The 57,671-nt window shown below is 45.1% G+C and carries 53 protein-coding genes, 1 tRNA gene and 1 pseudogene (1 of these 55 only partly in view); 43 read left to right on the top strand and 12 right to left on the bottom strand.

Going from position 1 to position 57,671, the window contains the following annotated elements; all coding sequences use genetic code 11:
- The 14 genes from AACR75_RS06870 to pgpA form a co-directional block, all read left to right on the top strand.
- A protein-coding gene (locus tag AACR75_RS06870; RefSeq protein ID WP_019282317.1) for an NCS2 family permease crosses the window boundary here: on the top strand, positions 1-489 show its end. Its footprint begins 807 nt before the window's first position; the window shows 489 of its 1,296 coding nt (coding positions 808-1,296); its start codon lies beyond the left edge, outside the window; it ends in the stop codon at positions 487-489.
- Positions 490-528: 39 nt separating this feature from the next.
- The gene (tet(34), locus tag AACR75_RS06865; RefSeq protein WP_010320141.1) at positions 529-993 is read left to right on the top strand and encodes an oxytetracycline resistance phosphoribosyltransferase domain-containing protein Tet(34); all 465 of its coding nucleotides are present in this window, start codon (positions 529-531) and stop codon (positions 991-993) included.
- Positions 994-1,081: 88 nt separating this feature from the next.
- A complete protein-coding gene (gene frsA, locus AACR75_RS06860; RefSeq protein ID WP_047689297.1) occupies positions 1,082-2,329 on the top strand; it encodes an esterase FrsA in 1,248 nt (415 codons plus the stop codon).
- Positions 2,330-2,429: 100 nt separating this feature from the next.
- Positions 2,430-2,819, top strand: coding sequence for a sigma factor-binding protein Crl (gene crl / locus AACR75_RS06855; RefSeq protein ID WP_026028531.1), 390 nt, complete (start codon positions 2,430-2,432; stop codon positions 2,817-2,819).
- A 122-nt stretch (positions 2,820-2,941) separates the two neighbouring features.
- Entirely contained in the window at positions 2,942-4,081 is a 1,140-nt protein-coding gene (gene proB, locus AACR75_RS06850) for a glutamate 5-kinase (RefSeq protein ID WP_038148735.1), read from the top strand.
- 13 nt (positions 4,082-4,094) lie between these two features.
- Positions 4,095-5,345, top strand: a complete 1,251-nt coding sequence (locus AACR75_RS06845) for a glutamate-5-semialdehyde dehydrogenase (RefSeq protein WP_047689294.1) — start codon at positions 4,095-4,097, stop codon at positions 5,343-5,345.
- Between the two features lie 131 nt (positions 5,346-5,476).
- Positions 5,477-5,926 (top strand): transcriptional regulator NrdR, encoded by a 450-nt coding sequence (nrdR, locus tag AACR75_RS06840; protein ID WP_010320136.1) that lies wholly within the window; start codon positions 5,477-5,479, stop codon positions 5,924-5,926.
- Between the two features lie 6 nt (positions 5,927-5,932).
- Positions 5,933-7,030 carry a bifunctional diaminohydroxyphosphoribosylaminopyrimidine deaminase/5-amino-6-(5-phosphoribosylamino)uracil reductase RibD gene (gene ribD / locus AACR75_RS06835; RefSeq protein WP_017047324.1) on the top strand — a complete coding sequence of 366 codons (1,098 nt, stop codon included), beginning with the start codon at positions 5,933-5,935 and terminating at the stop codon, positions 7,028-7,030.
- Between the two features lies 1 nt (position 7,031).
- Positions 7,032-7,688, top strand: coding sequence for a riboflavin synthase (locus AACR75_RS06830; protein ID WP_047689292.1), 657 nt, complete (start codon positions 7,032-7,034; stop codon positions 7,686-7,688).
- 88 nt (positions 7,689-7,776) lie between these two features.
- Positions 7,777-8,886, top strand: a complete 1,110-nt coding sequence (gene ribBA / locus AACR75_RS06825; RefSeq protein ID WP_013856195.1) for a bifunctional 3,4-dihydroxy-2-butanone-4-phosphate synthase/GTP cyclohydrolase II — start codon at positions 7,777-7,779, stop codon at positions 8,884-8,886.
- Between the two features lie 208 nt (positions 8,887-9,094).
- Entirely contained in the window at positions 9,095-9,565 is a 471-nt protein-coding gene (gene ribH / locus AACR75_RS06820; protein WP_026027639.1) for a 6,7-dimethyl-8-ribityllumazine synthase, read from the top strand.
- Positions 9,565-10,032, top strand: coding sequence for a transcription antitermination factor NusB (nusB, locus tag AACR75_RS06815; RefSeq protein ID WP_013856197.1), 468 nt, complete (start codon positions 9,565-9,567; stop codon positions 10,030-10,032). Before ribH ends, nusB begins: the two co-directional genes overlap by 1 nt.
- Before the next feature lie 123 nt (positions 10,033-10,155).
- Positions 10,156-11,130: a thiamine-phosphate kinase gene (gene thiL / locus AACR75_RS06810; protein ID WP_197056797.1), complete on the top strand. Its 975-nt coding sequence runs from the start codon at positions 10,156-10,158 to the stop codon at positions 11,128-11,130.
- Positions 11,127-11,630 (top strand): phosphatidylglycerophosphatase A, encoded by a 504-nt coding sequence (gene pgpA / locus AACR75_RS06805; protein ID WP_047689286.1) that lies wholly within the window; start codon positions 11,127-11,129, stop codon positions 11,628-11,630. Before thiL ends, pgpA begins: the two co-directional genes overlap by 4 nt.
- 144 nt (positions 11,631-11,774) lie before the next feature.
- Here the strand turns inward: pgpA and AACR75_RS06800 are convergent, their stop codons facing one another.
- The 3 genes from AACR75_RS06800 to map form a co-directional block, all read right to left on the bottom strand.
- Positions 11,775-12,158 (bottom strand): DUF3461 family protein, encoded by a 384-nt coding sequence (locus AACR75_RS06800; protein WP_026027916.1) that lies wholly within the window; start codon positions 12,156-12,158, stop codon positions 11,775-11,777.
- A 128-nt stretch (positions 12,159-12,286) separates the two neighbouring features.
- Entirely contained in the window at positions 12,287-14,911 is a 2,625-nt protein-coding gene (gene glnD, locus AACR75_RS06795) for a bifunctional uridylyltransferase/uridylyl-removing protein GlnD (protein ID WP_047689284.1), read from the bottom strand.
- A gap of 117 nt (positions 14,912-15,028) precedes the next feature.
- Positions 15,029-15,871 (bottom strand): type I methionyl aminopeptidase, encoded by an 843-nt coding sequence (map, locus tag AACR75_RS06790; protein WP_017044011.1) that lies wholly within the window; start codon positions 15,869-15,871, stop codon positions 15,029-15,031.
- 384 nt (positions 15,872-16,255) lie between these two features.
- Here map and rpsB point away from each other — a divergent pair, with 384 nt between their 5' ends.
- The 21 genes from rpsB to AACR75_RS06685 all read left to right on the top strand — a co-directional run bounded on the left by rpsB (position 16,256) and on the right by AACR75_RS06685 (position 38,804).
- On the top strand, positions 16,256-16,987 hold the full coding sequence (gene rpsB, locus AACR75_RS06785) for a 30S ribosomal protein S2 (protein WP_013856204.1): 732 nt from the start codon (positions 16,256-16,258) through the stop codon (positions 16,985-16,987).
- A 128-nt stretch (positions 16,988-17,115) separates the two neighbouring features.
- On the top strand, positions 17,116-17,961 hold the full coding sequence (gene tsf / locus AACR75_RS06780; protein ID WP_013856205.1) for a translation elongation factor Ts: 846 nt from the start codon (positions 17,116-17,118) through the stop codon (positions 17,959-17,961).
- 152 nt (positions 17,962-18,113) lie between these two features.
- Entirely contained in the window at positions 18,114-18,845 is a 732-nt protein-coding gene (gene pyrH / locus AACR75_RS06775; RefSeq protein ID WP_010320123.1) for a UMP kinase, read from the top strand.
- Between the two features lie 35 nt (positions 18,846-18,880).
- Positions 18,881-19,438 carry a ribosome recycling factor gene (gene frr, locus AACR75_RS06770; protein WP_010320122.1) on the top strand — a complete coding sequence of 186 codons (558 nt, stop codon included), beginning with the start codon at positions 18,881-18,883 and terminating at the stop codon, positions 19,436-19,438.
- Positions 19,439-19,533: 95 nt separating this feature from the next.
- Positions 19,534-20,289: an isoprenyl transferase gene (locus AACR75_RS06765; RefSeq protein WP_047689282.1), complete on the top strand. Its 756-nt coding sequence runs from the start codon at positions 19,534-19,536 to the stop codon at positions 20,287-20,289.
- Between the two features lie 13 nt (positions 20,290-20,302).
- The gene (locus AACR75_RS06760) at positions 20,303-21,145 is read left to right on the top strand and encodes a phosphatidate cytidylyltransferase (RefSeq protein WP_013856208.1); all 843 of its coding nucleotides are present in this window, start codon (positions 20,303-20,305) and stop codon (positions 21,143-21,145) included.
- 48 nt (positions 21,146-21,193) lie between these two features.
- The gene (ispC, locus tag AACR75_RS06755) at positions 21,194-22,402 is read left to right on the top strand and encodes a 1-deoxy-D-xylulose-5-phosphate reductoisomerase (protein WP_019282312.1); all 1,209 of its coding nucleotides are present in this window, start codon (positions 21,194-21,196) and stop codon (positions 22,400-22,402) included.
- A complete protein-coding gene (rseP, locus tag AACR75_RS06750) occupies positions 22,399-23,757 on the top strand; it encodes a sigma E protease regulator RseP (RefSeq protein ID WP_047689280.1) in 1,359 nt (452 codons plus the stop codon). The genes ispC and rseP overlap by 4 nt, the downstream gene beginning before the upstream one ends.
- Before the next feature lie 48 nt (positions 23,758-23,805).
- Positions 23,806-26,238 carry an outer membrane protein assembly factor BamA gene (bamA, locus tag AACR75_RS06745; protein WP_017046601.1) on the top strand — a complete coding sequence of 811 codons (2,433 nt, stop codon included), beginning with the start codon at positions 23,806-23,808 and terminating at the stop codon, positions 26,236-26,238.
- Positions 26,239-26,253: 15 nt separating this feature from the next.
- The gene (locus tag AACR75_RS06740) at positions 26,254-26,763 is read left to right on the top strand and encodes an OmpH family outer membrane protein (protein ID WP_013856212.1); all 510 of its coding nucleotides are present in this window, start codon (positions 26,254-26,256) and stop codon (positions 26,761-26,763) included.
- A 7-nt stretch (positions 26,764-26,770) separates the two neighbouring features.
- Positions 26,771-27,802 (top strand): UDP-3-O-(3-hydroxymyristoyl)glucosamine N-acyltransferase, encoded by a 1,032-nt coding sequence (gene lpxD, locus AACR75_RS06735; protein WP_047689277.1) that lies wholly within the window; start codon positions 26,771-26,773, stop codon positions 27,800-27,802.
- Positions 27,803-27,918: 116 nt separating this feature from the next.
- Positions 27,919-28,350 (top strand): 3-hydroxyacyl-ACP dehydratase FabZ, encoded by a 432-nt coding sequence (fabZ, locus tag AACR75_RS06730; protein WP_026027636.1) that lies wholly within the window; start codon positions 27,919-27,921, stop codon positions 28,348-28,350.
- Between the two features lies 1 nt (position 28,351).
- Positions 28,352-29,140, top strand: a complete 789-nt coding sequence (gene lpxA / locus AACR75_RS06725) for an acyl-ACP--UDP-N-acetylglucosamine O-acyltransferase (RefSeq protein ID WP_026027915.1) — start codon at positions 28,352-28,354, stop codon at positions 29,138-29,140.
- A gap of 105 nt (positions 29,141-29,245) precedes the next feature.
- Positions 29,246-30,394 (top strand): lipid-A-disaccharide synthase, encoded by a 1,149-nt coding sequence (lpxB, locus tag AACR75_RS06720; protein WP_017046603.1) that lies wholly within the window; start codon positions 29,246-29,248, stop codon positions 30,392-30,394.
- 43 nt (positions 30,395-30,437) lie between these two features.
- A complete protein-coding gene (gene rnhB, locus AACR75_RS06715; RefSeq protein ID WP_026027914.1) occupies positions 30,438-31,049 on the top strand; it encodes a ribonuclease HII in 612 nt (203 codons plus the stop codon).
- A gap of 81 nt (positions 31,050-31,130) precedes the next feature.
- Positions 31,131-34,610, top strand: coding sequence for a DNA polymerase III subunit alpha (dnaE, locus tag AACR75_RS06710; protein ID WP_017047313.1), 3,480 nt, complete (start codon positions 31,131-31,133; stop codon positions 34,608-34,610).
- Positions 34,611-34,657: 47 nt separating this feature from the next.
- Positions 34,658-35,617 (top strand): acetyl-CoA carboxylase carboxyl transferase subunit alpha, encoded by a 960-nt coding sequence (accA, locus tag AACR75_RS06705; protein WP_013856219.1) that lies wholly within the window; start codon positions 34,658-34,660, stop codon positions 35,615-35,617.
- A 132-nt stretch (positions 35,618-35,749) separates the two neighbouring features.
- Positions 35,750-37,060: a tRNA lysidine(34) synthetase TilS gene (tilS, locus tag AACR75_RS06700; RefSeq protein ID WP_047689272.1), complete on the top strand. Its 1,311-nt coding sequence runs from the start codon at positions 35,750-35,752 to the stop codon at positions 37,058-37,060.
- A 60-nt stretch (positions 37,061-37,120) separates the two neighbouring features.
- A complete protein-coding gene (locus AACR75_RS06695) occupies positions 37,121-37,432 on the top strand; it encodes a c-type cytochrome (RefSeq protein WP_026027913.1) in 312 nt (103 codons plus the stop codon).
- A gap of 110 nt (positions 37,433-37,542) precedes the next feature.
- Entirely contained in the window at positions 37,543-37,881 is a 339-nt protein-coding gene (gene glnB, locus AACR75_RS06690) for a nitrogen regulatory protein P-II (protein ID WP_010320105.1), read from the top strand.
- An 80-nt stretch (positions 37,882-37,961) separates the two neighbouring features.
- Positions 37,962-38,804 (top strand): endonuclease/exonuclease/phosphatase family protein, encoded by an 843-nt coding sequence (locus tag AACR75_RS06685; RefSeq protein WP_047689270.1) that lies wholly within the window; start codon positions 37,962-37,964, stop codon positions 38,802-38,804.
- Positions 38,805-38,811: 7 nt separating this feature from the next.
- Here AACR75_RS06685 and AACR75_RS06680 read toward each other — a convergent pair whose 3' ends face one another.
- The 3 genes from AACR75_RS06680 to gloB form a co-directional block, all read right to left on the bottom strand.
- Positions 38,812-39,498, bottom strand: coding sequence for a YIP1 family protein (locus AACR75_RS06680; protein ID WP_047689267.1), 687 nt, complete (start codon positions 39,496-39,498; stop codon positions 38,812-38,814).
- Complete coding sequence (locus AACR75_RS06675; protein WP_047689265.1) at positions 39,495-41,066, bottom strand: lytic transglycosylase; 1,572 nt, start codon at positions 41,064-41,066, stop codon at positions 39,495-39,497. Before AACR75_RS06675 ends, AACR75_RS06680 begins: the two co-directional genes overlap by 4 nt.
- Before the next feature lie 72 nt (positions 41,067-41,138).
- Positions 41,139-41,897 carry a hydroxyacylglutathione hydrolase gene (gloB, locus tag AACR75_RS06670; protein WP_026027910.1) on the bottom strand — a complete coding sequence of 253 codons (759 nt, stop codon included), beginning with the start codon at positions 41,895-41,897 and terminating at the stop codon, positions 41,139-41,141.
- Positions 41,898-41,933: 36 nt separating this feature from the next.
- Between gloB and AACR75_RS06665 the strand changes: the two genes are divergently transcribed.
- On the top strand, positions 41,934-42,698 hold the full coding sequence (locus tag AACR75_RS06665) for a methyltransferase domain-containing protein (protein ID WP_013856227.1): 765 nt from the start codon (positions 41,934-41,936) through the stop codon (positions 42,696-42,698).
- Here AACR75_RS06665 and rnhA read toward each other — a convergent pair.
- Positions 42,683-43,150, bottom strand: a complete 468-nt coding sequence (gene rnhA, locus AACR75_RS06660) for a ribonuclease HI (RefSeq protein WP_013856228.1) — start codon at positions 43,148-43,150, stop codon at positions 42,683-42,685. The genes AACR75_RS06665 and rnhA overlap by 16 nt on opposite strands.
- A gap of 56 nt (positions 43,151-43,206) precedes the next feature.
- Between rnhA and dnaQ the strand changes: the two genes are divergently transcribed.
- Both dnaQ and AACR75_RS06650 read left to right on the top strand, forming a co-directional pair.
- Positions 43,207-43,950 carry a DNA polymerase III subunit epsilon gene (gene dnaQ / locus AACR75_RS06655; RefSeq protein WP_047689251.1) on the top strand — a complete coding sequence of 248 codons (744 nt, stop codon included), beginning with the start codon at positions 43,207-43,209 and terminating at the stop codon, positions 43,948-43,950.
- 8 nt (positions 43,951-43,958) lie between these two features.
- Positions 43,959-45,209: a TIGR03503 family protein gene (locus AACR75_RS06650; protein WP_047689249.1), complete on the top strand. Its 1,251-nt coding sequence runs from the start codon at positions 43,959-43,961 to the stop codon at positions 45,207-45,209.
- Between the two features lie 93 nt (positions 45,210-45,302).
- Here AACR75_RS06650 and fadE read toward each other — a convergent pair whose 3' ends face one another.
- Positions 45,303-47,747, bottom strand: coding sequence for an acyl-CoA dehydrogenase FadE (gene fadE / locus AACR75_RS06645; protein WP_047689246.1), 2,445 nt, complete (start codon positions 47,745-47,747; stop codon positions 45,303-45,305).
- Between the two features lie 347 nt (positions 47,748-48,094).
- On the opposite strand from fadE, the gene lpcA reads away from it, so the two are divergent.
- Together lpcA and AACR75_RS06635 are read left to right on the top strand one after the other, a co-directional pair.
- Positions 48,095-48,670 (top strand): D-sedoheptulose 7-phosphate isomerase, encoded by a 576-nt coding sequence (lpcA, locus tag AACR75_RS06640; RefSeq protein WP_010320095.1) that lies wholly within the window; start codon positions 48,095-48,097, stop codon positions 48,668-48,670.
- 63 nt (positions 48,671-48,733) lie between these two features.
- Positions 48,734-49,567: a class II glutamine amidotransferase gene (locus AACR75_RS06635; RefSeq protein WP_047689243.1), complete on the top strand. Its 834-nt coding sequence runs from the start codon at positions 48,734-48,736 to the stop codon at positions 49,565-49,567.
- Between the two features lie 110 nt (positions 49,568-49,677).
- On the opposite strand, the gene purN is transcribed toward AACR75_RS06635, so the two are convergent.
- Both purN and purM read right to left on the bottom strand, forming a co-directional pair.
- Positions 49,678-50,319 (bottom strand): phosphoribosylglycinamide formyltransferase, encoded by a 642-nt coding sequence (gene purN, locus AACR75_RS06630; RefSeq protein ID WP_017047307.1) that lies wholly within the window; start codon positions 50,317-50,319, stop codon positions 49,678-49,680.
- A gap of 3 nt (positions 50,320-50,322) precedes the next feature.
- A complete protein-coding gene (gene purM / locus AACR75_RS06625; RefSeq protein WP_010320092.1) occupies positions 50,323-51,363 on the bottom strand; it encodes a phosphoribosylformylglycinamidine cyclo-ligase in 1,041 nt (346 codons plus the stop codon).
- A gap of 168 nt (positions 51,364-51,531) precedes the next feature.
- Between purM and upp the strand changes: the two genes are divergently transcribed.
- The gene (gene upp / locus AACR75_RS06620) at positions 51,532-52,158 is read left to right on the top strand and encodes a uracil phosphoribosyltransferase (RefSeq protein ID WP_026027908.1); all 627 of its coding nucleotides are present in this window, start codon (positions 51,532-51,534) and stop codon (positions 52,156-52,158) included.
- Between the two features lie 139 nt (positions 52,159-52,297).
- Here the strand turns inward: upp and rluF are convergent, their stop codons facing one another.
- Both rluF and AACR75_RS06610 read right to left on the bottom strand, forming a co-directional pair.
- Positions 52,298-53,275 carry a 23S rRNA pseudouridine(2604) synthase RluF gene (gene rluF / locus AACR75_RS06615; RefSeq protein WP_047689241.1) on the bottom strand — a complete coding sequence of 326 codons (978 nt, stop codon included), beginning with the start codon at positions 53,273-53,275 and terminating at the stop codon, positions 52,298-52,300.
- A gap of 390 nt (positions 53,276-53,665) precedes the next feature.
- A complete protein-coding gene (locus AACR75_RS06610) occupies positions 53,666-53,806 on the bottom strand; it encodes a DUF3149 domain-containing protein (RefSeq protein WP_010319399.1) in 141 nt (46 codons plus the stop codon).
- 275 nt (positions 53,807-54,081) lie between these two features.
- Between AACR75_RS06610 and AACR75_RS06605 the strand changes: the two genes are divergently transcribed.
- Positions 54,082-54,158 (top strand) — tRNA-Pro (locus AACR75_RS06605).
- Between the two features lie 922 nt (positions 54,159-55,080).
- Positions 55,081-57,671: pseudogene (locus AACR75_RS06600) on the top strand (family 20 glycosylhydrolase); the annotation flags it as partial.

Here is a 57,671-nt window from a genome sequence, read left to right as displayed (position 1 = left end):
GGTAAAGATGGTAAAATTCCACGTCTAAATAAAGCATTGCTTGCCGATTCTACCGCTACGTCAGTCGGTGCCCTGCTAGGTACATCAAACACAACCTCTTACATTGAAAGTGTGGCGGGTGTTGCTGCTGGCGGGCGCACAGGGCTGACTGCAGTCGTTGTTGGCATTTTGTTCTTACTTGCATTATTCTTCTCGCCATTAGCTGGAATGATCCCTGCGTACGCTACGTCTGGTGCATTATTTTACGTGGCAATTTTGATGCTTTCTGGTTTGGTCAGTATTGATTGGCGCGATTTAACAGAAGCGGCTCCTGTCGTCGTTACCTGTTTATTAATGCCGCTGACATTCTCTATCGCAGAAGGTATTTCTCTTGGTTTCATTGCTTATGCGGCTATCAAACTATTTAGTGGCAAAGGGCGCAGTGTATCGATGAGTGTGTGGGTGATGTCAGCCATCTTCATCTTTAAGTATATCGCCTCTGCAATGTAATGAACGACACAGATTATTTAAATAATTAGGTTTACAACAATGAGCAATAAATTCGTTATCACTTGGGACAACATGCAGACTTACTGTCGTCAATTGGCAGAAAAACAGATGCCTGCAGAGCAATGGAAAGGTATTTGGGCAGTGAGCCGTGGTGGTCTGGTTCCTGGTGCCATATTGGCGCGAGAATTAGGTATTCGCCATGTCGATACGATTTGCATTTCAAGTTACGATCATGATCACCAGCGTGACATGACAGTGATCAAAGCACCTGAAGGTGACGGCGAAGGTTTCTTAATTGTTGAAGATTTGGTCGATAGTGGTGATACCGCACGTAAGCTACGTGAAATGTATCCTAAAGCGAAATTGATTGCGGTGTGTGCGAAGCCTTCTGGCGTAAGCTTGTTAGATGATTATGTTGTGGATATTGCTCAAGATACGTGGATTGAGCAGCCATGGGATATGACGATTCAATACGCAGAACCGATTAACCGTAAACAAAAGTAATGCTTTTCTTGCGTTTATTTGAAAATGGCCCTTTATCGGGCCATTTTTTTTATTACTATTAGAGCACCGCTCTCAATTGAATCGACTTATGTCTGAATCTAACAGCCAAAATCTTTCTGAAACCTTGTTCCAGAAACACAAGCAAGCTCAAGAAACCTCGGCATTAATTCGCTATATGCCAAGTAGCCAAGAAATTTTGGATCTTAAAAAACAACAAGAAGGGTACGTTTGGTATCGAAATCTCAGGCGTTTACAGTGGATATGGCAAGGTGTTGATCCTGTAGAGCAAGAAGAAGTTCTCGCCCGCATTGCCTCTTCGAAACATTCGCGAACCGAAGCGGATTGGTTAGATACGGTTATGGGCTATCACAGTGGTAACTGGGCATACGAGTGGACTAAGCTGGGGATGCGTCACCAAAAGCGCGCTAATGACAAGCAAGACGAAGAGGCAGCCAATGAACTTTTTTCCGCGTCGCTCTGCTTTAGCATTGCTGGTTATCCGCATCTAAAAAATGATAATTTATCCTTGCAGGCGCAGATACTGTCAAACAGCGCTTATAACGAAGCGGCCAAATTGACTCGTTATGTGATTAAGCAAGTTGAAGTACCCTATAAGAACAAAAAAATAGTCGCTAATTTGCATTTGCCCAATACCGATAGGCCTCATCCGGTCGTTTTGGTTAGCGCCGGTTTAGACAGTTTGCAGACGGATATGTGGCGTTTGTTTAGAGATTATCTCGCGCCTAGAGATATTGCGATGTTAACCATTGATATGCCCTCTATAGGTCATAGCTCCCATTGGCCTTTAACTGAAGATTCTTCATGTCTGCATCAAGCCGTACTCAATGAACTGGAAAGCTTGCCTTGGGTTGATCATCGAAAAGTGGGGCTTGTTGGATTTCGATTTGGTGGTAACTCTATGATCAGGCTCTCTTTTCTAGAGCAAGATAAAATCAAGGCTTGTGTTTCATTAGGGGCACCTATCCACGATATTTTAGCTTCGCCAGAAAAATTGAAAAAAATGCCCAAAATGTATATTGATGTGCTGGCGTCTCGTTTAGGTAAAGACGTGGTGGATATTAATAGCCTTGCTGGGTTGATGCGAGCGTGGTCACTGAAAGTGCAAGGTTTTTTAACCAGTAGGCGAACTAAAGTTCCGATTTTGGCTTTAGGATTAGAAGGTGATCCCATTTCACCCTATTCAGATAATCAATTAGTTGCAATTTTTAGTGAATATGGCAAAGCGAAACAGATAAAAAGCAAAACAATTACACAAGGATATGAGCAATCCCTCGATTTAGCGATAAAGTGGTTAGAAGATGAGCTATTTAGGTGACTTTTCTACTAAATTAGTTAAGCATGATATTGGTATGCGGTAACAAGCATATGATTAATAAAAATAATGATCGTTCTTAACATTGAAATGGAGAGTCAATATGTCAGAAATGACCCACACCCCGACTCATTATCGCTTATTGTCTGCTTTAAAAGCTATTGGACCTTATTTACGAGAAGGCCAATGTCGTGAGGATCACTACTTATTTGATTGCCTTGCGTCTTGCGTTAATGACAAAAAATCCCCAGAAAAACGAGAGTTTTGGGGCTGGTGGCTGGAACTTACTAAGAAAGAATCAGGGTTTGAGGCTAAGTATCATACAGGACGTTACAACTTAGCTGGCACGTGGGATGCCGACGCGATTCCTAAATCCGTATTTTCTGAAGTCAAACGTACCCAAGAAGAGTTTCATGCCAAACTGGTAGCGAGTCTCTATGAGCGCTTTGAATTGAGTGTTGAGATTGCACAAGATTCCGCTGAATTCGTCTGATTTTCGTTATCCCCTTATCCTCGTGATGAAAAAGGTGCTTTTTAGCACCTTTTCTACTTGTGAATTATTGCTTTGATTGCTAAAACATCAGCTCTTATGTGTTTTCCATTTCAGAAGAAATCATGACAACGAATCAACAAAGCGGAAAAGCGGTGCAACTTCAAACAATCGTTGTGAAGCTAGGAACCAGTGTATTAACCGGTGGTACTTTGGCGTTAGATAGAGCTCATATGGTTGAGCTTGTCCGTCAATGTGCTGAACTGAAAAAGCAAGGCCACTCAGTGGTGATTGTATCGTCGGGCGCAATTGCCGCTGGTCGAGAACACTTAGGTTACCCCGCACTCCCCAACGCAATGGCTAGCAAACAGTTGCTTGCTGCGGTTGGGCAGAGTCAACTGATTCAAGCATGGGAATCTCTTTTTGCCATCTATGGGATTAAAATAGGTCAAATGCTACTGACTCGTGCCGATCTAGAAGATCGTGAGCGTTTTTTGAATGCGCGAGATACCATTAATGCTTTGGTCGAGCACGATATTATTCCTGTGGTCAACGAAAACGATGCAGTGGCAACCAGTGAAATCAAAGTGGGCGACAACGACAATTTGTCAGCCTTGGTCGGTATCTTATGTGGTGCCGATAAACTATTGCTGCTCACTGATCAAAAAGGGCTCTTCACCGCAGACCCGCGTAAAGATCCTAACGCTGAACTGATTAAAGAAGTCAAAACCATTGATGATACCTTGCGTAAAATCGCTGGGGGTAGTGGTACCACGCTTGGCACCGGAGGTATGGCAACTAAGCTTCAGGCCGCTGATATTGCTCGTCGTGCAGGGATTGAAGTCATTATCGCCGCAGGGCGTGCCAGCAACGTTATTTTTGACTCTTTAAGTGATGCGCCACAAGGCACCCGTTTCTTGCCATGTACCGAAGCGTTAGAAAACCGCAAACGCTGGATTTTAGCGGGTCCTGCCGCTTCTGGTGACATTGTCATTGATGGCGGAGCCGTCAACGCTGTAGTCGCGAATGGCAGTAGCTTATTAGCGAAAGGGGTAGTGAATGTCAGTGGTACTTTTGCACGTGGTGAAGTGGCGCGAGTAACCGATAAACAAGGCGTATTAATTGCCCGTGGCATCGCCGCTTATTCCAGCCAAGACTTAGCCAAAATCGCGGGCAAACACAGCAAAGATATCGGAGGCATTTTAGGTTACGATTATGGCTCAGAAGTCATTCATCGCGATGATCTTGTTGTGATCCAAGAATAGTAAGGAAAAGAAAGTGGATTTAACCATAATGGGTAAAGCCGCCAAACAGGCCGCTTTCCAGCTCGCTACCGTTTCAACGACACAAAAAAACAATGCATTAGCGATCATTGCCGATGAACTGGAGGCGCAGAGCGTCGCGATTTTAAAAGCGAATGCTCAAGATATCGAACTGGCCCGCCAAGCCGGGTTGAACGATGCCATGCTTGATCGCCTATTGCTCAATGAATCACGCCTGCAAGCCATTGCTAATGACGTGCGTAATGTGATTAATCTCAATGACCCTGTCGGTAGTGAAATCGATAGCCGAGTGCTTGAAAACGGATTGTCATTGTCTCGCCGCCGAGTACCGTTAGGTGTGGTGGGCGTTATTTATGAAGCGCGTCCGAATGTAACCATTGATATTGCAGCATTGTGTTTAAAAACGGGTAACGCCAGTATTTTACGGGGAGGGAAAGAGACCTTTTTCTCCAATATGGCGCTAGTCAACGTTATTCAATCGGCGCTAGAAAAAGCACAACTACCAGCGGCTGCGGTGCAGTATATTGAAAAACCGGATCGCGAACTGGTTTCACAGCTGCTCAAGCTGGATGAATATGTTGATATGATCATTCCGCGCGGCGGCGCTAGCCTACATAAAATGTGCAAAGAAAACAGCACCATTCCAGTGATTATTGGTGGTTTTGGCATTAGCCATATTTTTGTTGACCAATCGGCGGATCTGGACAAATCAGTCGAGGTAATTGAAAACGCCAAAATTCAGCGCCCTTCTGCGTGCAACGCACTGGATACTTTGCTGGTTCATCAAGCGATTGCCAGTGAATTTTTGGCAAAACTGGTGCTACGACTTAATGATCAAGTGACCTTCGTTGTAGAGCCAAAAGCCCAAACCTGCATGAGCCATGCGAAACAGTTGAGAGAGGCCGTTGAAGGCGATTTTGACACCGAATGGCTAAGTTACACTTTGGGCGTCAAAGTGGTCGATGACGTGCAGCAAGCGATTGAACATATGCGTGAACACAATGCAAGCCATTCGGATGCGATCATGACAAATGACCTATTTAATGCAGAGCTGTTTATTAATTCCGCGGGCTCTGCTGCAGTGTATGTCAATGCTTCGACGCGTTTTACCGATGGGGCTCAATTTGGTTTAGGTGCTGAAGTGGCCGTTTCGACCCAAAAATTGCACGCTCGCGGGCCGATGGGCTTAGAAGAGTTGACCAGTTACAAGTGGGTTGGCAAAGCCAATTACTTATCACGTCGTTGAGTTCTTTTCGTTATGGATAACGCAAAGTGTGGTTGTTAACAAAATAGAGATTGAAAAGGGGCTGATGCCCCTTTTGCGTTCAACTTGCGTACTAATTCCGGTACACTGATGCTCATTGCTATGGAGGTGATATGCATTGTCCTTTTTGTTCAGAGAACGATACCAAAGTGATTGATTCTCGTCTTGTCGCTGATGGCCATCAAGTGCGCCGTCGCCGTCAATGTTTGGCATGTAATGAACGTTTTACCACGTTTGAATCGGCCGAGCTCTTGATGCCAAGAGTCATCAAATCAAATGGAAATCGTGAACCGTTTAACGAAGATAAAATGGTCGGTGGTATACAGCGAGCATTAGAAAAACGCCCCGTCAGCGCCGATGCGATTGAGCTTGCAATCAGTATGATTAAATCTCAGTTGCGAGCTACTGGTGAGCGAGAAGTCCCAAGTAAAATGATTGGTAACTTGGTGATGGAGCAGCTCAAAGTACTCGATAAAGTCGCTTACATCCGCTTTGCCTCCGTGTATCGTAGTTTTGAAGATATTCGTGAGTTTGGTGAAGAAATCGCGAAGCTGGAAGATTAATCGCTTATGTTTACTCCTTTTGATTATCAAATGATGTCGCGAGCCATTGAGCTTGCCAAAGGTGGCGTTTTTACCACTCAACCTAACCCCAATGTCGGCTGCGTGATCACTCAAGGTGAGCAGATTGTTGGTGAAGGTTTTCATGTTCGTGCTGGTGAGCCGCATGCCGAAGTGCACGCCTTACGCATGGCAAACGAGCAAGCGCAAGGCGCTACCGCTTATGTCACTTTAGAGCCTTGCTCGCATCATGGCCGTACACCGCCTTGCGCTGAAGGCTTGATTAACGCCAAAGTGGCGAAAGTGATTTGCGCAATGCAAGATCCGAATCCTCAAGTCGCTGGGCGTGGTATTCAAATGCTGCGTGACGCTGGGATTGAAGTCGAAGTCGGTTTGTTAGAAGCGGATGCCATCGCGCTCAATCCGGGTTTTATTAAACGCATGACAAGTGGGATGCCCTTTGTCCAATTGAAAATGGCCGCAAGTCTTGATGGACAAACGGCACTCAATAATGGTCAGAGTCAATGGATCACTTCAGCGGCCGCGCGGCGAGATGTGCAAAAATTTCGCGCCAAAGCGGGTGGGATTTTATCGACCAGCAAAACAGTGATTGAAGATGATGCTTCATTGACTGTGCGTTGGGATGAACTGCCTCCATCAGTGCAAGTGAACTACCCACAACATCAGTTACGCCAACCAGTGCGAGTCATTCTTGACAGGCAAAACCAACTCCATGATGGTCTAAAGCTGTATCAACATTCCGGTGAAGTATTGGTGCTTGGCACTGAACATACGTCATTGCTCAATAGCAACCAGACACAATTTGAGTTAGCGGATACCTTAGCTTATTTAGCTGAGCAGTCACAAATGAATCATCTCTGGGTAGAAGCTGGTGCCACACTGGCTCGTTCACTGATCCAAGCCCAATTGGTCGATGAGATCATTTTGTACTTAGCGCCTAAAATCATGGGTAGTGATGGTCGGGGGCTATTTGGTGCTTTGGGGCTATCTTCCATGGCGGATACGCTAGAGTTAATCATCAAAGATGTACGACAAGTTGGGCCGGATATTCGGATCATTGCCGTACCTAAAATAAAAGATAAATAGCATGTTTACAGGAATTATCGAGGCGGTAGGTACACTTGCCGCGATTACGCCCAAAGGTGAAGACATCAGCGTGACCGTGAAAGTCGGTCATCTTGATATGAGCGATGTCAAACTTGGTGACAGTATTGCCACAAATGGTGTCTGTTTGACCGTGGTAGATTATAACAGCACTCAATATACAGCGGATCTCTCACTAGAAACGCTCAACAAAACCGGGTTTGCTCACTATCAAGTTGGTGACAAGGTCAACCTAGAAAAAGCCATGTTGCCGACCACTCGTTTTGGTGGACACATTGTTTCTGGGCACGTTGACTGTGTTGGTGAAATCATTGAACGAAATCCTGTTGGTCGTTCGATAGAGTTTTGGGTAGCGATCCCACCGGCATTGAATAAATACGTGGCTGAAAAAGGCTCAATTACAGTAGATGGTATCAGCCTCACTGTGAATGATTTAAGAAAGAATGCCTTTAAGCTGACCATAGTGCCTCACACTTCTGCCGAAACGACCATTGATGCGTTTCATGTTGGGCGTAAAGTGAATTTGGAAGTGGATGTGCTCGCGCGTTATATGGAGCGTTTGCTGCAAAACCAGCAAGATGAAGAGACACCAGAGTCGAAAATTAGCTTAGCATTTTTACAACAAAATGGTTTTGCGTAAACCGCGTATTGTCCCATGCCACCACGGTCGTGGATAAATCTAAGTCAGGGACTGTGCGGAAAATAGTTCAGCGATAGGAAAATAGAGTATGCCAATAAGTACCCCGCAAGAGATCATTGAAGATATTCGTCTTGGGAAAATGGTCATTTTAATGGATGACGAAGATCGTGAGAACGAAGGTGACTTGATCATGGCCGCCGAGCACGTTACTCCTGAAGCGATTAATTTTATGGCTAAATTTGGTCGTGGCCTGATCTGCTTAACCATGACTAAAGCTCGTTGTCAGCGTTTAGGCTTGGCTCCTATGGTGCAGGATAATAATGCTCAATACACCACCAATTTTACCGTCTCGATTGAAGCGGCCGAAGGCGTAACCACCGGCATTTCAGCGGCCGATCGCGCCGTGACGGTACAAGCTGCGGTGGCGAAAGAGGCGAAAGCTTCAGACTTAGTGCAACCTGGGCACATTTTCCCACTGGCTGCGCAAGAGGGGGGCGTTTTAACTCGCGCTGGGCATACGGAAGCCGGTTGTGATTTGGCGCGCCTTGCGGGATTAGAGCCCGCCTCTGTGATCGTCGAAATTTTAAATGATGATGGCACCATGGCGCGTCGCCCTGATCTTGAAGTGTTTGCCGAGCAACATGGTTTAAAACTCGGTACGATTGCTGATCTGATTGAATATCGTAATAACACAGAAACGACCATTGAGCGTGTTGCACAGTGCAAGTTGCCGACAGAATACGGTGAATTTGAACTGATCACTTACCGCGACGTGATTGATAATCAGATCCATTACGCATTGCAAAAAGGAACATTGGATGGTCAAGCGCCATTGGTGCGAGTTCATCTGCACGATACCTTTACCGATTTGCTGCGCAGTGATCGCAATGCTGAACGCAGTTGGACTTTAGATAAAGCGATGCAGCGTATCGGCCAAGAGGGCGGCGTATTGGTCATTTTAGGTAATGAAGAGTCGAGCGACTTATTGATCCATCGCGTTAAAATGTTTGAGCAACAAGACAAAGGCCAAGCGCCTACTTTAGCGAAAAAACAAGGTACTTCACGCCGTGTGGGGATTGGTTCACAAATTCTGGCGGATTTAGGTGTTCGTGACATGCGTTTACTCTCTTCAGCCAATAAAAAGTATCACGCTTTAGGCGGTTTCGGCTTGAATGTGACTGAGTATGTTTGCCAATAACGTCATCTCGTTTTAGCGCTTAGAACCTAACGTCACATTTAAAAATACACCGTAATAAAACCAATAAAGGAAGCCCAACGCTTCCTTTATTATTTCGCTGATTAGCCGCTTGGTTTGCCGTCTAAGCCGAATTTCCATTAGATATTGCTCACAAAATTGTGCTAGAATCCGGCGATTCTCACTTGTGTATATAGTTAAAGGAAGGCTTATGAAAGTGATCGAGGGTGGTTTCCCCGCACCAAATGCAAAAATTGCTATCGTTATTTCTCGTTTCAACAGTTTTATTAACGAAAGCCTGCTTTCTGGTGCAATCGATACTTTAAAGCGTCACGGACAAGTTAGCGATGACAATATTACTGTTGTTCGCTGCCCTGGTGCTGTCGAATTACCTCTTACTGCTCAACGCGTAGCAAAAACGGGTAAATACGACGCTATCGTGTCTCTTGGCACTGTGATTCGTGGCGGTACGCCACACTTTGATTATGTGTGCAGTGAATGCAATAAAGGTTTGGCGCAAGTGTCTCTGGAATACAGCCTTCCAGTGGCATTTGGTGTTCTAACTGTTGATACCATCGATCAAGCCATTGAACGCGCGGGAACCAAGGCTGGTAACAAAGGTGCAGAAGCTGCACTAAGCGCGCTTGAGATGATTAACGTTCTTTCAGAAATCGATTCCTAATGGGGGCCAGTGTGAAACCAGCCGCACGTCGTAATGCACGTCAATTTGCGCTACAAGCAATTTATTCTTGGCAAATTACAAAAGAAAATGTTGCCACTATCGAAGAGCAATTCCTCTCGGGTGGTAAGTATGATGAAGAAGAGCATCATGCTGCTGAGCCAGCGTTAGCGGCTCCAGAAACCGACGTTGCATATTTCCGTGATCTACTCACGGGTGTAGTGCTAAGCCACACAGAGCTAGATAGCAAATTGCGTCCTTTCGTGTCTCGTCCAATGCAAGACTTAGACATGATGGAATTGGCGTTACTTCGTTTAGCCATGTACGAAATGACTCGTCGCGATGATGTGCCATATAAAGTGGTCATCAATGAGGCGATTGAGTTAGCAAAGGTATTTGCTGCTGAAGATAGCCATAAATTTGTGAATGGCGTGCTTGATAAAGCCGCCCCACATGTACGCAAAAAATAATAAGTCGTTTTAAAATAAAAGGTCAGCATTCGCTGACCTTTTTTATGACGGATCTTTCTCCGCGAAAGCCCTAAGCGATGAGAAATGATGTACATAATAAAAACTCAGGGCAGGGAATTTTTTATGTTCGGTGAATTCAATTTAATCGATACCTATTTCTCTAACCGTCAGTCACAACGTAAAGATGTCTCTCTTGCTCTAGGAGATGATTGTGCATTGGTCAAAGCACCAGAAAATGTTCGGATCGCCATCAGTACCGACACCTTAGTCGCAGGCACTCATTTTTTAACCGATGCGAATCCGGCTTGGGTGGCTCATAAAGCATTGTCATCTAACATCAGTGATCTGGCTGCGATGGGGGCAACGCCTGCTTGGGTATCGCTCGCACTCACTCTACCTAGTGTCGATGAAGCATGGCTAAAACCCTTTTGTGATGCTTTTTTCGAACTTGCGAATTACTACAATATTCAGCTAATTGGTGGAGATACAACCAAAGGACCACTGAGCATTACCTTGACAGTACAAGGTTTTGTGCCACAAGAATTGGCGCTGCTGCGCAGTGGAGCCAAAGTGGGAGATTGGGTTTACGTCACTGGCGAGCTTGGTGATAGCCAAGCAGGGCTCGATGTGATTCTTGACCCAAACTTACGCCATAAACCTTTTGCCCAAGAGCTTGAAAAGCGTCACTATCTCTCAACGCCAAGAATTCTTGCTGGCCAAGCATTGCTTCATTTGGCTTCTTCTGCAATTGATATTTCCGATGGTTTGGTGTCTGATCTCAAGCATATTTTGCATCGTTCAAATGTTGGGGTGAGTTTAGATGTCGGTGCGTTGCCTATTTCGCAAGAGCTGTTGCAGTTTGTGGGCGAGAGACAAATAGCACAGCAATATGCACTAACCAGCGGTGAAGAGTATGAGTTGTGTTTCACTGTTCCAGAGCATAACCGAGGTTCCATCGAAAGTGCGCTTGCTCATTGCGGTTGTAAGGTGAGTTGCATTGGCCAAATTCGCCCACAGGGTATTTTTGAGCTCCAGCATCAAGGAAAAAAACTCAATTGGCAGTTAAGCGGCTATGATCATTTTAAGGTGAACGGATGACAAACCCTATCGCATTAATCTCATTAAAGAACCCTTGGCATCTTTTGGCCACGGGTTTTGGCAGTGGCCTATCGCCTATCGTGCCCGGCACAATGGGAACGCTTGCCTCAGTGCCTTTTTATTTGCTGTTAGTGCAGCTACCTATCACAGTGTATTGTGCCGTGGTTGTGCTGGCTTGCTTGGTGGGCGTGAAAATTTGCCAAGTGACTTCTGACGACATGAAAGTGCATGACCACGGTTCGATTGTGTGGGATGAATTTGCCGGTTTTTGGATAACAATGCTAGTCGTGCCACTGTTTGAATTGCCCAGTTTAGATTGGAAATGGCTGGTGGCTGGATTCGTGCTGTTTCGCTTTTTCGATATGCTCAAACCGTGGCCGATCAGTTGGTTAGATAAACGAGTGCATGGTGGTTTGGGGATTATGCTCGATGATATCGTGGCAGGTGTTGTATCCGCGATTGCGCTGTATTGGGTCGGCTTTTGGGCGGGTTGGTTATAACATGGTCAGCGTTCAATATTGATTGACGGCTTATACTTAGTAATAAAAAAGGTTCCTTTGGGAACCTTTTTTGTCAGTGAAGAGTTATCTGAAACAGGGTTATTCGATGTTCTGGGTATCTAAAGTTACTTTACCGTCTTGAGACTATTTTAGCTTCTCTAAGTCAGCTTCAATTTCAGCGATTTTGCTCGTGACCACTTTTTCCAAATGGCGCAAGTCAGTCAATATTTTTTGCTTCAGATCGAGATCACTCATAGGAATCGGCTTAGTGATTTTATTTAGTTCATCAATTACCAAGGTTAAATTACGGTTAATCTCCGTCACCTCTTTGTATTGATGGCTGCCGCTATCGACCAATACATTTTTTACTTGTCGAGGGTATTTAAATTTCACGCTTTTAGCGAACAGCTCGCCTTTCTGCTTATGAAAGTAAATCTTCAACACATCTTTATGGGCTTCTTGACGAAGTGAATAGCGCTCAATCTGTTTAGGATCTTGAATGCCTAAACCGGTGAGGTAGGGATACATAGGCAACCTCTATTGTATTTTGTGACACATCAATGAACCATTTCAATGTAGCAGTCCATGCTCGCCCGAGATAGTTCATCGTGATATCAATGGTTCAAGTTGTGGACCAGATCGCTTTCCTTTTCCGTTTAATTTGGCGCGAGTTCAGAAACATTTTTAATCAGCATTTCACGTAACGTGCACTCTTCTTCTTCACTCAATTTTCCGCCTTGTGAACCGGTGAGAATAAACAAGTCTTCTGCTCGTTCGCCAATGGTGGTGATTTTTGCACCATGCAGGTTAATGTTTAAGTCAGCAAATGTGGCTCCGACCGTTGCTAGCAGTCCCGGAGTATCAAGTGCGACTAATTCCATTAAGGTTCGTTTATTGCTTTTGGTGGGTAAAAAATCGACTTTAGTTTTGACTTTAAAATGTTGCAAGTTACGTGGCGTGCGGCGCAATTTCAGTTTGTTCTGCCAACCCGTTTCTAGCCCACTGAGTAGGTGTTTGATCAACGATGGGTGACACTCTTCGTCAATTGCATGGCCGTTTTGATCCAGTACCATGAAGGTATCAAGGACGTAGCCATCTTTACTCGACATGATCTGCGCATCATGAACATTGAGATTTCGGCGGTCCAGTTCAGCAACCACAGTCGCAAAGAGGGCGGGTTGATCTTTAGTGTAAACAAACAATTCAGTGCCGCCACGAGTGGCTTTTTTGCTCATCAGGATCAGCGGTTGGCTTGGGTCGCTATGTTTGAGTAGGTGCTCACAATGCCAAGCGATCTGCTTGTGAGTGTGACGCAAAAAGTAATCGGCTTTAAAGCGTTGCCAAAGCACTTCAATTTCGCGTGCGCTGTAGCCTTCTTTACGAAGCAATGCGGATGCCATTTGTTGGTTGTGGCGAATGCGATCGCGCACATCTACCGGGTTTTCAAGCCCACGCCTAAGTGCCCGCTGTGTTGAGTGATATAGCTCTGCCAGCAAGGTGCGTTTCCAACTGTTCCAAAGCTCAGGGTTAGTAGCGCAGATGTCCGCGACAGTCAGGCAAACAAGATGTTCGAGATACTCTTCATCGCGCACTTTTTTGGCAAATTCGGTAATGACATCTGGGTCGTAAATGTCGCGTCTTTGCGCCGTTACCGACATCAAGAGGTGGTTTTGTACCAGCCAAGAGACTAATTTTGCTTCAGGCTTTGATAAACCGTGTTCAATACAAAAATCATAGGCTTCTACCGCACCGATTTCAGAGTGATCGCCGCCACGCCCTTTGGCAATGTCGTGAAAAATAGCGGCCAGAATCAGCATCTCCTTTTTCTGGAGACGTGGGTAAACTTCGCAACAGATGGGGTGTTTATCGTGATTTTGTGCGTAGCTAAAGGTATTGATGTGTTTGAGAAGACGAATGCTGTGTTCATCGACCGTATAAACATGGAATAGGTCGAACTGCATTTGTCCAACAATTTGGCTCCATTGGGGAAGATAAGCGGCGAGCACGCCTAATTTATGCATCAGGCTGAACGCACGATGTAGTGCGTTAGGGTGACGTACCAATGCCATGAATTTCTCACGCGCTTCGGGAATGGTGTGCAGGAATTTATTGAGCCGCCTTCTGGCTGTACGCAACTGGCGCATGGTTGTGGGTGCGACGCTTTCGATGCTGGAATCATTGGCGATATGAATAAACATATCTAAGATCGTTTCAGGGCGAGCTTGGAAAAGCGCGGGTTTACGAGCTTCTATTAAGTTGCCACGACGTTGAAAATCATCATCTAAAATTTCTGCCACAGCTTCTTCGCCGTTATTGAGTATGGCTTGATCAAACAGACGCAGGAGCATTTTGTTGAGTTCCGCAACACGACGTAGCGTACGGTAGAACTCTTTCATCATCATCTCGACTGCGCGATTCCCTTCACCAGTAAAGCCCAGATGTTCTGCCACTTGAGCTTGATGAGCAAAAATAAGCCGATTGTCATAGCGTTTTAATTCAATGTGCAGCGCAAAGCGCACGCGCCATAAAAAGTCTTGGCACTCTACTAGCTCACGATATTCAGCATCAGTTAAAAAACCAAAACGACTCATTTCAAGCAGTGATGTTGCACCAAAGTGGCGTCTAGCCACCCAGCTTAAAGTATGAATGTCCCTTAAGCCTCCAGGAGTCGATTTGATATCGGGTTCAAGGTTATAAGTGGTGTCATGGTAACGAGCGTGTCGGTCGCGCTGCTCTTGAATTTTGGCGCGGTAAAAGGTTTCGCTTGGCCAAAACGATTCGGAATGAATCAACATCTTGAGTTTATAAAATGTCTCTTCGCTACCACATAATAACCGAGCTTCTTGTAAGTTTGTTGCGACGGTTAAATCTTCACGGCCAATTTCAGCGCACTGCTGCACGGTACGCACGGCATGACCCACTTCTAAACGCAAATCCCACAACAAGGTAATGAATTCGCTAATTTTACTGCCGAGTTCAGCGGGTAAAGTATGATTGGAGACGACCAGAATATCGATGTCCGAAAGAGGATGAAGTTCACCGCGGCCATAGCCTCCGACGGCCACTAAACTGATGTCTGGAACCTGCGAAAATGAATAATGTTCCCATAACCTGTAGAGCAGTTGATCCATATATTCAGAGCGGCCTAATACCAAGTCGTTGACCGGATGGTGGTGCAAAAATTGATGTTTCTGATGCTGAGTGAACTGTTCAAGTTGTTGTTTAAGCTCGCCGATAGTGAGTTGTGTGTCAGTAAAGGTGAGGGGAGACTGAAAAGGCATAACGGCAATCCATGCTAGTGATATGTCACAACGTAGACTGACTGTATCAAATCACTGCAGATAAAAAAATATCCCTGCAAGAGGGATATTGATTGATAAGGTTTTGGTTCGATGTAATTAGGCGTTATGCATCAGACGCGGAATGGTTTCTTCTTCACGCAGCGTCAGCACTTCACAGCCAGTGGCGGTAACCAAAATGGTGTGTTCCCACTGCGCTGAGTTTTTGCCATCGGCGGTGTAAACCGTCCAATTGTCTTCATCATCAAGGCGGCAACCAAATTTACCCGCATTAATCATGGGCTCGATAGTGAAAATCATCCCTTCACGCAGTACGGTTCTGTCGCCGTTTTTATAGTGAACCACTTGTGGTTCTTCATGAAATTGAGCGCCAATACCGTGGCCGCAATAATCTTTCACAATCGAAAATTTAAGGCGTGGGTTATTTTTATTATTGGTTTTAATGTGTTTTTCGATCGCAGTACCAATCTCACCCAATTGAACTCCGGGTTTGACCTTCTTCATGCCGATATAAAGACACTCTTGCGCAACAAGACATAGGCGCTTATCTGCTGGCGACACTTCACCGACAAAGAACATCTTTGAGGTATCACCGTGGTAGCCATCTTTAATGACTGTGATATCAATGTTCAGAATATCACCCTCTTTCAGTACCGCTGGACGCTGTAATTGCCCATACTGCGTATCTTGAGTTGCCGGAATGCCGTGACAAACAATGTGATTGATAGAGGTACAGATCGATTTAGGAAAACCGTGGTAATTCAATGGTGCTGGAATAGCTTGCTGTACTTCAGTGATGTACTTGTGGCAGATCTGGTCAAGTTCTTCAGTGGTGATGCCCACTTTTACATGCGGTTCAATCATCTCAAGGACATCGGCAGCCAGTTTACCCGCGACGCGCATTTTGGCTATTTCTTCAGCAGTTTTGATTTTTACAGACATCGGCTTTCTCTATGCATTAATTCTTAAGCACTTAACTGTGCGAATGGGCGTTATTCTAGCAGTGCATGGATGAATCGCAAGGGATCCCTGTCGGTAAGTAAGAATTGTTTGCATAACTACAGCTTACCTAGGCCATGATGTGTCGTATTTTTTTCTAGCCAGAGAAGGGCTAAATATGGTATAAAGCGCGCCGGAATCGAAGTGCGTTTTCTTCTGAAATGACGAAGCCCACCTTCCTTTCTAAACACATTATCTTTAAATCACACACATTCCGACACGTGTTCCGGGGTGCTCCAACAATAAAACTATCGGCAACAACCGAATAGATGTTAGGGGTCGGATACATGGGGAATGTGGAGGCCTAACCCCATAGAGGATTTTTAAATGGCAACTGTATCAATGCGCGACATGCTAAAAGCTGGTGTTCACTTCGGTCACCAGACTCGTTACTGGAACCCAAAAATGAAGCCATTCATTTTTGGTGCTCGTAGCCGTGTTCACATCATCAACTTAGAAAAAACTGTTCCTATGTTCAACGAAGCTCTAGCTGAGCTACAAAAAGTTGGCGAGAAAAAAGGTAAAGTTCTTTTCGTTGGTACTAAACGCGCAGCATCTGAAGCTGTTAAAGAAGCGGCTATCGCAAGCAACCAATTCTACGTTAACAACCGCTGGTTGGGCGGCATGCTAACTAACTGGAAAACTGTTCGTCAGTCAATTAAGCGTCTAAAAGAGCTTGAAATTCAAGCAACAGATGGCACTTTTGATAAGCTAACTAAGAAAGAAGCTCTAATGCGTACTCGTGAAATGGAGAAGCTAGAGAAATCTCTTGGTGGTATCAAAGATATGGGCGGTCTACCTGACGCACTATTCGTTATCGATGCAGATCACGAGCACATTGCAGTTAAAGAAGCAAACAACCTAGGTATCCCAGTTTACGCTGTTGTTGATACTAACTCTAACCCAGATGGCGTTGACTACATTATCCCTGGTAACGACGACGCAATCCGTGCAATCCAGCTTTACCTAAATGCTGTTGCAGAAACGGTTAACGAAGGTCGTAACAAAGATGCAGCTGCACTTGCTGCTGCAAAAGACGGTTTCGTAGAAGCAGAATAATAGCGGCTCTGAGTCACACTTGATTATATGTGTCACACGATTGATGCATTGAACAAGTTATAGTTAGCATCAGGGGCCAAACAATCGGCCCCTGATTTTTACCACCAGAATCAACTGAGGAATAGAGAATGGCAACTGTAACTGCTGCTCTAGTAAAAGAACTGCGCGAGCGTACTGGCGCAGGTATGATGGAATGTAAAAAAGCGCTTGTAGAAGCAAACGCTGACATCGAACTAGCAATTGAAAACATGCGCAAAAGCGGCGCAGCTAAAGCAGCGAAAAAAGCAGGTAACATCGCAGCTGAAGGTACTATCCTAATTAAAGAAGCTGATGGTTTTGCAGCACTTCTAGAAGTGAACTGCCAAACTGACTTCGTAGCAAAAGACTCAAGCTTCCTAGCGTTCGCTAACGAAGTTCTAGCTGTTGCACTTGCTGAGCGTCTAGATATCGCAGCACTTCAAGCTAAATTTGAAGAAGCACGTATTGCTCTTGTTGCTAAAATTGGTGAAAACATCACTATCCGTCGCGTTCATTACATTGAAGGCGCTAAAGTAGGTTCATACCGCCATGGCGACCGTATCGGTGTTGTGGTTGCTGGTGAAGCGGATGAAGAGACCATCAAACACGTAGCAATGCACGTTGCTGCTGCAAAACCTGAGTACGTGAACCCTGAAGATGTACCAGCAGAAGTTGTGGCTAAAGAGCGTGAAATCCAAATCGAAATCGCAATGCAATCTGGCAAGCCAGCAGCAATTGCTGAGAAAATGGTTGAAGGCCGCATGACTAAGTTCACAGGTGAGGTATCACTTACTGGTCAAGCGTTCATCATGGATCCTTCTCAAACTGTTGGCGCAATGCTGAAAGCTAAAGGCGCAACCGTTACTAACTTCGTACGTCTAGAAGTTGGTGAAGGTATTGAGAAAGCTCAAGAACTTAGCTTCGCTGAAGAAGTTGCAATGGTTCAAAAAGGTTAATCCTAGCGATTTTGCCTAAAAAGAGACCGTAGCCAAGGCTGCGGTCTTTTTACGAATGGCATATTGAGACTAATTGTGATGATTTAGAATTCAGTATTCAGTTTTAAATCATGACTGTTAATTAACAACTCTCTATTTGGAAGGTAAGCTCCATGACTACGAACCCTAAACCAGCCTATCAACGTATCCTGTTAAAACTTAGCGGTGAAGCGCTACAAGGCGAAGAAGGTTTTGGTATTGATCCTGCGGTGTTAGATCGCATGGCACAGGAAGTAAAAGAACTGGTTGAACTGGGTGTTCAAGTGGGTGTTGTCATCGGCGGCGGTAACTTATTCCGTGGCGCAGGTCTTGCTGAAGCGGGCATGAACCGTGTTGTGGGCGACCACATGGGAATGCTGGCAACCGTAATGAATGGTTTGGCAATGCGTGATGCTTTGCACCGTGCTTATGTGAATGCGCGCGTGATGTCTGCCATTCCTCTTAAAGGTGTGTGTGACGATTACAATTGGGCCGATGCTATCAGCCAACTACGTCAAGGACGTGTTGTGATCTTCTCAGCGGGTACTGGTAACCCGTTCTTCACAACCGATTCTGCTGCCTGTTTGCGCGGTATTGAAATTGAAGCGGATGTGGTTCTAAAAGCGACAAAAGTAGATGGCGTATTTAGTGCAGACCCAGTGGCAAACCCAGACGCAGAACTGTATGATAAGCTGTCTTATACAACCGTGCTTGAAAAAGAGCTAAAAGTGATGGACTTGGCCGCGTTTACGCTAGCGCGTGACCATAAAATGCCAATCCGCGTATTTAATATGAACAAACCGGGCGCACTACGTCGCGTGGTAATGGGTGAAGCGGAAGGTACACTAATTAGCACCGCTGACTAATCACTCCAAAACAAAAAAACAAGTAGGTGATATTTGTGATTAACGAAATCAAGAAAGACGCTCAAGAGCGTATGGATAAGAGCGTAGATGCCCTGAAAAACAACCTTTCTAAGGTACGTACTGGTCGCGCTCACCCAAGTTTACTCTCCGGCATTTCTGTCGATTACTATGGTGCTTCGACACCGCTGAATCAAATCGCTAACGTTGTAGCTGAAGATGCACGTACTCTCGCGATCACTGTTTTTGATAAAGAGTTGACGCCAAAAGTTGAAAAAGCGATTTTGATGTCTGATTTGGGTCTAAACCCAATGTCTGCAGGTACGGTTATTCGTGTACCACTGCCACCACTGACCGAAGAACGTCGTCGTAATTTGGTGAAAATTGTTCGTGGTGAAGCCGAAGGTGGTCGCGTTGCGGTTCGCAACATTCGTCGTGATGCCAATGGCGACTTAAAAGCTCTACTGAAAGATAAAGAAATCTCTGAAGACGAAGATCATAAAGCGCAAGAAGAGATTCAAAAACTTACCGATGTAGCGATTAAGAGAATTGATGAAGTTCTTGCTGCAAAAGAAAAAGAGTTAATGGAAGTTTAATTCGCTCTTTTTAGCCTTTCTAAAACGCTGTGCTCACAGTGCAGCGTTTTTTTATGCTATTTTGCCCTATCAGTTTGGTAATCAATTAATTTCTTATGCAAAACTCATCCCTCTCATCTGATGTATTACCCCAACACATCGCAATCATTATGGACGGAAATGGCCGTTGGGCTAAAGCGCAAGGTAAACCTCGTGTATTTGGTCATAAGAATGGTGTAGCAGCGGTCCGAAGAACGATTTCTACTGCAGCGAAATTGGGTATTAAAGCCGTTACTTTGTTTGCCTTTAGCAGTGAAAATTGGCGGCGTCCGGAAGCTGAAGTGGGCGTGTTGATGGAGTTATTTATTACTGTGCTATCCACAGAAGTAAAAAAGCTGCATAAGAACAATCTGCGTCTTAGAGTCATTGGTGATAAAACACGTTTTAGCTCACGCTTACAAACAAAAATCGCTCAGGCAGAAGAGTTAACCTCATCAAACAGTGGCATGGTCGTTAATATCGCCGCAAACTATGGCGGAAAATGGGATATCACAGAAGCAATGCGCTCTATCGCGGTCAAAGTGGCGAGCGGTGAGCTTTCTCCTGATCAGATTGACGAGACGCTGATTACACAGTCGCTAACGATGTCTGATATTCCTGAAGTGGATTTGCTCATTCGTACCAGCGGTGAATGTCGTATTAGTAATTTTATGTTGTGGCAATTGGCCTATGCAGAGATGTACTTTACACCGATTTACTGGCCTGAGTTTGGTGAAGAAAGTTTAATTGAAGCAGTGACTTGGTTTGTTAACCGTGAACGCCGTTTTGGCTGCACAGGGGAACAGGTTAAGGCATTGATGGAACAGAGATAAAGGATCCATTAGTTTGAAGCAACGAATTATCACGGCGCTCATATTAGCTCCACTGGTGATGCTGGGCATTTTTGAACTGCCACTCCCCCTATTTATGGCCGTTTTGGCCCTTGTGGCGCTCGTCGGTGTATGGGAATGGACGCAGTTTATCGATTCGACATCTAGGTATCTGGCGCTGTTACCCGCCATTATCATTGGTGGAGCAAGTTACCTACTGATTTCCCCTGATGCCGTTAGCCTAGCCAGCATGAACTCGAATCACTATGTGATATTAAGTATTGGGGTTGCTTGGTGGCTGTTTTCTAGCTTTTTAGCTATTACCTATCCAAAATCCCGCCCATGGTGGGAAAAGTCTAATCTACTTAGGCACCTCTTTGGTGTGCTTACGCTACTTCCTTTTTTCTGGAGCGTACTTTTTTTACGCGCAGAAGCCTTTTTGAGTGAGCCATACCATGGTGCTAAGTTGGTGCTATTTGTCTGCTTAATTGTTTGGGCTGCAGACAGTGGCGCTTATTTTGCGGGCAAAAGTTTTGGTAAGCACAAAATGGCGCCAGCAGTCAGTCCAAATAAAACCATTGAAGGGTTGATTGGTGGCATTATTACGGCATTGATTGTGGCGTGGTTTACTGCTGATTGGTTTGATATCCGGTTTACAAACACGCTGTCGATGGTCGGTATTACATTAGCGACTGTGATTATCTCTGTGCTCGGTGATCTGGTCGAAAGTATGTTTAAGCGCGTTTCAGGAATTAAAGACAGCAGTAATATTATTCCTGGGCATGGTGGCGTTTTGGATCGTATCGATAGCCTGACGGCTGCATTTCCTGTTTTTGCTCTACTGTATTTCATTTTCTAATGCTTGGGTTAAGCTGTCTTACCCCAATCTTAATTCACGGTTGTTGCTATGCGTAAGTTAACGATTCTCGGGGCCACAGGTTCAATTGGGGCAAGCACATTAAAAGTCGTGGCTCAAAATCCCGAACACTTTTCCGTTGTGGCTTTAGCCGCGGGAAATAATGTCAATAAAATGCGTGAGCTATGCCAGCGTTGGCAGCCAGTTTATGCGGTAATGGCAAACCAAAAGGCGGCGGATGAGCTTTTAGCTCAATTGCAGTCATTGAACTTAAAAACAACCGTATTATTTGGTGAAGACGCCATGTGCCACGTCGCCGCATTAGATGAGGTGGATACGGTGATGGCGGCGATTGTTGGTGCAGCAGGTTTGTTACCAACCATGGCCGCGGTAAAGGCGGGCAAGCGTGTTTTGTTGGCAAACAAAGAAGCCTTGGTGATGTCTGGCCAATTGTTTATTGATGCGGTCGAAAAACACGGTGCGGAATTGCTCCCTGTCGATAGCGAACATAACGCGATTTTTCAATGCTTACCCCCTGAAATACAAGGCTCTTTGGGTCGCTGTGATTTACAAGAACATGGTGTGCAACATATTCTGCTCACGGGTTCTGGCGGCCCTTTTCGCTATAGTGATTTATCCACGTTAGCTGATGTTTCACCACAGCAAGCGATTGCTCATCCTAACTGGTCGATGGGGCCGAAAATTTCGGTTGATTCCGCTACCATGATGAACAAAGGTTTGGAATATATTGAAGCTAAGTGGTTGTTTAATGCATCGAAACAGCAATTAAAAGTGTTAATCCACCCACAGTCGGTGATCCACTCTATGGTGCAGTACCGCGATGGTTCGGTGCTTGCGCAAATGGGGGAACCCGATATGTCCACGCCAATTGCTTTAACTCTCTCTTATCCAGAACGCATTACTGCGGGTGTTCCGGCACTGGATTTTACCAAATTAAGTAATTTGAGTTTTATGGATGTGGACTACGAGCGTTATCCTTGTTTGGGATTGGCGATTGATGCTTGCTATCAAGGGCAACATGCCACCACCTCTTTAAATGCAGCCAACGAAATAGCCGTTGAAGCTTTTTTAAATAAGCAAATTCGTTTTACCGATATCGCACAAGTTAATGAACGTGTATTGTCAAAAGTGTGTGCAGCACATACTCAGTTACATTGCTATGACTTGGAAAGCTTGTTAGAGCTCGATAGAATGGCGCGCACTATTGCCCAGCAAATCATACAAGAGCATTTATTATGAGTGGTATTTTGTGGAATTTCGTCTCTTTCATCATTGCGTTAGGTATATTGGTTGCTGTGCATGAATTTGGTCATTTTTGGGTAGCTCGTCGCTGCGGAATTAAAGTCGAAAAATTTTCCATTGGCTTTGGTAAATCACTTTGGAGCCGAGTAGCCAAAGATGGCACCGAGTACAACCTCTCAATTATTCCTCTCGGCGGCTACGTTAAAATGCTCGATAGCCGTGTTGATGATGTTCCAACTGAATTAAAATCCTTAGCTTTTGACCAAAAACCATTGTGGAAACGTGTCGCTGTCGTGAGTGCTGGGCCTGCTTTTAACTTTTTCTTCGCCATTTTTGCCTATTGGCTCGTGTTCTTAATTGGTGTTCCAGCGGTAAAACCTGTGATTGGCGAAATTGCCCCGCAATCGATCGCCGCTCAAGCGGGTTTAGAGTCAGGAATGCAGATCAAAGCAGTCTCAGGAGTGAATACCTTAGATTGGGAATCGGTCAATATGGGGCTGATTAGCCATATTGGTGATGAACAATTAACGCTCACCGTCGGAACCAATAATGAAATTGGTGTGGATGAAATCAAAACATTAGATATCCGTTCTTGGAACTTTAACCCAGAAACAGAGTCTGCTATGGGAGCGTTAGGTTTTAAACCATTTGTTCCTGAAATATCGCTGACGCTAACCAATGTTTCTCAAGGCAGCGCCGGAGAGAAGGCCGGGTTAGAAGTTGGCGACACCTTGATCGAAGCCAACGGTGTGAAGATAAACCATTGGCAGCAAGTTGTGGAGTTGATACAAAGCCATCCCAATCAGCCAGTTTCATTGGTTGTTGTGCGTGATGAACAACGCTTGACTATCGAGCTTACGCCTGACGTTCGTGAGTTACCGCAAGGCAAAACGATAGGTTTTGCGGGAATCGCTCCTAAAGTCGCAGAATGGCCGGAAAGTTATCGATTTGAGCTGCAATATGGTGTATTTGAATCAGTCGGAAAAGCGGTTGAAAAAACACAGCAAGTGATCAACCTAACCGTCAGTATGTTGAAAAAACTGGTGGTCGGTGATGTGGGGTTGAATAATCTGAGTGGGCCGATTTCGATTGCCAAAGGAGCTGGAACTACCGCTGACTATGGTTTGGTCTATTTCTTGGGTTTTCTGGCTCTGATTAGTGTCAACTTAGGCATTATCAATCTAGTACCACTGCCAATGTTAGATGGCGGACACTTACTGTTTTTTGCAATTGAAGCCGTTATTCGTCGTCCTGTCCCAGAGAAGATTCAAGAAATGGGATACCGAATTGGTGGGGCGATCATCTTTTCTTTGATGGCTGTGGCAATATTTAATGATTTTAGTCGCCTGTGATTTGTAACCATTAGGCAGAAGTTGTAGCAAGGAATAACAAGAATAAATATGGCAATGAAACAGATCCTTTTCGCGACACTATTGGCAACCAGCCTCTCAGCACATAGTGCCGAGAATTTCGTAGTGCAGGATATTCAAATTGAAGGGCTTCAACGCGTTGCGCTCGGCGCCGCATTGCTTAAAATGCCCGTTCGAATTGGCGATACCGTTGATGCACAAGATGTCGCGGATATTATCAAAGCACTTTACACTTCGGGCAACTTTGAAGACATCAAAGTATTACGAGACAACAACGTTCTGATCGTTCAGGTTAAAGAACGTCCAACCATTGCAAGTGTTTCCTTCTCTGGAAATAAAGCGATCAAAGAAGAGCAGTTGCAGCAGAATCTTGATGCATCCAATATCCGCATCGGTGAGGCGCTTGATCGTACGACCTTGAGCAACATTGAAAAGGGGTTGGAAGATTTTTACTACAGCGTGGGTAAGTACAACGCGACCGTAAAAGCGGTGGTGACACCTTTACCTCGCAACCGTGCTGACCTTAAATTTGTGTTCAGTGAAGGGGTTTCTGCGAAAATCCAGCAAATCAACTTTATTGGCAATGAAGTGTTTAGTGACCAAGATTTACTGTCACGCTTCAATTTGAATGTCGATGTGGCGTGGTGGAATTTCCTCTCTGATGATAAATACCAAAAGCAGGTCTTAGCCGCTGATATTGAAGCTTTGCGCTCTTTCTACCTCGACCGTGGCTACTTAAAGTTTCAAGTCGATTCCACGCAAGTTGCTATTTCTCCTGATAAAAAAGGCGTTTATATCACTTTAGGCATTAGCGAAGGTCAGCCTTATAAAATCAAAGACGTTAAATTCCGCGGAGAGCTGATTGGCAAAGAGGCTGAATTTACCGCTTTGATCCCGTTTGAAGCCGAGGAAACCTATAACGGCTCACTGGTGACCAAGCTTGAAGAAGATGTAAAACGAGTATTGGGTGAAGCTGGCTATGCTTATCCTCAAGTTCGAACCATCCCAGAATTTAATGATGAAACGCAAGAAGTTTCCTTGGTTGTTCATGTGGAAGCGGGTAAGCGTATCTATGTCCGTGATATTCGCTTTGTCGGTAATAACTCAACCAAAGATGAAGTTTTGCGCCGCGAAATGCGTCAAATGGAAGGCAGTTGGCTGAGCTCTAAAGCGATTGATACAGGTAAGAGCCGTTTGAACCGTCTTGGCTTCTTTGAAACAGTGGATGTGCAAACCGTACGTGTACCTGGTAGTGAAGACCAAGTCGATCTGGTGTACAACGTGAAAGAGGCCAACTCAGGTAGTGTTAACTTTGGTGTCGGTTATGGTACAGAATCAGGCGTGAGTTTTCAGGTTGGTTTACAACAAGACAACTTCATTGGTTCAGGTAATCGAGTTGGCATCAATGCCATGATGAACGACTATCAAAAGAACATCAGTTTAGATTACCGTGATCCCTACTGGAACCTTGATGGTGTCAGTTTGGGTGGTAAGATTTTCTATAACCAGTTTGAGGCTTCTGAAGCAGGTATTGTTGATTATACCAATGAAAGTTACGGCACAAGTTTAACGTGGGGTTTCCCATTTGACGAATTAAACCGTTTTGACCTCGGTATCGGTTACACGCACAACAAGATCGGTAATATCGATGAGTATGTGCAAGTTAGTCAGTTCTTACAGTCTCAAGCGAGTAATCGTAGCGATGATGGCAGTTTGATCACCAATGACTTTGACGTCAACATCTCATGGACGCGCAATAATTTAAACCGAACCATTTTCCCAACGGCGGGGAATCACCAACGCGCTTTCTACAAGATGACCGTGCCGGGCTCAGACGTAAAGTATTTCAAAGCGCAGTACGATGTCCGCCAGTATTTCCCATTAACCAAAAAACATGAGTTTTCACTCTTGCTAAGAGGACGCTTAGGGTATGGTAATGGTTACGGGAAAACGGATGGTAACGATAACTTGTTCCCATTCTATGAAAACTATTATGCAGGTGGCTTTACCACTTTGCGTGGTTTTGGATCTAACTCGGCTGGACCGAAAGCGATTTATAACGATGCGACAGGCTGTAATGGCAATAATGGTGGCAACAACCGCTGCTATAGCGCAACAGATGACTCTGTCGGTGGTAACGCGGTCGCGCTGGCCAGCGTAGAGCTGATTGTACCGACGCCATTTGCCTCTGATGAAACTCGTAGCCAAATTCGCACCAGCATCTTCTTCGATATGGCCAGCGTTTGGGATACAGAGTTCGATTACAAAGATGGGAAACTCGGTTATGGTGATCAGTATTATTACGATTACTCAGATCCAATGAATTACCGTTCCTCCTATGGTGCGGCACTACAGTGGATGTCACCTATGGGGCCATTGGTATTTTCAATTGCCAAACCTATTAAAATTTATGAAGGTGATAATGAAGAGTTCTTCACTTTCACGATCGGCAGAACATTCTAATTAGAGGAAAGTATTTTGAAAAAAGCGATTCAAGCGGCAGGATTGGGCCTAGTTGTACTGAGTTCATCATTTTTTGCGCAAGCCGCTGAGGCGGCGCAGAAAGTAGGTTACATTAATACCGCGCAAGTATTCCAAGCATTACCTCAACGAGAAGTTGTGCTGCAAAAATTACAAGAAGAGTTTAAAGATAAAGGGGCAGAGCTACAGTCAATTCAAGCTGAAGCAAAAACCAAAATTGAAAAACTTAAACGTGATGGCGAACTGCTAGGTCAAGATGAGATCGAGAAGCTGCGTATTGAAATTGGTCAATTAGACAGCAAGTACAAAATCAAAGCGCAAGCGTTAGAGCAAGCCTCAGCGCGTCGTGAGAGTGAAGAGAAGCAAAAACTCTTCATGGTGATTCAAGACGCTGTGAAGAAAGTTGCGGAAAAAGAAGGTTATGACATCGTTGTTGACGTGCAAGCTATGCAATATGGTAAGCCGGACTACAACCTATCAGAGAAAGTAATTAAACAACTAAAATAATATTATTATGGCAAAACTGACTTTAGCCGAATTGGCAACCATCACCGGGGGAGAGCTGTTTGGTGATGGCTCTGCGACAGTTTCCGCTGTCGCACCTATGGATAAGGCGCAGGAAGGTTACGTAACTTTCCTCTCTAATCCCAAATATAACAAACACCTTGGTCAATGCCGCGCAACGGTGATTATGGTCAAGGCTAGTGAACGTGAATTGTGTACAACCAATGTATTGGTCGTCGCTGATCCATACGTTGCTTTTGCAAAGGTGGCGCAAGCGCTGGACACTACACCGCGACCTGCGAGTGATATCAGCTCTTCTGCGGTTGTTGCACCGGATGCCCAGCTAGGGCAGAACGTTTCTATTGGTGCAAACGCGGTCATTGAGACGGGCGTGCAGCTGGGCGATAACGTCTCCATTGGTGCTGGCTGTTTCATCGGTAAAAACGCCAAAATTGGCGCTAACACCCAGTTGTGGGCAAATGTCAGCGTTTACCACGAAGTGGAAATTGGCTCGGCGTGCCTTATTCAGTCAGGTGCCGTGATTGGTTCTGATGGTTTTGGCTATGCCAATGAGAAAGGTGAGTGGATTAAAATTCCGCAAATTGGCACTGTCCGGATCGGTAATCGAGTTGAAATCGGTGCCTGCACGACAATTGATCGTGGCGCATTAGATGACACGATTATTGAAGATAACGTCATTCTCGATAACCAATTACAGATTGCACATAACGCCTGTATTGGCTACGGCACTGCAATTGCTGGCGGTACCATCATTGCTGGCAGCACCCACATAGGCAAATATTGCATTATTGGTGGTGGTACTGTCATCAATGGCCATATCGAGATTGTCGATGGGGTCACCATTACTGGCATGGGGATGGTGATGCGTAGCATCACCGAGAAAGGCATGTTCTCTTCTGGTATTCCGTTGCAACCGAACAAAGAATGGCGTAAAACTGCCGCTCGCGTTCACCGTATCGAAGATATGCACAAGCGACTTAAAGCACTTGAAAAGTACTTAGAGCAGGAAGCGGAATCCTAATTCTACTTTTTCCCGATTAGGCTCGCCAACTGCGAGTCTTTTTCGTCTATAATGCCAAATAATTTTTGAAAGTTTTACTGTATAGGAATATGACTTTGACGACTGAAACGAAAACGATGCACATCACTGAAATTCAGAGGCTGCTTCCTCACCGTTACCCATTTCTGTTGATTGACCGTGTAATTGACTTTGAAGAAGGCAAATACCTTGTTGGCTTGAAAAATGTGTCAGTTAATGAACCTCAGTTCACTGGTCATTTTCCGCAGTTACCTATTTTTCCAGGTGTACTGATTTTAGAAGCAATGGCACAAGCAACGGGCCTACTTGCATTCAAAACCTTTGGTGCACCGAAAGATAACGAATTGTATTACTTTGCTAGTATTGATAATGCGAAGTTTCGTAAGCCTGTAGGTCCTGGCGACCAACTGATCATCGAAGTGCAGTTCATTAAAGAGCGTCGTGGTATTGCGTTGTTTAATGGCGTAGCGAAAGTTGATGGTGAGGTTGTGTGTTCAGCTGAAATGAAATGTGCTCGTAGAGAGTTTTAATATGATTCATGAAACTGCACAAATCCACCCAAGTGCGGTGGTTGAAGATGGCGCTACCATCGGAGCTAACGTCACTGTTGGTCCATTTACTTACATCACCTCTGGGGTAAGCATTGGCCAAGGTACGGAAGTGATGTCGCATGTGGTCATCAAAGGAAACACCGTCATTGGTGAAGAGAACCGTATTTTCCCTCACGCCGTCATTGGCGAAGAGAACCAAGATAAGAAGTATGGTGGTGAAGATACACGAGTCGTCATTGGTGATCGCAATGTTATTCGTGAAGCGGTGCAAATTCACCGTGGTACGATGCAAGATAAAACACAAACAGTTGTTGGCAACGACAACCTATTGTGTGTGAATGCCCATATTGCGCACGATGTGATTGTTGGTAATCATACGCACATTGGTAACAACGCAATTCTTGGCGGCCATGTGACGGTCGGTGACTATGCCGGTGTTATGGCGTTGTCGGCGATTCATCCTTTCTGTAGTGTTGGTGCTTATGCCTATATCGGTGGTTGTTCTGCTGTTGTGCAAGATGTCCCTGCTTACGTGTTAGCACAAGGTAACCATGCTTCACCATTTGGCCTTAACCTTGTTGGTTTGAAGCGAAATGGTTTTGAAAAAGCCGAAATTCGCGCGCTACAAAAAGCGTATAAAGAAATTTACCGATCAGGTAAAACGCAAGCAGAGGTCTTACCTATATTGGTTGAGATGGCGAAAGAGTACCCATCGATTCAGCGTTTTACTGATTTACTAGAAAAAACTGAGCGTGGCATTATTCGTTAGTTCGCCACTGAGTTTTGATTAATATCCGAAGATCGCTACTTGTTTAGCGATCTTTTGTCTTTTTGACGCCGCATAACGGCTGAGCGGATTCTGTTAGGAAACGATATGCACTCACATGAAAATCCCCTAAGAATAGGTATTGTTGCCGGAGAGCTTTCTGGCGATACATTAGGAGAAGGCTTCATTCAAGCCATCAAGCAGCAATACCCCAATGCACAATTTGTCGGTATTGGCGGCCCTAAAATGATTGCTCAAGGTTGTGAATCTTTATTTGATATGGAAGAGCTAGCCGTGATGGGTCTGGTTGAGGTGCTTGGCCGCTTACCGCGTTTACTGAAAGTTAAAGCGCAGTTGGTGAAGTATTTTAAAGCCAATCCGCCGGATGTGTTTGTTGGTATTGATGCACCAGATTTTAATTTACGACTAGAGCTTGATCTCAAAAAAGCGGGCATCAAAACCGTCCACTATGTGAGCCCATCTGTATGGGCATGGCGTCCCAAACGTATTTTTAAAATCGATGCGGCGACCGATCTAGTGTTGGCATTTCTTCCGTTTGAAAAAGCGTTTTACGACAAGTATCAGGTTGCGTGCGAATTTGTCGGCCATACACTGGCCGATGCCATTCCACTGCAACCCGATAAAATTGCCGCTCGTGAACTGTTGAAATTAGAGACAGATAAACAGTGGCTGGCTGTGCTACCCGGTAGCCGAGGGGGAGAAGTCGGTTTAATTGCCAAGCCATTTATTGAAACATGTCGACAAATCAAACAGAAATACCCTGATATTGGTTTTGTGGTAGCTGCCGTCAATCCCAAACGTAAACAGCAGTTTGAAACCATTTGGCAGGAGATCGCCCCAGAGCTCGATTTTGTTATTATTGAAGACACCGCGCGTAATGTCATCACGGCTGCAGATGCTGTGCTGCTTGCCTCTGGCACAGTCGCACTGGAATGCATGTTGCTCAAACGGCCGATGGTGGTGGGATACAAAGTGAACTGGCTTACCGGATGGTTGGTTCAGAAGCTTGCGATAACCGAATTTGTTTCACTGCCCAATATTTTAGCCGGAGAAGAACTGGTTCCTGAGTTCATTCTTGATGAATGCGACCCGCAACATCTGTTTCCTGCGGTCGATAGCATGCTTAGCCGTGATAATTCCTCTTTAATTGAACGTTTTACTGAAATGCATCACTGGATCCGCAAAGGCGCCGATCAACAAGCTGCCAAAGCGGTTTTAAGCTTGATTAACCATTAACGATTAAGAGCGATTGAAAAATAACGAGAGGAAAATAGACAAGATGGCAGAACAAACACTGACTCCTTTTGAATACCCTAAGGGCTATGTTTTGATTGCAGGAGTGGATGAAGTTGGTCGAGGTCCATTAGTGGGCGACGTAGTGACTGCCGCAGTAATCTTGGATCCGAATAATCCGATTGAAGGTTTAGCAGACTCGAAAAAGTTATCAGAAAAAAAACGCCTAGCGCTTTTTCCTGAAATTCAACAAAAGGCGCTCGCTTGGTCTGTTGGCCGCTGTTCACCAGCTGAAATTGATGAGCTTAATATTCTTCAAGCGACTATGGTGGCGATGCAACGCGCGATTGCAGGTCTAGCGATTCAACCTGATTTGGCTTTAATTGATGGCAACCGTGTCCCACAATTACCGATGCATGGTATCGCAGTCGTCAAGGGTGATATGCGTGTGGCGCAAATCAGCGCCGCCTCAATCATTGCTAAAGTGGTACGCGATAAAGAGATGGAAGCGCTCGATAAATTGTACCCACAATTTGGCTTTGCTCAACATAAGGGCTATCCAACTAAAGCGCATTTTGCCGCGATCGAACAACATGGCGTCATCGCAGAGCACCGTAAAAGCTTTAAGCCAGTGAAACGCGTGCTGGGAATTGACTAATTGCGGGTGTCAGCCACGAGCAGATTCGCGTAGAATAACCGCCAAATCTTGTACCAAACCTAGCATCTAGGATTTTATTGCATGCCAGAACCAAAGTTTGTCCACCTTCGTGTCCACAGCGACTTTTCTATGATCGATGGCTTGTCCAAAGTGCCACCGCTTGTGAAAAAAGTGGCCGAGATGGGGATGCCTGCCGTAGCGTTGACCGACTTCACGAACTTATGTGGTTTGGTCAAATTTTATGGTACCGCTCATAACTGTGGGGTAAAGCCGATTATCGGTGCAGATTTTGTCATGCAATCCGAGGAGTTTGGTGATGAGCTCACCAAGCTGACGGTTCTAGCGAGTGATAATGTTGGTTACAAAAATCTGACCTTACTGATCTCCGATGCTTATCTACGCGGTCATGTGCAACACCTACCTGTGATTGATAAAGCGTGGCTAGTGAAATATGCAGAAGGCTTGATTGTGCTTTCGGGTGGAAAAAGTGGTGAAATAGGCAAAGCACTGCTTAAAGGTAATCAGGCGTTAGTCGATAAATGTGTCGAGTTTTATCAAACTCATTTTGTCGATCGTTTTTACCTTGAATTGACTCGCACAGGGCGAGCCGACGAAGAGAGCTATCTGCACTTTGCTCTAGAATTGGCTGAAAATAACGATCTGCCCGTCGTTGCAACCAATGAAGTGGTGTTTCTCAGCGAAGAGTTTTTTGAAGCGCATGAAATTCGAGTAGCGATTCATGATGGCTACACCATGGAAGATCCTCGTCGGCCAAAAAATTACAGCCCACAGCAATATTTGCGCACCGAAGCGGAAATGTGTGAGCTGTTTGCCGACATTCCTGAAGCGCTGCAAAACAGTGTTGAGATTGCCAAACGGTGTAATGTTACCGTCCGTTTGGGGGAATATTTCTTGCCCGCCTTCCCAACGGAAGGAATGAAAGAAACCGAATACTTGGTGATGAAATCACAAGAAGGCCTTGAAGAGCGTCTTGAATTTCTGTTCCCCGATCCTGATGTTCGCGCACAACGTCGCCCTGAATATGATGAACGGCTGCAAATTGAGCTCGAAGTGATTAATAACATGGGGTTCCCCGGTTATTTCTTGATTGTGATGGAGTTCATCCAGTGGTCAAAAGATAACGATATTCCGGTGGGACCGGGGCGCGGATCGGGTGCGGGTTCATTGGTGGCTTACGCGCTCAAAATTACCGATTTAGATCCACTACAATATGATTTACTTTTCGAACGTTTTTTGAACCCAGAACGGGTCTCAATGCCCGATTTTGACGTCGATTTCTGTATGGATAAACGTGACCAAGTTATTGATCACGTTGCTGAAATGTATGGTCGTGATGCGGTATCACAGATCATCACCTTTGGTACTATGGCTGCCAAAGCGGTCATTCGTGACGTGGGACGCGTGCTTGGTCATCCGTTTGGATTTGTCGACCGCATTTCAAAGCTTATTCCACTAGATCCAGGAATGACACTCGAAAAGGCGTTTAAGGCTGAACCCGCGTTACCTGAGCTGTACAACAATGACGAAGACGTCAAAGAGCTGATTGATAAGTGCCGAATTCTAGAAGGGTGTACGCGTAACGCCGGTAAGCATGCGGGTGGGGTGGTGATCTCCCCAACCACAATTACCGACTTTTCGCCGATTTATGCGGATGCTGAAGGGCATTTCCCCGTTACTCAATTTGATAAGAACGATGTTGAAACCGCAGGCTTAGTCAAGTTTGACTTCTTAGGTCTACGTACCTTAACCATTATCGATTGGGCACTAGGGCTGATTAACCCGCGCTTACAACGAGAAGGCAAAGAGCCCGTTCGTATTGAAGCTATCCCGTTAGAAGACCCCGTTTCATTTCGTGTATTGCAAAATTCTGAAACCACCGCGGTATTCCAGTTAGAATCGCGCGGCATGAAAGATCTGATCAAACGTCTCCAGCCAGACTGCTTCGAAGATATCATTGCACTAGTGGCCCTGTTTCGCCCTGGGCCTTTGCAATCGGGGATGGTGGATAACTTTATCGACCGTAAACATGGCCGAGAGGCGATCTCCTACCCAGATGAAAAATGGCAACATGAGTCATTAAAAGAAATTCTAGACCCAACCTACGGCATCATCTTGTACCAAGAGCAAGTGATGCAGATCGCCCAAGTCCTAGCCGGATACACATTAGGCGGCGCGGATATGCTGCGCCGTGCGATGGGTAAGAAAAAGCCAGAAGAGATGGCCAAGCAGCGGGCGATTTTTGAAGAAGGTTCGATAAAAAACGGCGTGGATGGCGAATTGTCGATGAAAATCTTCGACTTAGTAGAAAAATTCGCCGGTTACGGGTTTAACAAATCGCACTCTGCGGCTTATGCTCTGGTTTCTTATCAAACCTTATGGTTAAAAACCCACTACCCAGCCGAATTTATGGCGGCAGTAATGACGGCCGACATGGACAACACCGAAAAAGTGGTTGGCTTAGTGGATGAATGTTTACGCATGAATCTTAAAGTGTTACCACCGGATATTAACGCCGGCTTGTACCGCTTTAACGTCGATGAAAATGGCGCGATTGTCTATGGTATTGGCGCGATCAAAGGTGTGGGTGAAGGGCCGATTGAAGCGATTTTAGAAGCGCGCACAGCAGGCGGCTATTTTAAAGATTTGTTTGATTTTTGCGCCAGAATTGATTTGAAAAAAGTCAATAAGCGTGTGATTGAAAAGCTTATTTATGCGGGTGCTTTGGATCGTTTAGGCCCACACCGTGCTGCAATGATGGCCTCATTAAATGATGCTGTGAAAGCGGCCAGCCAATTCCACCAAGCTGAAGCCTTTGGTCAGGTTGATATGTTTGGTGTATTGACTGATGCGCCAGAAGAAGTAGAACATAAATATACGCAAGTCCCCGAGTGGCCTGAGAAAGTTTGGCTTGAAGGTGAGCGCGATACATTGGGCCTTTATTTGACCGGGCATCCAATAAACGCACATATTAAGGAACTTGCGAAGTACACCAGTTGTCGACTAAAAGATGCCACGCCAACGCGACGCGATCAATCCGTCACTTTAGCGGGGTTAGTGATTGCAGCTAAAGTGATGACCACCAAGCGTGGTACGCGGATTGGTATCATGACGTTAGATGATCGTTCAGGACGTATGGAAGTGATGTTATTCTCTGATGCGTTAGAGCGGTATGCAGAGCTGTTAGAAAAAGATAGAATTTTAGTGATTTCTGGACAGGTCAGCTTTGATGACTTCAATGGTGGCCTTAAAATGTCGGCGCGCGAAGTCATGGACTTGGGCAGTGCGCGTGAAAAATATGCCCGTGGCTTGTCGATATCGATTGAACAATCACAGATAGACAGCCAGTTTTTTGAGCGCTTTAGTCAGATCTTAGAGCCTCACCGAGCAGGGACTATACCTGTCAATGTATACTACCAACGCGCAGAGGCGAGAGTGCGACTCACTCTTGGTACGCAGTGGCGTGTAACCCCAAGTGATACATTGTTAGACGAATTGAAACAGCTACTTGGCAAAGATCAGGTAGAACTCGAATTTAACTAAAATTTGGCGTCAAATATGTTGAACGCTGAGTATAAAAGGATCGGTAGATGAGCCTAAATTTTCTAGAATTTGAAAAACCAATTGCTGAACTTGAGGCTAAAATTCAGGCGCTACGCGACGTGTCTCGCCATGGTGGTGATAAGTCCGTTGATCTCGACAAAGAGATCGAACAGCTAGAAAAGAAAAGCTTAGAGCTTAAGAAGAAAATCTTTGGTGATTTAGGGGCATGGCAAGTGGCTCAATTGGCACGCCATCCACAACGCCCTTACACGCTTGATTACATCAACCATGTCTTCACTGAGTTTGACGAGTTGGCTGGTGATCGCGCTTTTGCTGATGACAAAGCGATTGTCGGCGGCATCGCTCGTTTAGAGGGACGTCCGGTGATGGTGATTGGTCACCAAAAAGGACGTGAAACGAGAGAAAAAGTAAGACGTAACTTCGGAATGCCAAAACCAGAAGGTTATCGTAAAGCACTGCGTTTAATGAAAATGGCTGAACGTTTTGGCATGCCTATTATTACCTTCATTGATACCGCAGGTGCTTATCCTGGTGTTGGCGCTGAAGAACGTGGCCAATCTGAAGCGATTGCTACAAACCTAAAAGTGATGTCAGGCTTGAAAGTGCCTGTAATTTGCAATGTTGTTGGTGAAGGTGGCTCTGGTGGTGCTTTGGCGATTGGCGTGGGTGACTACGTGAACATGCTGCAATATTCCACTTATGCGGTAATTTCGCCAGAAGGATGCGCTTCAATCTTGTGGCGAGATTCAGATAAAGCACCGCAAGCGGCTGAAGCGATGGGCTTAGTCGCTCCTCGCTTAAAAGAGCTTGAGCTGATTGATGAAATTATCGAAGAACCATTAGGTGGCGCGCATCGCGATCCAATACAAATGGCCGCCAATATGAAAGCAACACTGCTAAAACAGCTTGCTGATTTAGAGCCGCTGAATGAAGAAGCATTATTGGCTCGTCGTTATCAACGTTTGATGAACTACGGCTACTGCTAAACAGCAGAGCGGACAATAAATAAAAAGGGTTGGATTCTGTCCAGCCCTTTTTTATCTGCCCGATTTCAAGGCTGGTTTGCTTGGCGCGTTTCAAGGTAAACTGGCATCAATTCCTCTTAGCACTGAAAACCCATGTCTGAACTTTATTCGCTATTTTCACACGTTATCAATCGTCATCGCTTAGCAAGCAGCCAATTAGTCTTGGGTTTTAGTGGTGGCATGGACTCGCGGGTGATGCTTGAACTATTGGCGCAATATCGTGACGAAACCTCCTGTGAGTGCTGCGCTGTTTATGTTCATCATGGATTAAGTCAACATGCCGATGAGTGGGCCAAACAGTGCCAGCGCTGGGCCCAACACGCCGCGATCCCTTTTTTTATTGAACGGGTGCAACTCGATACCGCTAGCGGTGAAAGTGTGGAGTCATTGGCGCGTACGGCGCGTTACCAAGTTTTAGCGAAATACATTAACACTGACGATTTGTTACTAACTGGACAGCATAGCGATGATCAGATCGAGACATTTTTGCTCGCGTTAAAGCGTGGTAGTGGACCCAAAGGACTCTCTTCGATGGCACAAGCGATGCCATTTGGCGCGGGGAAAATCGTCCGTCCTTTGCTTGCGGCGACTCGCGTACAGATCGAAAGCTTTGCCGTAACCCAGAATTTGGATTGGGTCGAGGACGAAAGCAACCAAGATACCCGTTTTGATCGTAATTTTATCCGCCATCACATCACGCCAGTTCTTACGCAGCGCTGGCCGCATATTCACCAAGCGGTTGCTCGTAGTGCGACATTGTGTGCTCAGCAGCAGGTGTTGCTTGAAGAGCTGCTACAAGAGGCAATGCAAGAGGCAAAAATGCCTGATGGTAGTTTATCAATTACCGCGCTTTCTCATCGCAGCGAATTAGCACGCTATCAATTGCTAAGAATGTGGCTTGCTCAATTGGGGGAGCCAATGCCGACTCAAGAACATTTAGCGATGATTTGGCAACAAGTGGCGTCTGCGCGTATTGATGCGAATCCTCGGCTTAAACTAGGGCAAAGTGAGATCCGCCGCTTTGACCAAAAGCTATATTGCATCCAAACTTATCAAGACATTTCAGATTGGCAGGCGATGATTGTGCCCGATCAATCATTAACCTTGCCTGATGGACTAGGAAATCTGAGGTTATCGTCTCATGGTGCTAGCAAGGGAATAGCCTTGCCTGATGATTGCCATCAATTAAGCGTTACGTTTAATCCTGAAGGGCTGGCAACATGCCCCGTCGGACGAGTGGGAAGTCGAAAGCTAAAAAAATTGTTCCAAGAGTATGGCGTGCCCAGTTGGCTACGACGAAGAACGCCAATATTGATGCATCGGAATCAAGTGGTTGCGATTGCAAATTTATTTGTTGATCGTGACTTCAGTGGGCAAGATTGTGAACTCATCTGGGACAAATGAACGCTTTTCATGCAAAATTCGTATAAAACATACAATGAATATGGACATAAAGGTGGAGCAATGAAAAAAGTCGCGATTGGAATAGTTATGGGTTTTACGTTGTTAGCGGGAAGCGCGTTTGCTGGAGACCCAGCCGCAGGGCAAGCCAAAGCGGCTATCTGCGCGGCGTGTCACGGCGCAGACGGGATTGCCCTTATTCCGGGATATCCAAATCTAAAAGGGCAAAATGAGCAATACCTTATCTCATCAGTTAAAGCCTACAAGAATAAAGAGCGTAATGGTGGTTTAGCCGTCGTAATGCAAGCGCAAGCGGCAATGCTCAGTGATGCCGATATTGAAAACTTAGCGGCCTATTTCGCAAGTCTTAAGTAAATGACAGTGAACGGGTTTCAATCAGCCCAAGCGTTGCTTGGGCTTTTTATTGATTGTTTTTTTTTGCTAGCAGATAATGCCACCAATTGACGAAAGTGTAAGGGATGAACATGAAAAAAATCGAAGCCATTATTAAGCCATTTAAACTTGATGACGTCCGCGAAGCGTTAGCTGAAGTCGGGATCACGGGTATGACTGTTTCTGAAGTAAAAGGATTTGGTCGTCAGAAAGGGCATACTGAATTGTACCGTGGCGCTGAGTACATGGTGGATTTCTTACCTAAAGTGAAGCTTGAAATTGTGGTGACTGACGATGTCGCTGATCGCTGCGTTGACACCATTATTGAGACGGCGCAAACGGGAAAAATTGGTGATGGTAAAATTTTCATTACCAATATTGAACGAGTGGTACGAATTCGTACCGGTGAAGAAGACGAAGACGCTATTTAGCCGTACACCGAGAAGAAGGGAGCCAATGGCTCCTTTTTTGTCTCTTTATTAATACATCCCTACCAATTTTGTTGAACGTTATGAAAAGAAAATATCTGCTTGTTTTGCCGCTGTTGCTGATTACCGCGGCTGTGGTTAGTTTTTTCTCTATTTTTACTATTCCTTCAACGCCGCAATTGTTGACTATTGATGGGAAAAACGCTTCATCTCCACTGATTTGTTACGATAATCCAAACGCTCGCGCAATTGATGTGCGTGGTCAGCTTAATGTACTGGTTTGGAATATCTATAAACAAAATAGAGCAACATGGCAAAGTGAGCTGGATAAATTCAGCCAAGATGCCCAATTGGTGTTGCTACAAGAAGCGAGCATGACCTTGTCATTGAAAGAGTGGATCAGCCAAAAGCAGTGGGGGGGGACGCAAGCGGATGCTTTTCGTATTTTTGGTGAATCAGCCGGAGTGTTAAATCTTGGCAAGCAGATGCCAGTATTAGCGTGTGCTTACACCGAATTAGAGCCTTGGTTGCGCTTACCCAAATCGGCGATTTACGCCCTATATCGTTTAAGTGATGGTCAGACTCTGGCGGTTGTAAACCTGCATGCAGTGAACTTTACCTATGGAACGCAAGAGTATACCAATCAGCTGGAAGCGTTACTCGTTCAATTAAAAACACATCAAGGGCCAGTGATTGTCGGTGGCGATTTTAATAGCTGGAGTCAAGCAAGAATGGACACATTAACCACTGCATTAAATCGTGTGGGTTTGAAGGAAGTGTTGTTCGAACCCGATCACCGTGTTCAGTTTGTGACGGGCTTGGTGCTTGATCATCTTTTTTATCGTGGTTTAACACTGCTCAATGCAAAAGCGCCCGTAACGGACGCTTCTGATCATAACCCACTATTGGCGAGTTTTAGTTTATAACCACTTTCTAACTGATGGCGATGTACAGCGCCCAAATCAGGTAATAGCCAATCCAAGGCAGCGCCGAAATCACCAGAGCTTGGCCGCGTTCAAGCTCTGTCCATGCGCCCACCGCCGCGTAGCCAAGTACGATGTACCAAGGCAAAAGCAGTGGGAAGGAGCTGGCAAATTGAGACCAATCATTAGTCAGTGGCAACTTAATTAGGCCATTTAAACTGTTAAGGTCAGCAGCGTAAGTCATCACGTGGCCATGTTTGAGTAATAAGCTCGCGTAACTGGCGAGATCGCCCAACACGGCTGGGAAAGTGATGACAGCACTTGCGGCAAACCAACGCCAGAAACCGTGCTGATGTTGGCTCTGCTTGGTCGCCAAATTGAACCACAATGCCAACATGAAAATCGTTAGCGTGCGGCCTACCACATCACTGATAATTTCGCTTGCCATCAAGGTGTTGGCATCTAACATTTCAAGCTGAGCGGGGTTGAGCATAGCCAACTGCGCCGAGAGCCCCGCTTTTAACCATTCAAGGTTAACTACGTCAAAATAAGCCCCCCAAAATAGAAAGGGACTCAGGATTAAAAAGAGATAAGGTTGCCAACCCCACATGCCGCGTTGATAAAGGGCTAAAAAACAAGACGTGGGGGAACGGAAAATATCCACCAACATGATTAACGGGTTACTGGAAGGATTCATACACTGACCTTAGTGACATCGACGTAGAGCTTGAGTTTTTGGCCCGGCTTTAAGTACTTTTGGTTTGCAAGCTCGTTCCATTTTACAATGTCGAGGCTTTTGACTTTAAACTTATTAGCGATGGCGCTGAGTGTATCGCCGCTACGCACTTGATAAAAGACGGTGCGAATGATGGCACCCTCACTGCTATTTTTCCAAATGACCAGTTTTTGGCCAATCTTCAACGTGTCTCTTGGCCCCATACCGTTCCATTTTGCTAAGGACTGATGGGAAACATTGTGCTGTTTGGCAATGCTCCATAAGCTATCACCTCTGGCTACCGTATGAGACAGCTTGTACTGACCACGGGCCATCGCTTGCGTTTTTGCTAAGCGGTTACTGGCACTGAGTGCGTATGTTTTTTCGTCTTTTACGGATGTTGGGATCATTAAATACTGCCCAACGCGAATAACGTTGCCATTGAGATTGTTGGCCGTCTGAATCACTTTGCTGGTGGTATTGTGCTGTTGAGCAATCACACTCAAGCTATCGCCGGATTTTACCTTGTAGCGTACTAACTTCATCCCTTTACCGCGATTCTCTTCAACTTTCTGAGCAAAGCGTTCCACTTTATCTACTGGGATAAGCAGTTGATGAGGTCCCGTCGGCGAGGTCGCCCATTGATTGTAAGCTGGGTTGTAACTTTGCAACTCTTTCACGCTCATTCCGGCGTAATTGGCGGCAATGGCAAGATCAAGCTGTTCTTGAGGGTCGACTAACGTTAACACTGGTTTGTTAGCGATCGCTGGGATTTCAATGCCATATTTTTCTTGATTGGCAACAATATCGGCCAGTGCGAGTAATTTAGGGACGTAGCCTGTGGTTTCATCGGGTAAGTCGAGTGAGAAAAAGTCGGTTGGTTTACCAGCCTTGTGATTTTTACGAATCGCGCTAGAGATCCGCCCACCACCGCTATTATAGGCGGCAATCGCATGGCTCCAATCACCATCAAAACGCTTATTTAATGCAGTGAGATAATCCAAAGCAGCATCGGTGGCGGCGTCTACATCTCGTCTTCCGTCATACCAAAAATTTTGCTCTAGGCCATACATCTCTCCCGTGCTCGGCACAAATTGCCACAGCCCCGCAGCGCTACCGTGTGAGTAGGCAAAGGCATCAAACGAGCTTTCAACAATGGGTAAGAGTGCTAACTCAAGTGGTAAGCCGCGCTGCTCAATTTTCTCAGTGATAAGGTAAAGAAATGGCTTTGCTCGCTCGGCAACAGTTTGTAGGTGATTTGGGTGTTTAAGATACCAAGTTCGATAATAATTCACTGATTTATGATCTGGGATATCCATCGACAACTGCATTGCGATGCGCTGCCATACGTCCGCTTGCTCTTGTGGCGTGATCACTTTCGGCGTTGTATTTTTTGCAGATGACGACTTTTGTTTAGCCATCTCTTTTTGTGTCTGAATCTGAGGGCTATTTGCCTCTTTGGCATTTGGCGCTGTTGTTTGGTCTGTTGGCTGAGTGATTTGGCACCCCGCTAACAAGAGCACCATCACCCAGCTAAATTGAAATCGCATCTATCTCAGCCCTTTGACTTAATGGCTGCTGATAATACTTGGCACTTTATTGCTATGACAAGCAGCAAATCGTCAAAATTCGTTCTTCCACTCACGTAACGCGGTAAAAATTGATAGAGGATCGGTTTGTTGAGTACGATTCGCGACGGATTTCATCACACTCTCTTGCTGGGTCCGCAAAAATGGATTGATCCATTTTTCTTGGCGGATCGTGGTCGGTAATGTCGATTTCTGCTGAGCTCGGAGCCGGTTGACGGTATCTCGATACTGTTGAAGTTGGTCATTATCGGGCTCAACGGCTAAAGCAAATGCGACGTTACTTGCGGTATATTCGTGCGCGCAATAGACCTCAGTCTCTTCTGGCAATGCGGCAAGTTTACACAGTGACGTAAACATTTGCTCCATTGTGCCCTCAAAAACACGGCCACACCCTGCGGAGAACAGTACATCGCCACAAAACAGTTTATTGTCACCGACATAGCCAATGTGACCTTTTGTGTGTCCTGCGAGATCAAGCACCATAAAGATTTCATCGAATAGTTCTAGCTGATCGCCAGCTTCAACTGCGTGCGTTAAGGTAGGAATAGGTTCATGAGCGGGACCAACAACGTTAATGCTGGGAAACTGGCGAACCAGTTCTGCAACACCACCAATGTGATCATGGTGATGGTGGGTAATTAATATTGCTTCGAGCGTTAATTGATGCTTCGAGAGGTACTCAAGCACTGGTGCTGCATCACCGGGATCGACCACAGCACAACGCTGATCGCTATTTTGGATCAGCCAGATGTAATTATCATTAAATGCGGGTATGCTTTTGATCTGTAACATGAGTATCTCCAATCACCGAGGTGAAATAGGTTATCGATGAAGCCAGCGCGTAGCGAAAAAAAATTAGATAAGCCTCATTCTTGGTCCCAACTTAAAAATGGCCAGTGGGTTAGTGATTCTATTCAGACTCGGCTTGATGAATGGTGCTCTAAATTATTTGGCTATCATATGCTTAAGCTCGGTGGTTTGAGTTGTGAGCTTGCCAGTTGCAACTGCAATATTCAACACCAAGTTCATCTTGATATTGAAAACCCACTCCATACGGTGATTGCCGATAGCTACGAACTGCCTTTTCTTGAAAAGAGTTTTGATGTGGCTATTTTAGCGCACCAACTGGATTATTGTGGCGATCCGCACCGTATCTTACGCGAAGTTGATCGCGTGATGATGGATGATGGCTACATCATTATTACGGGGTTTAATCCAATCAGTTTTACGGGGATCGCAAGTTTGATGCCTTGGCGAAAACATAACTTACCTTGGAGCGGTCGTATGTTTACCGCTAACCGGATTAAGGACTGGCTGAGTGTCTTGAACTATCAAGTGATTGACTGTGACCAATATGCCCTTTTTCCGATGCAAAAATATCAACCCATGTGGGCGTGGTTGGAAAATGGTATTGGCGACTGGGCCGCTCCATTTGGTAGCCTGTATTTCATTGTAGCGCGCAAACGTACTTATCCCTTGAAACCGATTAAACCTCATTGGCGTTTTAAACGGCGTCTTTCGCCAGTTAGCTTGAACTACCGTTTATCAACTCAGAACCAAGATAAGGCCTGTGACCCTTATTCGGATGCTTGATACCCAATATCGTCTTCGGTTGGGTTTTCTGCTGCATTGCGTGCTAATTCATCGCACATTTCATTTTCACGATGACCCGCATGGCCTTTCACCCAGCGCCAGTCAATGGTATGGCGGGCGCTTTCTTTATCGAGTGCTTGCCATAAATCGGCATTCTTCACTGGTTTTTTATCCGATGTTTTCCAACCGCGTTTTTTCCAGTTGTGGATCCACTGAGTAATACCTTGACGAACGTATTGGCTGTCTGTGGTGAGAATAACATTACATGGCTCTTTCAGTGTTTGCAGTGCAACCACTGCCGCTAACATTTCCATTCGGTTGTTAGTGGTGAGTCGGTAGCCTTTGGCTAACGTTTTTTCGGTTTCTTTGTAACGAAGGACAACCCCATAACCACCCGGGCCAGGATTACCTAAGCAAGATCCATCAGTGAAAATTTCCACCTGTTTTGTCATGATTTGATACTATTAGGTTACGCACATTATTGGCATAGTCTGACATACATATCCTTATGAATACTAGCAGCAATTCCCAATCCCAACGTATCGTCGTTCTCGATACGGAAACCACGGGTATGAACCGTGAAGGCGGCCCTCACTATGAAGGACACCGCATTATTGAAATCGGTGCCGTTGAAATTATCAACCGCAAGCTGACAGGCCGTCACTTCCATGTCTACCTGAAACCCGATCGTGAGATTCAGTTAGAAGCGATCGAGATCCACGGTATTACCGATGAGTTTTTGATGGACAAACCGCAATATCGCGATGTGCATCAAGAGTTTTTAGATTTCATCAAGGGAGCTGAGCTGGTGGCGCACAACGCTCCCTTCGACGTCGGTTTTATGGATTACGAGTTTCGCAAGCTCGACGCTAAAATCGGTAAGACGGAGCAGTATTGCAAAGTGACCGATACGCTTGCTATGGCAAAGCGTATTTTCCCCGGCAAACGCAACAATTTGGATATACTTTGTGATCGTTATGGTATCGATAACTCACATCGTACCTTGCACGGTGCATTGCTTGATGCGGAGATATTAGCAGACGTTTATCTGCTGATGACAGGTGGGCAAACCTCTTTACAATTTAATGCTGGAACGCGCAGTGATGGCAGTGTGGGAGGAGAGTCAATAAAACGAGCTGTCGCAGGTCGGAAAAAGCTAAAGGTTTTGCAGGCTTGTGCCGATGAACTACAAGCACACCAAGAAAGATTGGATCTAGTCGAAAAGAGTGGAAGTTGCCTTTGGCGTCAGTAGGAGAAAATATGTTGAGGATAATGGTGGCTATTGCTGCGCTGATGTGGAGTATTGGCGTTTTTGCGGCAAATCCCTCCTCGATGTCGCTACTCGATAATCGTTTTCGAGTGGATCCAACCATTTCACAAATTACTTTTGTCGTGTATCGCGAAAAGTCATCTCAGCCAGTGGTGCTTGTGCGGCCAGATGGTAAGAAATATTACGCGTGGCGGTACGATGAGAATATGCGTTGGTATCAAGAACCCACAATGGATATCATTTCAATTGATAAGCCAATGCCTGGCCCTTGGCAGGCTATAGGAAAGGTTTCGCCACAAAATAGCATTAAGCTAATCTCACACTTGCAATTGGATACAGATGTATTTCCTAGCCGTTTGTATCATGGTGAAGAATTAAAATTTACAGCTCGCTTAACCTCCGACGGTAAGCCTTTATTGTTGAGAGACTTTCTCGATAGAGTCAACTTAAAAGTGACTTTTACTAAGTTCGTTGAAAATGAAGAAGAACTGATCAAAGAAGCGCGTCCATTACCGGAAGTGATTGGTGAATTTGCCGATGATGGACGTGGTTTGGACGAACGCCCTGGTGATGGTGTATTTACGGTTGCGTTGTCTATCACTCCAGTTCCGGGTAAGTATCGCGTTAGGATCACTTCTGGTAACGGTGTATTTTTACGCGCTCAAGAGCAAGAAGTGTTAGTTTACCCTACGCCAGTGTCGACTACCTTTATCCAGTCCCGAGTAGATGGCGCGCCGCACCAAATTGTGTTTGCAGGTGAGTTAGGCATGGTTGAACCCGGATCGATAGCGGCGCATGTTGAGCATGCCAATATTTATGATGATATTTTTGCTACTGAAGGACTATCCGGAAAAGAGTCACTCAAGCTTAATTTGGAAATTCCATATAAAGGGGATAACGGTAACTATCGTTGGTCTGGAAGGTTGTATGCGACAGAGCTCGCTAGCCAGCGCCCACTTTATTTCCCACTTTCAGAGCGTACTTACAGCGTGGTGGATGATGTTAACATTGAGGAGACTCGCCGTTTGCAGATGGAAGAAGAGATTAAGCAGCGTAGGCTTGAACAGGAGCAACTGATTATTCAGATGAGAGAAGAGGCAACGAGTCGCAGTATTATGTTCATTGTTATTGGTAATATTGGTGCGATATTGATTGGGCTTTTGGCGTGGTTTGTGATGCGTAAGATTAAAGCGAAAAAGACGTTGCAACCCGAATTACAGTTGAATATGCCGAAGAAATAACAAGGGATGTTGCCGAGTTGGCAACCTCTTGATTCTGTATTCTAGTCATAGAAAAGGGCGCTTAAAGCGCCCTTTGACATTCAATAGATTGACTTACGCAACATCATTTATTGCCGGATATTGAGGCTTTGCGGCCAGTTCCTGTGGCGCAAAATCATCGACATTAATGGTATACAAACGATGAGCCTCAGCTTCCGTTAATAGCTGTGCTTCTTGTTCGGTTAGAATTTTTTGTTGTAAGCCAATGGCGGCCACTTCATCTAAACGCAAAAATGGACGGCGTTGATTGGTGACGCTGCACACTTTATCGAACAAAGGCTCTGCACGTAAAATGATGTCCAGTGCTTGTTCAATCTTACCCGCCGCATTATGCGCCGTTGGGGCGAGATATTGGTTGCGACCGATGCGTGAACGAGTTTCACTCGGTGTTTGCAGGATCTGCGCAACTTGGCTATCTAATTTATCACTAGGTACTTTGCGTACTCGACCAATCGGCATCAACAATATACGAAGTACCTTACCAATCGCTTTATTCGGGAAGTTGGCTAAGAATTCATCAATGGCGACTTCCGTCTGCTTCAAACTGTCTTGTAGACCCCAATGAACCAAAGGAAGATCCTCCACGGGACGACCATCATTTTCAAAACGCTTAAGTGTGGCAGAACTGAGGTAGAGTTGGCTCAAAATATCGCCAAGGCGTGCTGACAAGCGCTCTTTACGTTTGAGAGAGCCTCCCAATACAGCCATCGAAATATCAGAAAGCAGTGCTAAGTTAGCGCTGTAACGGTTTAGTTGTTGATAGTAGCGTTTGGTTGCATCATTAGTCGGTGCAGATGAACCCAAACCATCGGTGACACCAAACCAAATACTGCGCACAAGATTACTCATGGTGAAGCTGACGTGACCTGCAAGAGCGGCGTCAAATTTCTCAACGGCATCAGAATCTTGTGAATAAGCGGCGTTCATTTCTTCTAAAACATAAGGATGACAACGGATAGCGCCTTGACCAAAGATGATCATTGAGCGAGTCAGAATATTGGCCCCTTCGACGGTTACGGCAATCGGTGCACCTTGGTAGCTGCGAGCTAAAAAGTTAGCAGGACCAATACAAATGCCTTTCCCGCCCACGATGTCCATCGCATCAATAATGCTGCGTTGACCACGGTGGGTACAGTGGTATTTGACTATAGCGGAAATGACCGAGGGTTTTTCGCCCAGATCAATACCAGCTACGGTTAAATTGCTCGCCGCATCCATCACATAAGCGTTACCACCTAAACGTGCTAATGGCTCTTCGACACCTTCCATATGGCCAATTGGTTGCTTAAATTGACGACGAATCCGAGCGTAAGCTCCTGTTGCTAGCGCCGCAGTTTTAATTCCGCCCGTCGAGTTAGAAGGTAACGTAATGCCACGTCCAACCGATAAACACTCTACAAGCATGCGCCAGCCTTGTCCTGCCATGCTTGGTCCGCCAATAATGAAATCAAGCGGCACAAATAAGTCGTTAGCACGTGTCGGACCATTTTGGAATGGAACGTTCAATGGCATGTGGCGATTGCCAATTTCAACTCCTTTTAAGTGGGTTGGGATGAGCGCACAAGTGATGCCAAGCTCTGTTTTATCCCCAAGTAAGCCGTCAGGATCGCGCAGTTTGAATGCTAGGCCTAATACGGTTGCAACCGGGGCGAGCGTGATGTAGCGCTTGTTCCACGTTAGGCGCATCCCTAACACTTCTTTTCCTTCCCATTTCCCTTTACATACCACGCCAAAATCAGGAATTGAACCTGCATCGGAACCCGCTTCTGGGCTGGTTAATGCAAAGCAGGGAATCTCTTTACCTTCCGCTAAACGTGGCAGGTAATGGTTTTTCTGATCTTCAGTACCATAATGTTGTAAAAGTTCGCCCGGGCCTAAAGAGTTCGGTACACCAACGGTGGATGAAAGCACTCCAGATACACCCGTTAGCTTTTGTAGCACAATGGATTGTGCATAAGCTGAAAACTCCAAGCCGCCGTATTGTTTTTTAATGATCATGGCGAAGAATTTATGATCTTTTAAATATTGCCAAACCTCAGGAGGTAAGTCGGCTAATTCATGCGTAACTTGATAATCGCTAACCATGGCACACACTTCGTTGACTGGTCCATCAATAAAAGCTTGCTCTTGTGCACTTAATGTCGGCGCTGCAATTTTGTGTAGTTTGTTCCAGTTCGGTTTGCCTTTAAACAGTTCAGCTTCCCACCAAACGGTTCCTGCATCTAATGCCTCTTTTTCGGTTTGTGACATTGCAGGCAGCACTTTTTTGAACAGTGTTAATGCTTTTTCGCTAATCACGCTTTGACGGATAGAGGGAACGGCTAATAAAGCGATAGCCGCTAAATATAGCAACCATCCAATCACCCCGGTGTAATCCAGCAGGGTAAGAACCACCATGGTTACCGTTAGCGCAACTAATGCGCTAAAAAGTGACATTCGGTGGTAGAGGCACACACCGAACACGGTGAGAAAACCAAGTATAGAGAGCAAGATGTCCATAATTTCATTCCTTTGAGACTGTATTCACGCCATTGCGGCTGATTTTTCTCAGTGCATTGGAAAGTGTTGTTAGTCGTCTCGTTTGTGTAAGTGGTCTAACCAGTACTAAGTGTAATCAAATTATTAACGAAATGTAAAACCTTGTATTGTTCAAAAAGTGATCCATGTAGGGCAAAACCTCAAAATAAATAACCCATAGAGGGCTTTCTGGAGTGGGAAGCGGGAGAAAACAACAATTCTTGAAGTCGAACTATCGACAGAAAGGATGGTTTGGGTAAACTCAAGCCTGTTACTGGCTCTTGATTGATGGAGCCTATCGGTAAACAGATTAAAAAGAGAATATATCTATGTACCAGGATTTAATTAAAAGTGAATTGACCGAAGCGGCTGACGTGCTAAACAAATTTCTTAATGATGAGCATAACATCGCTCAAATTGAGGCCGCCGCAAAACTGATTGCCGACTCATTTAAGCAAGGCGGGAAAGTGCTCTCTTGCGGTAATGGCGGTTCCCACTGTGATGCAATGCACTTTGCTGAAGAGCTAACGGGGCGCTATCGCGAGAATCGTCCGGGTTATCCTGGTATTGCTATTTCAGATCCAAGCCATTTGTCTTGCGTTAGCAATGATTTTGGTTACGATTTTGTATTCTCTCGCTATGTGGAAGCGGTGGGTTCAAAAGGCGATGTCCTGTTTGGCCTATCGACTTCTGGTAATTCGGGGAACATTTTGAAAGCGATTGAAGCGGCCCAAGCCAAAGGGATGAAGACCATTGCACTGACCGGTAAAGATGGTGGGAAAATGGCAGGTTTAGCGGATATCGAGATTCGTGTCCCGCACTTCGGCTACGCGGATCGTATCCAAGAAATCCATATCAAGATCATCCACATCGTTATCCAACTGATTGAAAAAGAGATGGCGTAAGAAGTTCAACATCGTTCTTTTCTTTTAATGTGTTTGTGGTTGTAAAAGGGAGTGCATTAAACCATGTGTGAATTGCTCGGTATGAGTGCCAATGTGCCGACTGATATTTGCTTTAGTTTTACTGGGTTGATTCAGCGTGGCGGCAACACGGGGCCGCATCGTGATGGTTGGGGAATCACTTTCTATGAAGGGAAGGGGTTTCGTACCTTTAAAGATCCTAACCCTAGCTTTCAGTCAAAAATTGCAGAGCTTGTGCAGAGTTACCCTATAAAAAGTCGGGCAGTGGTTAGCCATATTCGTCAAGCAAATCGGGGTGGGGTGAATTTGGAAAATACTCACCCATTCACTCGAGAATTGTGGGGGAGATATTGGACGTTCGCTCACAATGGACAATTGACGGATCACCAGCAGCTAGAAACTGGACGCTATCGCCCTGTTGGTGAAACGGATAGCGAGCAAGCTTTCTGTTGGTTGTTAAAGCAGTTAGAAGCGCGTTATCCTGAACCGCCTCAAGATATGCTCAGCATGTTTCAATTCGTTGCGAAGTGTTGCGATCAACTTAAGCAGCAAGGTGTGTTTAATATGCTACTTTCTGACGGTGAGTTTGTGGTGACCTATTGCACGAATCATCTGTACTGGATTACTCGACGCGCCCCCTTTGGGAAAGCAAGTTTACTTGATGAAGATGTCGAGATTAACTTCCAAGAAGAAACAACGCCTGATGATGTTGTGTCAGTGATTGCGACTCAGCCACTGACGGGAAATGAAACTTGGCAACGAATGAAGCCAGGCGAATATGCGATTTTCCATTATGGCGAATACGTTGATGGCAATGCGCAGTCCTTAGCTGACATTCCGTTTGCCGCGGCAAAGCCAGGCTGCCAAGCACCTATTTAAGGTTTTTATTCTTAAGCTTGTCTATTTACTGCTGTTTGAATTGTATTTGAGATGACAATAAAAAAGGTTGCTGTTGAGGCAACCTTTTTCGCACTATTTAGAGATACGATTTATTCATCGAAAGCATAACCATGCATGCCAAGTAATTGGCCATCTAAATAGGCTTTACCTTCACGCATTTCCAAGCGTCCTTCAACGAACCATTGTGCCACTAGTGGGTAAATTCGATACTCTTGAGCTTGGACACGTTGAGTCAAAATCTCAACGGTATCTTCATCAAAAATAGGCACTTTTGCTTGTAGAATGACTGGGCCACCATCAAGTTGTTCAGTCACAAAATGCACACTGGTGCCGTGCTCTTCATCACCCGCGTGAATCGCGCGTTGGTAGGTATTCAACCCAGGATATTTAGGAAGTAAAGAAGGATGAATATTGAGCATCCGTCCTAAATAGTGACGCACAAACTCACCACTCAGAATACGCATGTAGCCAGCAAGAATGATTAAGTCAGGCGCGTATTGGTCAATTTTCTCCATCAATACCGCATCAAACGCATCTCGCGTGTCAAAGGCATTTGGGTCAATATGCACCGCCGCCGCACCTGCTTTTTTAGCTCGTTCTAAGCCATAAGCAGTTGCTTTGTTTGAAAAAACAGCCGTTACTTTGCCATCTTTAATTTTCGTTTCACACGCATCAAGGATAGCCTGTAAGTTGGTGCCATTTCCTGAAACTAAAACAACAATACTTTTCATCAGTTATTTGATCTCTACTTGCTCTTCATCGAGTTGAGCTTCAGCAATATGACCGATAACCCACGCATTTTCGCCTTCCGCTTGCAGTAATTGAACCGCCGCTTGTGCTTGATCCATTGGAAGCGCAACAATCAGGCCGACACCACAGTTAAATGTGCGGTACATTTCATGAGTGGTTACATTCCCTTTTTCTTGCAGCCATTGGAAAATAATTGGCCATTCCCAGCTATTGCCGTCAATCACCGCTTTCGTCCCTTGCGGAAGAACGCGAGGAATGTTTTCCCAGAAACCACCACCAGTAATGTGTGAAATGGCGTGAATATCGTGCTCGGCGATCATTTTAAGCGCTGATTTGATGTAAATCTTGGTTGGTGTCAGTAAGTGCTCACCAATCGTTTTGCCAGCCAAGTCTTCATTTTTGTCGGCACCTGATACTTCGAGGATCTTGCGAACTAATGAATAGCCGTTTGAGTGAGGGCCGCTAGAGCCAACCGCAATCAGAGCATCACCTGCTGCTACTTTTGAGCCATCGATGATCTCTTCTTTTTCAACCACACCGACACAAAAGCCAGCGACATCGTAATCTTCACCTTCGTACATGCCCGGCATTTCAGCGGTTTCACCACCGATCAAAGCGCAACCTGCTTGCACACAACCATCGGCAATACCCGACACCACATCAGCAGCTGTATCTACATCCAATTTGCCCGTGGCATAGTAGTCCAAAAAGAAAAGCGGTTCAGCACCTTGAACAATCAAATCGTTAACACACATTGCAACCAAGTCAATGCCAATGGTGTCGTGCTTATTCATATCCAATGCGAGGCGAAGTTTTGTGCCAACTCCATCGGTGCCAGAGACTAAAACAGGATGTTTATATTTGGTTGGTAGCTCGCAAAGCGCGCCAAAACCACCAATGCCACCCATAACTTCAGGGCGACGAGTGCGTTTGACGGCGCCTTTAATTCGTTCAACAAGTGCATTGCCTGCATCAATATCTACGCCAGCATCTTTGTAACTAAGAGAAGTGTTATTACCGCTCACGGGGAAGTCCTCGGTCATAAGTTGGATATGAAAACGGCGCTATTCTAACAGGGCTTAAAACAAAAAGGAAAACGTTTGCGTCAGTTTTTTTGTTTATAATTGGCACTGAAATTAGCATAAAAAGTGTGTACAATTCGAAGGTTTGTTTAAATGTCGTCGGAGATGAAAATGAAAGTTGTTGAAGTTAAACACCCTCTAGTTAAGCATAAACTTGGGTTAATGAGGGAAGGGGATATCAGCACTAAGCGTTTTCGTGAGTTAGCTACAGAAGTGGGTAGCCTACTAACTTATGAAGCAACCTCAGACTTTGAAACAGAAAAAGTGACGATTGAAGGCTGGAATGGCCCAGTTGAAATTGATCAAGTCAAAGGTAAAAAAGTAACGGTAGTACCTATTTTGCGTGCTGGTCTTGGCATGATGGACGGCGTTTTAGAGCACATTCCAAGTGCGCGGATTAGTGTTGTTGGCATCTATCGTGATGAAGAAACACTTGAGCCTGTCCCTTATTTCAACAAACTCGCTTCTAATATTGAGGAGCGAATTGCGCTTGTGGTTGACCCAATGCTGGCAACTGGCGGTTCCATGATTGCGACGATCGATTTGCTCAAGGAGCGCGGCTGTAACCAATTTAAAATTCTCGTTTTAGTTGCAGCGCCTGAAGGCATCGCGGCGTTAGAAAAAGCGCACCCTGATGTTGAGCTCTATACGGCGGCAATTGATGAGAAATTGAATGATAAAGGTTATATCGTTCCTGGTCTTGGCGATGCTGGTGATAAGATTTTTGGTACGAAATAAGCGTTAATTTTATTCTGTCTTAAAGGAGAAACGAAAGTTTCTCCTTTTTTATAGTTGCTTCGGTTTTTTTATAGTTGTTTCAGTGATGCGTCATTACGGTCATTTTATTGCTCAACAGAATTAACGCATTGTTCGATGATTATTTTTTAAGACTTAACGTACTGCTTTTTCTGTGGCTATTAGCTGGCGCACCTTGTGATGAATTTGTGGGTCGGCGCTGTGCTCTTTTTGTATTTGGAGTATGGCGAAACTCATCGGCATTGCGTCCTTGGAACGTTTTTGGCTTTTGATTTCTGCGTGCCGTCGAGGTTTGATTTTGCTCACGACTATCAAACAGTTTTGCATCGGTAGCTTTGCGAATACGCTTACCCGTCACATCAAGCTTGGACGCGCCTTCCGTACCGCAAGAACTTTCGCACATTGCTAATATTTCAGCGACTTCCTCGTCGCTTAAATAACGCCATTCACCATTCGGGATACCGTCTAGGCTGATGTTCATAATACGAACTCGGCGTAGTTTAAACACTTCGTAACCTAAGGCCTCACACATACGACGAATTTGACGGTTTAACCCTTGTGTTAACACAATTCTAAAGGAGAACTTCGTTTCTTGGGTTACTTTGCAAGGCAGTGTCACCGTATCAAGAATTTCCACGCCAGAGGCCATCTTATGTAAAAATTCGTCGGTGATGGGTCTATCTACTCGGACGACGTACTCTTTTTCATGGTTATTACCAGCACGTAATATCTTATTGACTATGTCACCATCGTTAGTCAGAAAGATCAGCCCATCAGATGGTTTGTCTAATCGACCTATCGGGAAAATACGTTTGTGGTGGCCAATAAAATCAACAATATTACCTGGAATATCGCGCTCTGTTGTGCAGGTGATTCCAGTCGGTTTGTTAAGTGCAATGTATATCGATTTTTCTTTTGATTTTAATGGATTACCATCAATACACACCTCATCGTTTGGCGTGATTTTAGTGCCCATTTCCGGCAATAGTCCATTGATGGTTACTCGGCCTTGTTCAATTAACTTATCGGCCTCTCGACGAGAACAGAAACCAGTTTCACTGATGTATTTGTTTAAACGGATGGTGGCTTGTTGTGACATAGGTTGCTCTTACGTTTCCCAACGGCGGTGAATAAAAATAAAGCAACACTCTGAGTGTTGCCTAGTAACGTTGCGATATTTTAGCAGTTAATATTAATTAACCAAGGCGTTTTTAATGACACTCATGGTTTCCAGCCTTTCCCCATCACTTTTCCTCAACAAGATATCGACGGCATTGACGTCTTTATTTATGCGAAGAGGGAATGCTTTTATTTGTATGAGAAAATGGAAACTATTTTGAGACAGGTGTTCTTATCGAACCGTTCTTGAGTAGCGAATGATGCCATTCATCAAGAAGATAGAGTTATTAACGCGATAAAAAACCGGAGCAGACAGATAATCCACCCCGGTGCATAGCGTCACACTATTTTTCAATAGGTGCTAAGCGATCTAGTGAGGAGATTTGTCATTCATCACTTTATAAATGAAGAAACCGCCATAAAACAGCATAAGACCAAAAGCACCAAAGATTACTATCATTGAAGATAGTCCCACAGCATTACCAAATAGGAGATCAAGCCAAAAGTCCATGTTTCCTCCAAAGTTTCGAAGACACAGCCAAGTTAAAGTTTGCTCTGTTTGCTGACACTGATCTGGATCAATTATGTTGCATAGGTTAACTTGATGTTTCTATTGGTGTGTAATTAGTCACGTTTTTATGTGTATTTGATGGTGATTTAGCCAATGAGTTTGTTATTTGATGGAAATAAGATTAAAGGGTTGCGTCTTAGTTTTAGATGAGTAATATACGCATCCGTTCTAGGCAAAAAGCTCGGAACTGCTCGCTAAGTGCAGAGCAAAAATTTCGGTGAATAGCGCAGCTTGGTAGCGCATCTGGTTTGGGACCAGAGGGTCGGGGGTTCGAATCCCTCTTCACCGACCATATTTAAAAGCCTCGCAGTAATGCGGGGCTTTGTTACATTTGGAAGCGGTAAGTTTTTTCGTTACCAAAGAGAAAGGGGTTCGCCTCTTTCATTATCTGGCTCTTCACCGACCACATTAAAGGCCTCGCAGTAATGCGGGGCTTTGTTACATTTGGAAGCGGTAAGTTTTCGTTACTAAAGAGAAAAGGGTTCGCCTCTTTCACTATCTGGCTCTTCACCGACCATATTTAAAGGCCTCGCAGTAATGCGGGACTTTGTTGCATTTGGAAGTGGTAAGTTTTCGTTACCAAAGAGAAAGGGGTTCGCCTCTTTCACTATCTGGCTCTTCACAGACCACATTAAAGGCCTCGCAGTAATGCGGGGCTTTGTTGCATTTGGAAGTGGTAAGTTTTCGTTACCAAAGAGAAAGAGGTTCGCCTCTTTCACTGTTCACCCTTCTCCGAGCAAATTCAACTATTGAAAATAGCAGTCAATATTCCACGATAATAAATAGCATTAGGATGTGTAAAAAACGTCACTTTAGCGCATTTTGACGTTTGATGAGTCATTACAATTTATGACCTATATCACAATTTAACCTGCCAAATCCCTTTAATGAACTTCTCGCCTTGTAGTGAGTAGTGATCTCTATTCATAAATTCATTTTTGTTATGCATTTTTATGTGATCTTTCTCAAGTTAAACTCGTCAAATAATAAATTACGGTTTTGACGTCAAGTTTAATCTATTGATTTTAAATGGTTTTGTTTTGATTGTATTTTAGAGAATTTGAACTGGATCACTTCGTGTAGCTAATTATTTTACGCTTAGAAATAACTCCTTGTATGGTGAATGCCTTAGGTCACAAGCCTTTATGCTTGTTGCTGTTTTGAGTCCTTTTAACAGGATATTGGGTTTTTATTTTAAAGGTAGGGTGAGTCAAATGTTGAAACCTAGTTTGATTGCTGTTTCGGTTATCGCCACATTATCAGGTTGCTCTTTGTTGCAATCACCAGAGCAGAAAGTAGTCGATGCGCTGGCGGAAAATTTGGATATTCATTACACCGTAGTAACCAATCACGGGGCAGATGAAGGATTGGCATGTCAGGCTCTCGAAGCAGAATGGGCATCGTGTAATCAAGTGAACATGACCTTGGTTAACCAAGGTGAAGCTGTGAATTCAAAGCAGTGGGCTATCTATTTCCACAGCATTCGACTGATTCTGGATGTTGAAAATGATCAATTCAAAATTACCCGTTTAACGGGTGATTTACATAAGCTTGAACCTACTGATAAATTTGATGGTTTTTCTGCTGGCGAAGAGGTTGTTTTGCCTCTGGTCGCTGAATATTGGCAGTTGTTTGAAACGGACTTTATGCCGCGTGCATTCGTTGCGGCGCCCAATACAGAGCCTAAACTGATTGTATCTCTCAACACAGAGGACACGTCGTCATTTGTGCGTGGGCTTGAGGGTGACAATATAAAACGCACCACCAGCGATAATAATGTGTTTGCCACGGCCATCAGCCGATTTGAGAGAAATAGCGATGTATCACTGCAAGATGTATCAACGGCTCTGTTACCAACGCCTCTAAAAACAACGCTCGGTCAAGGTGTTGTTGACATTACTCGTGGCCTTAAGCTTGATGTGAAGGACTTTGCGACGGATCAGTTTTCAGCATTGCAGGCGCGTGCTAAAACGATTGGGCTGAAGCTTGATGGAGAGTTGGCGGTTGGTGTTGCGATTACACCGAGCGAATTTTCTGACCAGATGGCGACATCAGGTGCTTATGAGTTGGAGATTGCACCGAATGCTATCTCTATTCGTGCATTTGATGAGGCGGGAGCTTTCTACGCCGTTCAATCTATTTTGGGTTTAGTGGATAGCCAGAATGTCACAGCGCTGCCAGTGATCCACATCGAAGATGCTCCACGTTTTGATTACCGTGGTGTGATGGTGGATGTCGCACGTAACTTCCATTCTAAGCAAGCGATTTTGGCCACGTTAGATCAAATGGCGGCTTATAAGATGAATAAATTACATCTTCATTTGACCGATGATGAAGGTTGGCGTTTAGAAATTCCGGGCTTACCTGAATTGACCGACATTGGTGGGCAGCGCTGCTTTGATTTAGATGAGAAAAACTGCTTGCTGCCACAGCTTGGCTCCGGTCCAAATTCTGATAACTTTGGCTCAGGTTATTTTAGTCGAGCCGATTACATTGAAATCCTCAAGCACGCTAAAGCGCGCAATATTGAAGTGATCCCTGAAATTGATATGCCAGCCCATGCTCGCTCTGCGGTTGTTTCAATGGAGGCTCGTTTTGAACGTTTGAGCCAAGAGGGGAAAACCGAACAGGCTAGCCAGTATCGCTTAATGGATCCTCAAGACAGCTCCAATGTTACGACGGTTCAGTTTTATGATAAGCAGAGTTTTATTAACCCTTGTTTAGACTCGTCTAAACGCTTTGTGGACAAGGTGATCACTGAAGTGGCCTTGATGCACAGTGAGGCGGGCATGCCTTTATCGACTTGGCATTTTGGTGGCGATGAGGCGAAAAACATCAAATTAGGCGCGGGTTTCCAAGATATTAATGCGACGGAAAAAGTCAGTTGGAAAGGTAACTTAGATCTTTCACAACAAGATAAACCATTTGCGAAATCACCACAGTGCCAAGCATTAGTCAGCCAAGGAGTAGTAAGTGACTTTGCTCATTTACCGAGTTATTTTGCTGAGCAAGTGTCGGAAATTGTCGCCGATAAAGGGATTGAGGATTTTCAAGCATGGCAAGATGGCTTGAAATACAGCGAGGGAGAATCCGCTTTTGCCACGCGCAATACACGTGTGAACTTTTGGGATGTCCTCTATTGGGGCGGTACAAGCTCTGTTTATGAATGGGCAAAACAAGGTTACGACGTAATTGTTTCTAACCCTGATTATGTCTACATGGATATGCCTTATGAAGCGGATCCTAAAGAGCGCGGTTATTACTGGGCCACCCGTGCGACCGATACGCGCAAAATGTTTGGTTTTGCACCGGAAAATATGCCGCAAAACGCTGAAACTTCATTAGATCGTGATGGTAATGGTTTTGTCGGTAAAGGAGAGGTGACGTCGAAACCATTCTACGGCTTGTCAGCTCAATTGTGGTCAGAAACGGTTCGTAATGATGAGCAGTATGAGTATATGGTTTTCCCTCGAGTGTTGGCTGCCGCTGAACGTGCTTGGCATAAAGCGGAGTGGGAAAACGACTATAAAGTAGGGGTTGAATACTCTCAGCAAACGAACTTAGTCAATAAGTCTGCACTGAATCAAGATTGGACTCGTTTTGCTAATATTGTTGGGCAACGTGAGCTGGCGAAACTGGAAAAAGCTGGCATTGATTATCGCCTGCCAATTCCCGGAGCTAAGATTGAAGCGGGTAAATTGTCGATGAATTCGTCATTCCCAGGCGTTGAGCTGCAATACTCATTAGATGGTCAACAATGGCTTACTTACTCGAGCATCGAACAACCGAAGGTGTCCGGTGAGGT

Source organism: Vibrio sp. ZOR0018 (assembly GCF_963865925.1).
Taxonomy (GTDB): domain Bacteria; phylum Pseudomonadota; class Gammaproteobacteria; order Enterobacterales; family Vibrionaceae; genus Vibrio; species Vibrio anguillarum.
The sequence above is the reverse complement of the archived record's forward strand: the minus strand, read 5'-3'. Positions and strand labels throughout refer to the sequence as shown.

Excerpts from the sequence above, each read along its gene's own strand:
- frsA (WP_047689297.1), top strand. The coding sequence starts at position 1,082 with ATGTCTGAATCTAACAGCCAAAATCTTTCTGAAACCTTGTTCCAGAAA.
- crl (WP_026028531.1), top strand. The coding sequence starts at position 2,430 with ATGTCAGAAATGACCCACACCCCGACTCATTATCGCTTATTGTCTGCT.
- proB (WP_038148735.1), top strand. The coding sequence starts at position 2,942 with ATGACAACGAATCAACAAAGCGGAAAAGCGGTGCAACTTCAAACAATC.
- nrdR (WP_010320136.1), top strand. The coding sequence starts at position 5,477 with ATGCATTGTCCTTTTTGTTCAGAGAACGATACCAAAGTGATTGATTCT.
- ribD (WP_017047324.1), top strand. The coding sequence starts at position 5,933 with ATGTTTACTCCTTTTGATTATCAAATGATGTCGCGAGCCATTGAGCTT.
- AACR75_RS06830 (WP_047689292.1), top strand. The coding sequence starts at position 7,032 with ATGTTTACAGGAATTATCGAGGCGGTAGGTACACTTGCCGCGATTACG.
- ribBA (WP_013856195.1), top strand. The coding sequence starts at position 7,777 with ATGCCAATAAGTACCCCGCAAGAGATCATTGAAGATATTCGTCTTGGG.
- ribH (WP_026027639.1), top strand. The coding sequence starts at position 9,095 with ATGAAAGTGATCGAGGGTGGTTTCCCCGCACCAAATGCAAAAATTGCT.
- nusB (WP_013856197.1), top strand. The coding sequence starts at position 9,565 with ATGGGGGCCAGTGTGAAACCAGCCGCACGTCGTAATGCACGTCAATTT.
- thiL (WP_197056797.1), top strand. The coding sequence starts at position 10,156 with ATGTTCGGTGAATTCAATTTAATCGATACCTATTTCTCTAACCGTCAG.
- pgpA (WP_047689286.1), top strand. The coding sequence starts at position 11,127 with ATGACAAACCCTATCGCATTAATCTCATTAAAGAACCCTTGGCATCTT.
- AACR75_RS06800 (WP_026027916.1), bottom strand. The coding sequence starts at position 12,158 with ATGTATCCCTACCTCACCGGTTTAGGCATTCAAGATCCTAAACAGATT.
- glnD (WP_047689284.1), bottom strand. The coding sequence starts at position 14,911 with ATGCCTTTTCAGTCTCCCCTCACCTTTACTGACACACAACTCACTATC.
- map (WP_017044011.1), bottom strand. The coding sequence starts at position 15,871 with ATGTCTGTAAAAATCAAAACTGCTGAAGAAATAGCCAAAATGCGCGTC.
- rpsB (WP_013856204.1), top strand. The coding sequence starts at position 16,256 with ATGGCAACTGTATCAATGCGCGACATGCTAAAAGCTGGTGTTCACTTC.
- tsf (WP_013856205.1), top strand. The coding sequence starts at position 17,116 with ATGGCAACTGTAACTGCTGCTCTAGTAAAAGAACTGCGCGAGCGTACT.
- pyrH (WP_010320123.1), top strand. The coding sequence starts at position 18,114 with ATGACTACGAACCCTAAACCAGCCTATCAACGTATCCTGTTAAAACTT.
- AACR75_RS06765 (WP_047689282.1), top strand. The coding sequence starts at position 19,534 with ATGCAAAACTCATCCCTCTCATCTGATGTATTACCCCAACACATCGCA.
- ispC (WP_019282312.1), top strand. The coding sequence starts at position 21,194 with ATGCGTAAGTTAACGATTCTCGGGGCCACAGGTTCAATTGGGGCAAGC.
- rseP (WP_047689280.1), top strand. The coding sequence starts at position 22,399 with ATGAGTGGTATTTTGTGGAATTTCGTCTCTTTCATCATTGCGTTAGGT.
- bamA (WP_017046601.1), top strand. The coding sequence starts at position 23,806 with ATGGCAATGAAACAGATCCTTTTCGCGACACTATTGGCAACCAGCCTC.
- lpxD (WP_047689277.1), top strand. The coding sequence starts at position 26,771 with ATGGCAAAACTGACTTTAGCCGAATTGGCAACCATCACCGGGGGAGAG.
- fabZ (WP_026027636.1), top strand. The coding sequence starts at position 27,919 with ATGCACATCACTGAAATTCAGAGGCTGCTTCCTCACCGTTACCCATTT.
- lpxA (WP_026027915.1), top strand. The coding sequence starts at position 28,352 with ATGATTCATGAAACTGCACAAATCCACCCAAGTGCGGTGGTTGAAGAT.
- lpxB (WP_017046603.1), top strand. The coding sequence starts at position 29,246 with ATGCACTCACATGAAAATCCCCTAAGAATAGGTATTGTTGCCGGAGAG.
- rnhB (WP_026027914.1), top strand. The coding sequence starts at position 30,438 with ATGGCAGAACAAACACTGACTCCTTTTGAATACCCTAAGGGCTATGTT.
- dnaE (WP_017047313.1), top strand. The coding sequence starts at position 31,131 with ATGCCAGAACCAAAGTTTGTCCACCTTCGTGTCCACAGCGACTTTTCT.
- accA (WP_013856219.1), top strand. The coding sequence starts at position 34,658 with ATGAGCCTAAATTTTCTAGAATTTGAAAAACCAATTGCTGAACTTGAG.
- tilS (WP_047689272.1), top strand. The coding sequence starts at position 35,750 with ATGTCTGAACTTTATTCGCTATTTTCACACGTTATCAATCGTCATCGC.
- AACR75_RS06695 (WP_026027913.1), top strand. The coding sequence starts at position 37,121 with ATGAAAAAAGTCGCGATTGGAATAGTTATGGGTTTTACGTTGTTAGCG.
- glnB (WP_010320105.1), top strand. The coding sequence starts at position 37,543 with ATGAAAAAAATCGAAGCCATTATTAAGCCATTTAAACTTGATGACGTC.
- AACR75_RS06685 (WP_047689270.1), top strand. The coding sequence starts at position 37,962 with ATGAAAAGAAAATATCTGCTTGTTTTGCCGCTGTTGCTGATTACCGCG.
- AACR75_RS06680 (WP_047689267.1), bottom strand. The coding sequence starts at position 39,498 with ATGAATCCTTCCAGTAACCCGTTAATCATGTTGGTGGATATTTTCCGT.
- AACR75_RS06675 (WP_047689265.1), bottom strand. The coding sequence starts at position 41,066 with ATGCGATTTCAATTTAGCTGGGTGATGGTGCTCTTGTTAGCGGGGTGC.
- gloB (WP_026027910.1), bottom strand. The coding sequence starts at position 41,897 with ATGTTACAGATCAAAAGCATACCCGCATTTAATGATAATTACATCTGG.
- AACR75_RS06665 (WP_013856227.1), top strand. The coding sequence starts at position 41,934 with ATGAAGCCAGCGCGTAGCGAAAAAAAATTAGATAAGCCTCATTCTTGG.
- rnhA (WP_013856228.1), bottom strand. The coding sequence starts at position 43,150 with ATGACAAAACAGGTGGAAATTTTCACTGATGGATCTTGCTTAGGTAAT.
- dnaQ (WP_047689251.1), top strand. The coding sequence starts at position 43,207 with ATGAATACTAGCAGCAATTCCCAATCCCAACGTATCGTCGTTCTCGAT.
- AACR75_RS06650 (WP_047689249.1), top strand. The coding sequence starts at position 43,959 with ATGTTGAGGATAATGGTGGCTATTGCTGCGCTGATGTGGAGTATTGGC.
- fadE (WP_047689246.1), bottom strand. The coding sequence starts at position 47,747 with ATGGACATCTTGCTCTCTATACTTGGTTTTCTCACCGTGTTCGGTGTG.
- lpcA (WP_010320095.1), top strand. The coding sequence starts at position 48,095 with ATGTACCAGGATTTAATTAAAAGTGAATTGACCGAAGCGGCTGACGTG.
- AACR75_RS06635 (WP_047689243.1), top strand. The coding sequence starts at position 48,734 with ATGTGTGAATTGCTCGGTATGAGTGCCAATGTGCCGACTGATATTTGC.
- purN (WP_017047307.1), bottom strand. The coding sequence starts at position 50,319 with ATGAAAAGTATTGTTGTTTTAGTTTCAGGAAATGGCACCAACTTACAG.
- upp (WP_026027908.1), top strand. The coding sequence starts at position 51,532 with ATGAAAGTTGTTGAAGTTAAACACCCTCTAGTTAAGCATAAACTTGGG.
- rluF (WP_047689241.1), bottom strand. The coding sequence starts at position 53,275 with ATGTCACAACAAGCCACCATCCGTTTAAACAAATACATCAGTGAAACT.
- AACR75_RS06610 (WP_010319399.1), bottom strand. The coding sequence starts at position 53,806 with ATGGACTTTTGGCTTGATCTCCTATTTGGTAATGCTGTGGGACTATCT.